General features: G+C 52.5%; 51 protein-coding genes and 2 tRNA genes. 29 read left to right on the top strand and 24 right to left on the bottom strand.

All coding sequences use genetic code 11. The features are described from left to right. The 4 genes from EH55_RS07660 to EH55_RS07645 all read left to right on the top strand — a co-directional run. A partial coding sequence (locus EH55_RS07660; protein WP_037976406.1) for an IS256 family transposase occupies positions 1-615 on the top strand: 615 nt, incomplete at its 5' end. Positions 616-1,702: 1,087 nt separating this feature from the next. Continuing rightward, positions 1,703-3,097 carry a sodium:solute symporter family protein gene (locus tag EH55_RS07655; protein WP_037976404.1) on the top strand — a complete coding sequence of 465 codons (1,395 nt, stop codon included), beginning with the start codon at positions 1,703-1,705 and terminating at the stop codon, positions 3,095-3,097. 24 nt (positions 3,098-3,121) lie between these two features. Next, complete coding sequence (locus tag EH55_RS07650) at positions 3,122-4,345, top strand: metal-dependent hydrolase family protein (protein ID WP_037976401.1); 1,224 nt, start codon at positions 3,122-3,124, stop codon at positions 4,343-4,345. A 124-nt stretch (positions 4,346-4,469) separates the two neighbouring features. Continuing rightward, positions 4,470-5,117, top strand: coding sequence for a GntR family transcriptional regulator (locus EH55_RS07645; protein WP_037976399.1), 648 nt, complete (start codon positions 4,470-4,472; stop codon positions 5,115-5,117). A gap of 251 nt (positions 5,118-5,368) precedes the next feature. On the opposite strand, the gene EH55_RS07640 is transcribed toward EH55_RS07645, so the two are convergent. After that, the gene (locus EH55_RS07640) at positions 5,369-6,214 is read right to left on the bottom strand and encodes an amidohydrolase family protein (RefSeq protein ID WP_037976397.1); all 846 of its coding nucleotides are present in this window, start codon (positions 6,212-6,214) and stop codon (positions 5,369-5,371) included. Positions 6,215-6,374: 160 nt separating this feature from the next. Between EH55_RS07640 and EH55_RS07635 the strand changes: the two genes are divergently transcribed. Further along, on the top strand, positions 6,375-7,562 hold the full coding sequence (locus EH55_RS07635; protein WP_037976394.1) for an MFS transporter: 1,188 nt from the start codon (positions 6,375-6,377) through the stop codon (positions 7,560-7,562). Positions 7,563-7,577: 15 nt separating this feature from the next. Here the strand turns inward: EH55_RS07635 and EH55_RS07630 are convergent, their stop codons facing one another. Then, positions 7,578-8,885 (bottom strand): B12-binding domain-containing radical SAM protein, encoded by a 1,308-nt coding sequence (locus tag EH55_RS07630; RefSeq protein ID WP_081839494.1) that lies wholly within the window; start codon positions 8,883-8,885, stop codon positions 7,578-7,580. Positions 8,886-9,415: 530 nt separating this feature from the next. Here EH55_RS07630 and EH55_RS07625 point away from each other — a divergent pair. The 10 genes from EH55_RS07625 to citF all read left to right on the top strand — a co-directional run bounded on the left by EH55_RS07625 (position 9,416) and on the right by citF (position 18,593). Then, positions 9,416-10,114, top strand: a complete 699-nt coding sequence (locus tag EH55_RS07625; protein WP_081839493.1) for a FadR/GntR family transcriptional regulator — start codon at positions 9,416-9,418, stop codon at positions 10,112-10,114. 59 nt (positions 10,115-10,173) lie between these two features. Further along, positions 10,174-10,734, top strand: coding sequence for an HD domain-containing protein (locus EH55_RS07620; RefSeq protein ID WP_037976391.1), 561 nt, complete (start codon positions 10,174-10,176; stop codon positions 10,732-10,734). 41 nt (positions 10,735-10,775) lie between these two features. Continuing rightward, positions 10,776-12,056 carry a 3-isopropylmalate dehydratase large subunit gene (locus tag EH55_RS07615; protein ID WP_037976389.1) on the top strand — a complete coding sequence of 427 codons (1,281 nt, stop codon included), beginning with the start codon at positions 10,776-10,778 and terminating at the stop codon, positions 12,054-12,056. Between the two features lie 19 nt (positions 12,057-12,075). Further along, a complete protein-coding gene (locus EH55_RS07610; protein ID WP_051682746.1) occupies positions 12,076-12,600 on the top strand; it encodes a LeuD/DmdB family oxidoreductase small subunit in 525 nt (174 codons plus the stop codon). Positions 12,601-12,616: 16 nt separating this feature from the next. Beyond that, positions 12,617-13,876, top strand: coding sequence for a 3-isopropylmalate dehydratase large subunit (locus tag EH55_RS07605; protein ID WP_037976386.1), 1,260 nt, complete (start codon positions 12,617-12,619; stop codon positions 13,874-13,876). Positions 13,877-13,955: 79 nt separating this feature from the next. Continuing rightward, on the top strand, positions 13,956-14,450 hold the full coding sequence (locus EH55_RS07600; protein ID WP_037976422.1) for a 3-isopropylmalate dehydratase small subunit: 495 nt from the start codon (positions 13,956-13,958) through the stop codon (positions 14,448-14,450). Positions 14,451-14,534: 84 nt separating this feature from the next. After that, positions 14,535-15,803 (top strand): isocitrate/isopropylmalate dehydrogenase family protein, encoded by a 1,269-nt coding sequence (locus EH55_RS07595; RefSeq protein WP_037976384.1) that lies wholly within the window; start codon positions 14,535-14,537, stop codon positions 15,801-15,803. A gap of 87 nt (positions 15,804-15,890) precedes the next feature. Then, positions 15,891-16,151 carry a citrate lyase acyl carrier protein gene (gene citD / locus EH55_RS07590; protein ID WP_037976381.1) on the top strand — a complete coding sequence of 87 codons (261 nt, stop codon included), beginning with the start codon at positions 15,891-15,893 and terminating at the stop codon, positions 16,149-16,151. 15 nt (positions 16,152-16,166) lie between these two features. Then, positions 16,167-17,027: an HpcH/HpaI aldolase/citrate lyase family protein gene (locus tag EH55_RS07585; protein WP_037976379.1), complete on the top strand. Its 861-nt coding sequence runs from the start codon at positions 16,167-16,169 to the stop codon at positions 17,025-17,027. A gap of 18 nt (positions 17,028-17,045) precedes the next feature. Further along, positions 17,046-18,593 carry a citrate lyase subunit alpha gene (gene citF, locus EH55_RS07580; RefSeq protein ID WP_037976376.1) on the top strand — a complete coding sequence of 516 codons (1,548 nt, stop codon included), beginning with the start codon at positions 17,046-17,048 and terminating at the stop codon, positions 18,591-18,593. Positions 18,594-18,775: 182 nt separating this feature from the next. Here citF and EH55_RS07575 read toward each other — a convergent pair whose 3' ends face one another. Genes EH55_RS07575 through EH55_RS07565 form a run of 3 tightly spaced genes read right to left on the bottom strand, consistent with a single transcriptional unit; the run spans position 18,776 to position 19,684 of the window. Continuing rightward, positions 18,776-19,015, bottom strand: a complete 240-nt coding sequence (locus EH55_RS07575) for a helix-turn-helix domain-containing protein (protein WP_051682745.1) — start codon at positions 19,013-19,015, stop codon at positions 18,776-18,778. Next, positions 19,012-19,371, bottom strand: a complete 360-nt coding sequence (locus EH55_RS07570) for a HepT-like ribonuclease domain-containing protein (RefSeq protein ID WP_037976375.1) — start codon at positions 19,369-19,371, stop codon at positions 19,012-19,014. Before EH55_RS07570 ends, EH55_RS07575 begins: the two co-directional genes overlap by 4 nt. Continuing rightward, a complete protein-coding gene (locus EH55_RS07565; RefSeq protein WP_037976373.1) occupies positions 19,358-19,684 on the bottom strand; it encodes a nucleotidyltransferase family protein in 327 nt (108 codons plus the stop codon). Before EH55_RS07565 ends, EH55_RS07570 begins: the two co-directional genes overlap by 14 nt. A gap of 276 nt (positions 19,685-19,960) precedes the next feature. Between EH55_RS07565 and EH55_RS07560 the strand changes: the two genes are divergently transcribed. Then, positions 19,961-21,637: an FAD-dependent oxidoreductase gene (locus EH55_RS07560; RefSeq protein WP_037976370.1), complete on the top strand. Its 1,677-nt coding sequence runs from the start codon at positions 19,961-19,963 to the stop codon at positions 21,635-21,637. A gap of 169 nt (positions 21,638-21,806) precedes the next feature. Here EH55_RS07560 and EH55_RS07555 read toward each other — a convergent pair whose 3' ends face one another. Then, complete coding sequence (locus EH55_RS07555; protein WP_037976368.1) at positions 21,807-22,715, bottom strand: DMT family transporter; 909 nt, start codon at positions 22,713-22,715, stop codon at positions 21,807-21,809. A gap of 370 nt (positions 22,716-23,085) precedes the next feature. Here EH55_RS07555 and nuoE point away from each other — a divergent pair, with 370 nt between their 5' ends. The 9 genes from nuoE (at position 23,086) to EH55_RS13495 (ending at position 32,385) form a co-directional block, all read left to right on the top strand. Then, on the top strand, positions 23,086-23,562 hold the full coding sequence (nuoE, locus tag EH55_RS07550) for an NADH-quinone oxidoreductase subunit NuoE (protein ID WP_037976366.1): 477 nt from the start codon (positions 23,086-23,088) through the stop codon (positions 23,560-23,562). A 20-nt stretch (positions 23,563-23,582) separates the two neighbouring features. Next, positions 23,583-23,963: a (2Fe-2S) ferredoxin domain-containing protein gene (locus EH55_RS07545; protein WP_037976363.1), complete on the top strand. Its 381-nt coding sequence runs from the start codon at positions 23,583-23,585 to the stop codon at positions 23,961-23,963. Between the two features lie 20 nt (positions 23,964-23,983). Then, positions 23,984-25,774, top strand: a complete 1,791-nt coding sequence (gene nuoF / locus EH55_RS07540; RefSeq protein ID WP_037976361.1) for an NADH-quinone oxidoreductase subunit NuoF — start codon at positions 23,984-23,986, stop codon at positions 25,772-25,774. Between the two features lie 31 nt (positions 25,775-25,805). Beyond that, a complete protein-coding gene (locus EH55_RS07535; RefSeq protein ID WP_037976359.1) occupies positions 25,806-27,551 on the top strand; it encodes an NADH-dependent [FeFe] hydrogenase, group A6 in 1,746 nt (581 codons plus the stop codon). 227 nt (positions 27,552-27,778) lie between these two features. After that, a complete protein-coding gene (locus EH55_RS07530; RefSeq protein WP_201769358.1) occupies positions 27,779-28,597 on the top strand; it encodes a glycosyltransferase family 2 protein in 819 nt (272 codons plus the stop codon). A 15-nt stretch (positions 28,598-28,612) separates the two neighbouring features. Then, positions 28,613-29,407: an ABC transporter permease gene (locus EH55_RS07525; RefSeq protein ID WP_051682744.1), complete on the top strand. Its 795-nt coding sequence runs from the start codon at positions 28,613-28,615 to the stop codon at positions 29,405-29,407. 44 nt (positions 29,408-29,451) lie between these two features. Next, complete coding sequence (locus EH55_RS07520; RefSeq protein WP_037976357.1) at positions 29,452-30,186, top strand: ABC transporter ATP-binding protein; 735 nt, start codon at positions 29,452-29,454, stop codon at positions 30,184-30,186. A gap of 25 nt (positions 30,187-30,211) precedes the next feature. Next, positions 30,212-31,399, top strand: a complete 1,188-nt coding sequence (locus EH55_RS07515) for a CDP-glycerol glycerophosphotransferase family protein (RefSeq protein ID WP_037976413.1) — start codon at positions 30,212-30,214, stop codon at positions 31,397-31,399. A 2-nt stretch (positions 31,400-31,401) separates the two neighbouring features. After that, entirely contained in the window at positions 31,402-32,385 is a 984-nt protein-coding gene (locus EH55_RS13495; RefSeq protein ID WP_051682742.1) for a glycosyltransferase family 2 protein, read from the top strand. A 127-nt stretch (positions 32,386-32,512) separates the two neighbouring features. On the opposite strand, the gene EH55_RS07505 is transcribed toward EH55_RS13495, so the two are convergent. The 18 genes from EH55_RS07505 to EH55_RS07420 form a co-directional block, all read right to left on the bottom strand. Further along, positions 32,513-34,297, bottom strand: a complete 1,785-nt coding sequence (locus EH55_RS07505) for an NlpC/P60 family protein (RefSeq protein ID WP_037976355.1) — start codon at positions 34,295-34,297, stop codon at positions 32,513-32,515. A gap of 151 nt (positions 34,298-34,448) precedes the next feature. Further along, complete coding sequence (locus EH55_RS14435) at positions 34,449-34,946, bottom strand: hypothetical protein (protein WP_037976353.1); 498 nt, start codon at positions 34,944-34,946, stop codon at positions 34,449-34,451. Continuing rightward, positions 34,933-35,544 (bottom strand): acyltransferase family protein, encoded by a 612-nt coding sequence (locus tag EH55_RS07495; protein WP_037976350.1) that lies wholly within the window; start codon positions 35,542-35,544, stop codon positions 34,933-34,935. The genes EH55_RS14435 and EH55_RS07495 overlap by 14 nt, the downstream gene beginning before the upstream one ends. 126 nt (positions 35,545-35,670) lie before the next feature. Beyond that, positions 35,671-36,234: a dTDP-4-dehydrorhamnose 3,5-epimerase gene (rfbC, locus tag EH55_RS07490; protein WP_037976348.1), complete on the bottom strand. Its 564-nt coding sequence runs from the start codon at positions 36,232-36,234 to the stop codon at positions 35,671-35,673. Positions 36,235-36,251: 17 nt separating this feature from the next. After that, positions 36,252-37,121 carry a glucose-1-phosphate thymidylyltransferase RfbA gene (gene rfbA, locus EH55_RS07485; protein ID WP_037976346.1) on the bottom strand — a complete coding sequence of 290 codons (870 nt, stop codon included), beginning with the start codon at positions 37,119-37,121 and terminating at the stop codon, positions 36,252-36,254. Positions 37,122-37,192: 71 nt separating this feature from the next. Further along, positions 37,193-38,323 carry a DegT/DnrJ/EryC1/StrS family aminotransferase gene (locus tag EH55_RS07480; RefSeq protein WP_037976343.1) on the bottom strand — a complete coding sequence of 377 codons (1,131 nt, stop codon included), beginning with the start codon at positions 38,321-38,323 and terminating at the stop codon, positions 37,193-37,195. Positions 38,324-38,425: 102 nt separating this feature from the next. Then, positions 38,426-39,463, bottom strand: a complete 1,038-nt coding sequence (locus EH55_RS07475; protein ID WP_037976342.1) for an acyltransferase family protein — start codon at positions 39,461-39,463, stop codon at positions 38,426-38,428. Positions 39,464-39,524: 61 nt separating this feature from the next. Next, positions 39,525-40,829, bottom strand: coding sequence for an AMP-binding protein (locus EH55_RS07470; protein WP_201769357.1), 1,305 nt, complete (start codon positions 40,827-40,829; stop codon positions 39,525-39,527). 137 nt (positions 40,830-40,966) lie between these two features. Then, on the bottom strand, positions 40,967-41,188 hold the full coding sequence (locus EH55_RS07465) for an acyl carrier protein (protein ID WP_037976338.1): 222 nt from the start codon (positions 41,186-41,188) through the stop codon (positions 40,967-40,969). Positions 41,189-41,238: 50 nt separating this feature from the next. Then, the gene (locus EH55_RS07460) at positions 41,239-41,979 is read right to left on the bottom strand and encodes an SDR family NAD(P)-dependent oxidoreductase (protein ID WP_037976336.1); all 741 of its coding nucleotides are present in this window, start codon (positions 41,977-41,979) and stop codon (positions 41,239-41,241) included. A 14-nt stretch (positions 41,980-41,993) separates the two neighbouring features. Further along, a complete protein-coding gene (locus tag EH55_RS07455; RefSeq protein ID WP_037976334.1) occupies positions 41,994-42,242 on the bottom strand; it encodes an acyl carrier protein in 249 nt (82 codons plus the stop codon). 30 nt (positions 42,243-42,272) lie between these two features. Next, positions 42,273-43,367, bottom strand: a complete 1,095-nt coding sequence (locus EH55_RS07450; RefSeq protein WP_037976332.1) for a 3-oxoacyl-ACP synthase III family protein — start codon at positions 43,365-43,367, stop codon at positions 42,273-42,275. A 2-nt stretch (positions 43,368-43,369) separates the two neighbouring features. Then, the gene (locus tag EH55_RS07445) at positions 43,370-44,458 is read right to left on the bottom strand and encodes a ketoacyl-ACP synthase III (protein ID WP_081839492.1); all 1,089 of its coding nucleotides are present in this window, start codon (positions 44,456-44,458) and stop codon (positions 43,370-43,372) included. A gap of 27 nt (positions 44,459-44,485) precedes the next feature. Continuing rightward, a complete protein-coding gene (locus EH55_RS07440; RefSeq protein WP_037976329.1) occupies positions 44,486-45,244 on the bottom strand; it encodes an SDR family NAD(P)-dependent oxidoreductase in 759 nt (252 codons plus the stop codon). Positions 45,245-45,272: 28 nt separating this feature from the next. Then, complete coding sequence (locus tag EH55_RS07435) at positions 45,273-45,821, bottom strand: GNAT family N-acetyltransferase (protein WP_037976327.1); 549 nt, start codon at positions 45,819-45,821, stop codon at positions 45,273-45,275. 13 nt (positions 45,822-45,834) lie between these two features. Then, positions 45,835-48,240, bottom strand: a complete 2,406-nt coding sequence (locus EH55_RS07430; protein ID WP_160170735.1) for a TDP-N-acetylfucosamine:lipid II N-acetylfucosaminyltransferase — start codon at positions 48,238-48,240, stop codon at positions 45,835-45,837. Between the two features lie 628 nt (positions 48,241-48,868). Beyond that, positions 48,869-49,927: a dTDP-glucose 4,6-dehydratase gene (gene rfbB, locus EH55_RS07425; RefSeq protein ID WP_037976324.1), complete on the bottom strand. Its 1,059-nt coding sequence runs from the start codon at positions 49,925-49,927 to the stop codon at positions 48,869-48,871. Between the two features lie 168 nt (positions 49,928-50,095). Beyond that, on the bottom strand, positions 50,096-50,701 hold the full coding sequence (locus EH55_RS07420) for a tetratricopeptide repeat protein (protein WP_037976321.1): 606 nt from the start codon (positions 50,699-50,701) through the stop codon (positions 50,096-50,098). A gap of 603 nt (positions 50,702-51,304) precedes the next feature. Here EH55_RS07420 and EH55_RS07415 point away from each other — a divergent pair. The 4 genes from EH55_RS07415 to EH55_RS07400 all read left to right on the top strand — a co-directional run. After that, positions 51,305-51,390: transfer RNA gene (locus EH55_RS07415), tRNA-Tyr, on the top strand. 22 nt (positions 51,391-51,412) lie between these two features. After that, positions 51,413-51,488 (top strand) — tRNA-Thr (locus EH55_RS07410). A 225-nt stretch (positions 51,489-51,713) separates the two neighbouring features. After that, positions 51,714-52,877: a tyrosine-type recombinase/integrase gene (locus tag EH55_RS14430; RefSeq protein WP_051682740.1), complete on the top strand. Its 1,164-nt coding sequence runs from the start codon at positions 51,714-51,716 to the stop codon at positions 52,875-52,877. Between the two features lie 272 nt (positions 52,878-53,149). Continuing rightward, positions 53,150-53,615 (top strand): IS256 family transposase (locus EH55_RS07400; protein ID WP_037976319.1); only part of this gene is annotated, 466 nt, incomplete at its 3' end.

Below are 53,615 nucleotides of genomic sequence, written 5' to 3'. Positions count from 1 at the left end.
TGTGGGTCGGCGGATGAGAGCGCCAAGTACTGGGTCGGTGTCCTTAACGAGATCCGTAATCGCGGCACCGAAGATATTTTCATTATCTCCGTCGACGGCCTGACAGGCTTTGCAGATGCGATAAGCGCCGTATATCCCAAGGCCGAAATCCAGCGCTGCATTGTCCATCAGATCCGTTACACGACAAAATTCGTCTCTTACAAGGACATTAAGGCTTTTATGAATGATTTGAAGGGTGTCTATCAGGCTCCTACACTGGAGCAGGCCGAGGAAGGGCTTGACAGACTTGAAGAGAAGTGGGGCTCGAAATACCCGTCTTCGGTAGCGAGCTGGCGGAACAACTGGCCTCAGTTATCCGCTTATTTCAAGTATCCCTATGAGCTGCGCCGGATGATCTATACGACAAACCAGATCGAGAACTACAACCGGCAGCTCAGGAAAGTGACAAAAACACGTACGATCTTCCCCTCAGACGACGCCCTTTTCAAGCTCCTTTATCTTGCGACGATGGACATCACTGAAAAGTGGACCGGCAGGGACAGGGACTGGAGTAAAATTCTGTCACAGCTGTGCATTTACTTTGAGGAACGCATAGAACCCGGAGATCTGGAATAGCCCTAAACGCCTATAAGAAAAGTCCGGGCTGCAGTCCATTGACAGCCCGGATAGCGTATGTCATTATGGTGATACTGAAGCAGTAACGGTAACCCTTTGATGTCTTACATCGATCCAGGGGCAAGGGGTTTACACAGAATAAGTTACACTACCGTCGGTTTGAGGAAATACGCAAAAGATGGTGGCTCTCCAGCATATTCTTTCTGTTCCGCAGATACTTTTTACGGGAAGTTTTCATTGTGAAATTTTCTGCCCTTATTGCCGTGTTTAATCACATTCATTGGACGACGCCCCATAAAGTTTGTCCTTACTGAATGATCTATGGTTCATCCGGTACTATGGGCTCGGCTGACTTCTCACGACAGATCTTATTTCAGCTATGGCCGACATTTTTGCATTAGTCGTGCCCATGAGACCTTCTCTGGGTAAGAACGTACTATTTCACTCTATATATCTGCCGCATTTACCGCCTGAGATCCCGAGCAGTTATTGGACTTTGTCCTGTTATGCTGGCTTATCTCTCTCAGGCCGCCTGATGTGATTATTGTCTGTCAGAGCAGAGATTTGCCTACGCCTTTCTTCGGACTTCACCTCACAGTGGATACCCTTGGTATTCGGCTATTACTTTCCCAATGCTGGGTGGGCTGGGGACTTTCAACCTTTAGAGTGTATTCATGCCGGATGCACATACAAAGCCATGAATCACACGCCTTTGGATTCATCCTCGCATATTCTGTGACAGCGCGGATTATAGTAGGCAAATTGCCATTAGAAAAATGCTAAAATTTCTTTATTAATATTATAAAATTTCATGCCCCGTGCCGTGCTCGTGCGCGCTATCCTAGCGCAAAAACCGCATCTTGACGCCATCCGGCTTTTTGAATAGCAGAAATAGGTCAATTAATATCTCTTAAAGCATAAACTAAAAAGTCCAATTATTGACAAGAATATTAAGTAATTATAATATACGACTATGTGTAGTTCATATAGGAATTATAGGGCGTCGTATTTGATTCTTAGGAAAGGGGGATAGTATCTGGCGTTTATTTTCTTCAAGTCAAATTACATTCAATGGGAGGTATCCGTCATGGAAAATGTGAATGCGAATTTTGCGTTCTATTGTGTTGCAATTTACCTTACGCTTATTTCTCTATTGGGCGTCTATTTTGCGAAGAGAATCAAAAACCAGGAGGACTATGCCGTTGCCGGACGTTCCCTTCCCGTCTACGTTCTTGTCGGAACATTGATAGCCACATGGATGGGTGCAGGCACGGTAATGGGCGGGGCAAACTCGCTCGGCTATCAGTTCGGCCTTGGCGTTGCGATTGCCTTTTCCCTTGCCTCTCCTATAGGGCAGGTCGTTCTCACCTTCATATCAAAAAAGATTCGTCGCCAGAATGCGCAGACGGTGCCGGAGGTTATTGAAAAGGTCTATGGCGCCGAGGCGCGTTTCATCTCTACGATAATAATTCTTCTCGCCTATCTCGGCGTCGTAGCGTACCAATTCCTCGGCGTGGGAACGCTCTTGCAGTCGACATTGGGAATCTCTGTAAATACGGGAACAATAATCGCATTTGTCGTTATCATAGCAACCTCTCTCTTCGGAGGGCTATATTCAGTTGCGTACACAGATTTTGTCAGCTGCGTGATGATAATGATAGGTCTTTTTATCGGCGTGCCTCTTGCCGTCTACAATGCGGGCGGGTTCTCATCAATAGTAGCCCGCCTTCCTGAAGGGCATCTCGGTTTTGGAAATCTTTCCTTCGTACAGGTGCTCGGTTTCTTCCTTCCGACATTTGTATACCTGATGGGCGACCAGAATATGTACCAGCGTTTCTTTGCGGCTAAAGATGAAGATACGGCGATGAAGGGCGGCATCTGGTGGTCTCTGTTGACTCTGCTTATCGGTGTGGTAGTCTCCATTGCTGCAATCACTTCACGTGCCCTCTATCCGGATATCAAGCCTGCACAGGCATTCATCCATCTTGCTCAGCATGGAATGCCGGTGTTTATAGGCGGAATATCAGTTGCTGCGGTAGCCGCCTTTATCGTAACGACGGCAAACTCATTTTTGCTCTCGATCGGTATAAACACCAGCAGCGATCTTTACGTACGTTATTTTAATCGTGAAGCAGGACCCGAAAAATTACTGAAAGTGTCGAGGATATGCGTCCTTGGGCTTGCTGTTCTGGGATATGTAATGATAATGTATTTCCCGAATATTCTTGCCCTTCAGATGTATGCTTACACAATGTACGGCGCGGCGATATCGCCGGCATTGGTGGCCGCAGTTATTTGCCCGGAGAGGGTGACAAAATTTGGCGGCCTTTGCTCTATGATAACTGGCGGTGTGGTGACAATAGCGATGGAGATACTGAAAAAGCGTGGCTGGGGCTTTGCCGTAACGTATCCGTCCGTGCTGCCCGCGGTTATCTGCTCCATCTTAGTTCTTTGCATTTTTCAAAAGCGTAAAAAGGCATAGAAGAAGTTGCCGGAGGGGGCCGCAATGACATTGAAACTGTTTTACAACGCTCAGATCTTTGATTGTACGGGAGGCGAGCCTATAGATAACGGCTGGCTTGTCGTAGAAGAAGGGATGATAAGGGAGGTCGGCATCGGCCCGGTTCCGTCGTTTGCGGATGTGGAAAAATTTGACTGCCATGGGATGACGCTGATGCCAGGCCTGATTGATGCCCACATCCACCTCAGTCTGTTCGACAACGATCTCGGCACGCAGCACAGGAGAGATTATCCTGCAATGCACTATGTTAAGGCGCTTGGAGTGCTGAAAGATACGCTTGACCAAGGCTTTACAACGGCACGTGATGCAGGCGGGGCCGATGCCGGTTTCCGTGTCGCTGTTGAGCGAGGGCTTGTGCCGGGGCCGAGGCTGACTGTATGTGGAAAGTCGCTCACCATGACCGGCGGACATGCGGACATGCGCTATTCGACGGAAATTTCGGCGCCCGCAATATCGCCCTTTTCGGCTGTAGTCGCCGATGGCGTTGCCGAGGTTCAGAAGGCCGCACGCGAACAGCTTCGCCAGGGCGTGGATCATCTGAAGGTCATGGCGGGCGGCGGCTGTGCCAGCCAGGCCGATGAGCCCGATACGACGCAGTACACTATAGAAGAGTTGAGTTCCGTTGTTCATGAGGCGTCTGCCGCGAATAAGAAGGTCCTTGCTCACTGCTATTCAAACGCGAGCATGAGGCTCTGCGCGGACGCAGGTATTTACAGTATAGAGCATGGCAATTACTTGAATGCGGAGACTGCGAAATATCTGAAGGGAAAAGGCTGTTGGCTTGTACCCACGTTGACGACGTATTTCTATATGAGCGAGCATGGTGAGGAGTTGGGCATCCCCCCTTACTTTCTTCGCAAGATGAAAGAAGTGCGCGAGACGGCGCTTCAAGCGGTGCGCTGTGCAGCTGACGCCGGGCTTGATATAGGCTCCGGTTCTGACGTGGTCGGCGACGGACAGTACCACAAGAATATGGAGATAAGCCTGAAAGCGAGAGTTATGGGCGTCCAGGCTGCAATAATTTCCGCAACGAGGGAAAATGCGCGGCTCATGAAACTGGAGAAAAAAATCGGCACACTAGAAGTCGGTAAGGAAGCGGATATAATCCTCGTCGCAGGCAACCCGTTAAAAAATCCCGAAGCCTTTGAAAACAGGGAAAATATCAAGCTCATAATCCAAAGGGGTTTGATTCGTAAAAATATTTTGTGATCGGCAGAACGCCTGATATCTTGGCGGGCTGCGGGAAAAATCCGTGGCCCGTTTGTTGTGCAAAAATTTGTGTTAAAATACGCGCTGAGGGAAATTTTGCCGAGAGGGATTCGGAGGTAATGTTTTGCCAAAAACATCGCTTGCTGATTACGCCGCCAAAGAAATAAGGGGTCTTATTGAAAATAATAAGCTGATGCCCGGGGCTCACATAAACATAGACCTTCTTGCAAAGGATATTGGCATTAGCCAGACACCGATCCGTGAGGCGCTGAAAAAACTTATCGCCGAGGGAGTTGCCGTCTATGAACCCAAAGTCGGTTACTCTGTTCGTAACTTGACTTTGTACGAGTATCTTCAGGTTTCGGAGATACACCAGGTTCTAGAGACATATCTTGTAAAAGAGCTTGCCAAAATGCCTTTTATTGTCGACATGGATTCCTTGAGGAAGATCAATGAGGATCTGGGTGAGCATATCGCAAAAAACGATATCGAAGGTATCGGCCGTGCCAACGATCTCTTCCACAGAAAGCTTTTTGAGAATTACTATAATAAATTATTTGTCGCCCGCCTATTCAGCCTTTGGAATGAAGTCCGCTCACAGCGGAATATAATGTATAAGAATAAGATTTTTACCAATAAAATTGTTGGAGAACATGAGGCAATCCTGGCTGCGATCTCGAATGGAGATGCCGAGGCCGCGGAGAAAGCTATGACGGATCATTATGTAAGCGGCAGGGAAAGCGCGATTATTTGTTTCCCCGTAAAGGTATAGAAACTTTTTGGAAAAACATCCCACAGGCACTGTGGACTGTGGGGCGTTCCAATTGGCATATCAGCAACGGCTGATAAATATTGCCGGCGCTTTTTCGCGCACAAAAATCACATCTTTTTTCCGAAGTATACCCAAGCTACCCGAAGATTTTGAAAGTCCGTGCGGTTTTCTTCCACGCGGTGCGCAAAATCCGCGTTTTGGTTCCGGGATACCTCACGATGGTGTGCGCAAACAGAGGCGCCCTCTTTCCTTTAAGGCTCCTGCCGCAGGAATTTTTCGGCGCTGCCGCCGAGCAGGGCGGATTTTTCCTCTTCCGCCAGACTCGTCTTTCCTATCAGCTTCGCGTATCGTTCGAAGCCGAGTATCGGCCAGTCCGAGCCGAAGAAAATCTTATCGCCGGCCCCGACCGCGAATATCGCGTCCATGACGCGCGGCTCGTATAGCCACGGCCACGCCGCCGTGTCGAAGCGCGCGTTCACCATGAGGAGGCGCATTTCTGGCATAGCCGAGAAGGCCCACAGTCCGCCGCCGAAGTGGGCGAATATCACGCGGACGAGCGGAAAGTTGCGGCAGAAGGCGGCCGCCTCGCGCGCGCCGTACGCGCCCTTGCCGGCGTAGCTGTGTCCGGCCTGTTCCGCGGTGTGGAACATTATGAATTTCCCGCGCTCGCGGCACATCTCGCATAGCGCGCGAAGCTGAGAGGCGTCGGCCATGTCGAATCCCTGTCCGTCGGGGAAGAGCTCGCCTATGCCCGCCGCGCCCATATCGAACGCGCGTTCGGCCTCGGCGGGCGCGCCGGCGTCCGTCGGAGGCACGACGGCAAGCGGCGTGATGCGACCGGCGAAGCGCTTCGCCGCGTCGAAGAGGTAGTCGTTCATCTCGCGGCAGAGCCCTATGTCGCGGAAGGCGAAGGTCGTGGCGAAGGAGCTTTCTATTCCGGCCGCGTCCATCGCTTCTATCAATTCCTCCGCGACTCCCCACTTCTGCACCTTCGAAGAGGTCAGCAGGTCGAACCATGGCTCGCGCGCCGCGATTTTATCGCGCTCTTTTTTGAGGAATTCGGGATATATATGCACATGAGAATCGATTATCTTCATAAAAAATTTCTCCTTCGCCACGTTTTTCCAGCCTTGCGCCTTAGCTATATTTTAACGCTCATCGTCGTTCGTCGGCTCGGAAAATATTGCATGACGGCCGCCGTTTGCTGTAGAATCTGCTCCGTAAGCGCTAACCGAAAGAGATTCGGGGGGATATGCCGTGCCTTCTGTATGCCGCGCGCCGCAGAGCAGAAATAAAAAAATACTTTTGCTCGCTCTGGGCTTCTTCTTTAACTTCGGATATTCGAACGTCTCGTATCTTCTGCCGGTATACTACGCCCACGTCGGCTATTCTGCCGCGCGCGCCGGCGCGCTCGTATCGGCCTTCTATTTCGCGACGCTTCTTTTCCGCCTTCTGCTCGGCATGATGATACCGCGCTTCGGCTTCAGAAAATTTTTGGCGGCAGGCGGCGTGCTGTCGATCGCCGGTTCGCTCGCCGTCGCATTGTCGGGCGGCCATTTCCTGCCCGCCTTGGCGGCGCGTATACTCTTCGGCGCGGCATCGGCTTTCACGCAGATATCGCTTGCCACCTATCAGTCGCTCGCGTTCCGCGAGGAGGAACGCGGGCTAGCGTACTCGATCATCATGGCGGGGGGGCTCGCTCCGATGATGACCGCCGTGCCCGTCGCCGACTGGTTGCTCGCCCACGGATATTTCAATTCCTACATTTCCATTCCCGTGATTTTCGCGGTCGCGATGGCGGCGGTGACGATTTTCGCGCTCGATACCGACGACGTGGCGCTCAGCGCGTCGCACGCCGCGGTTTCGCCGTTCTCAGGCATGGGAGAATGCTTCAGGATGCCCGCAGTGGCGCTGTCGCTCTTCATGGTCTTCACCTTTTCGATCGTGGACGCCGCGTCCTCCTTCATGGCGCCAATGACGGCGAGCTTCGGCACTATGTCCTCGTACTTCCTTTCGACTAACGCCGCGGTCGGCGTCGCCGTGCGCCTATTCTTTGGAAAAGTGCTCGACAGATACCCGAGATGGAAGCTCTCCGCGCCGATAACCGCGGCGATGGCGCTACTGCTGCTGCTTGCGTCGGTGAACCCGGGGCGCGCCTCCCTGATGATTTTAGGCTTCTTGTTCGGAATAGGGATGGGCTTCGGCTTCCCGCTGCACTTAGCGCTCGTCTCGGATCACTCGCCGCGCCGCCTTCAGCCTCAGGCCGTCTCGATAATGTGGTTCACGATCGCGCTTGACTTCGCCGTCGTGCCGCTCGCGACTTCCTATATAAGCGAGGCGACGGACGCCGTCTTCAGCTTTCGCACGGTAGTTTTGACCGCGCTGGCCTGCTGCGCCTTCGCGGCCTTCATGTGGCGCAAGCTGGAGCGCGCCGGCCGGATCTGAATCTACTTCGCCGCGTCAGCGGCCCCTTGCTATGTCCTTGAGCTGCTGCAGAAGCTCCGGCGTTACGCTCTTCGAAAAATACGAACAGTAAACCGAGTTGTTCTGAAGAAGGGGCTCCGTCCTCAGTTCGGGAAGAGCGCGCGCCGCCTCCTCAAAATAGGGCGTGCCGGGAATCGGCGAGAACTCCGCGAGCTTCGGCGCGCCGCCGCAGCCGCGCACGAAGCGGATAGTCTCCTTCACCGACTCGACGTCCTGCCCGGGAAGGCCGAGCAGTATGTACGTCTCACACTCCTTCGCGCCGTAGCCGGCTGCGAGAAGATTCTTCACGGCCGCGGCGTATTCGTCGCGCGCGACCTTCGAAGAGCCGTCGTGCGCCACTTTGGGGTCGATGCTCTCAAGCGACAGCCTGATCGTTTTGAAGCCCGTCTCAAACAAAATATTCGCGCACTCCGCGTCTATCTGCCTGACGTGCAGCCCGTTCGGCGCGTGGAGCCGCAGCTCTCCGCCGTAGCGTGCGCGCAGCTCGCGGCAGAGCGGATAAAAGAACTCATCCCTGCCGAGCAGCAGCGCGTCGTCGTAAAAGGCGAAGTCGCGCGCGCCGAGCTTCGCCTGATAATCTATCTCGCGCAGCACGCCGCCGATGGGCCGTCGGAAATATCGCGGCCATAAAACGTTTGACGCGCAGTATTTGCACGAGAAGGGGCAGCCGAAGGAGGTCATCGCGACGCCGTAGCGCGGCGCGCCGTACAGATCCATGGCCGGATAGGGCGCCGGCGGCTCGCCTCTGTCGCAGGAGATATAATCCGCGCCGAGCAGCGCGGCGTGCTCCGGCATCAGGCTTGCGTAAATTCCTCCGAGAACGACTGGCGCGTCCGGAAAAATTTCGCCGAGCGTCTCGATGATCCACTTCACGCCCGTGTACCAATAAGTCATTGCGGAGGTGACGAGAATGACGTCGGGCTCGTCGCGCGCCGTGCAATAGCTCATTATTTCACTTTTGGTCAGGCCAAAATGATTGAAACGGCGCGGAATGCCCCGGTAGACTTCGGGCTTATCTATCTCCCTCTTTTTTATCTTTGCGCGCCCGTAACTCTTTTCTCCTTCGGCGGCGAAGGCGACGCAGTCGAGCAGCGACACTTCGTTATCGGCGCGCAGGGCTTGCAGGATGTATAAGAGCCCCAGCGGCTTCGACCAGAGGTCCATAAAAGCGAAATCGCGCACCGGAGGGTTGACGCCGAGAATCTTCAGCCCGCGCAGAGAGAGCAGGGTCCGCGCGTCGATTTTTTCCGGCGCCCCGCGCCGTTTTTTTAGAGGACCGTTCATTTGCCGCACACTTCCCGCCGGCCTTAGCCGATGATAATATATAATAAAGTTTAGTATAAACGCGCGCCATTTAAAAGTTTTTTGACGAAAAAGAAGCGCGGGAAATTCCGCGGTTCTTTGGAGGCGCTTCTTTTGCGGCAGGTTGGAAATCGAACTTGCTGCGCCGGGCCGGCGGAATACTGTCTAAGAAGCTGATTGCGCCGCGCCGCTTTATTTGTCTTTGTATAAGATGTTCCCAGCGTGCCGGATATTTTTGGTCTGACCATTTGTGAAAAAATTATGTAAGCATTTTTCTCTGTATTTAATTCATGGAAAAGTTCATTTTTACCACAAACAAAACAATAACGACAAAAATTAAAAACCCAGTGAATGCCGGTATTTCAAAGGCATTTCACAAAGTGTCCGATGTTTTAATTCCAGAAATTTAACTTCAAAAATTGGAAAATTTAGAATATATAAAAAGGCTTGCAAACTTATCGGATATGTATTATAAAGTGTACTGGGTAGTCCGCAAAGGAGGTTTTTTCACAATGATGGAAGCGCCTGTTTCGAAAGGAACGCGAATCTACGAAAAGGTTGTTGAAAAACTGAAGGGCGAAATAGCCGCGGGCAATATTCTCCCGGGCGACCCGCTCCCGTCCGAACGCCAGCTCATGGAGACCTTCGGAGTGAGCCGCAGTTCGCTGAGAGAAGCCTTCCGCGTGATGGAGCTGCTGGGCCTCATCGAATCTATCCCCGGCAAGGGGCGCTTCGTGCGCCACCCGCGCGCGATATCTGAGAACAAAAACACCATACAGCTTGAAGACTCCGCGATATTGGAGCTTATGGAGGCGCGCCGCATACTCGACCCCGCGATCATCGCGGAAAGCGCGATGCGCGCGACGCCGTCGGATCTGACGCGCATCCTCCGCAACATCACGTCGACCGAGCGCTCTCTTGCGAGCCCGGACGAACGCGCGCAGGCGGATTTCGATTTTCATCTGCTGATCGCCGAAGCGACGCATAATTTCGTATTCATAAACCTCACGAGGATGAATTTCGATCTGATTCTCGCGACTCACGAGCGCATTTACAATCTTCTCGACGATAAAGACGCGTTTTTAAACGAACACAAAGAGATGTACGACGCGATACTCGACCATAACGTGGAAAAGGCGCGCGAAGCCGCCTCGCGCCATATAGACAGGATTTACCGCACGCTGCACAGAGGCATAGCGGCGGGCGAATAAACGCATAAAGCAAGAGAGGCAAAATATCAACATCAAAGACCTTTACGGGAGGAAGAGCTATGGAGAAGAAAATCAGAGAGATGTTCCCGGAGATCGAATGGATCAAGGACAAGGAGCTTCAGGCGAAGGTAGTCGCCTCGTACGTCGACGCGCTCAAGACAGGGGGTTGGGAGCCGGAAGACATGGACAAGATCCCTTTCACGCTCCTTATTCCGGACTGCCCGTTCTCGTATCTTGAACACGTGCGCGGCGTAACGCGCGTGGCGAAGCGCGCAATGGATGAATTCAACGCTATCTACGCCGAGAAGGACGCTAAATTCACGATCGACAACGACCTGCTGATAGCGGGCGCGCTGCTCCACGACGTAGGCAAGCTCGTCGAATACGTGAGAAACGCCGCCGGAGAAACGGTAAAATCGCCGATGGGCAAGAATCTCCGCCACCCCTTCTCGGGCACGGTGATCGCGATGCGCAACGGCTGTTCCGACGCTATCGGCCACATAATCGCGAACCACGCAAAGGAAGGCGACGGCACTCTGCGCAGTCCAGAGGGAGTCATTGTAAACAAGGCCGACTTCATCAATTTTGAATCTGTGAAGTCCTTCCTTGGATTGAAGTAGACAATAATTTTCCACCATAAATAAAACGGAGGGAATAAGGAATGGGCAAGACATCGATAATGAAAATAATGGAGAAGGCCTGCGGCCATCCGGTCAAAGAGGGCGACCGTGTCTGGTGCAACATCGACTGGGCGACCTGCCGCGACTTCGGGGGGGCCAACGTAGTTCTCCAGTTTGAAAAGGAGATGGGCAAGGAGGCTAAGGTATGGGATCCAAACAAACTCGCTTTCACGTTTGACCTACAGGCTCCCGCGCATTCTGAGAAGGTAGCCGCGAACCAGAAAATAATCCGTGAATTCTGTAAAAAACAGGGAGTAACGCATCTTTTTGACATCAACAACGGGATCGGACAGCATGTAATGCTTGAAGCAGGCATGATAAAGCCCGGCGACGTCGTGCTCGGAACGGACAGCCACATGAACCTCCTCGGTTCGATAGGTGCGTTCGCGACCGGCGTCGGCAACTCCGACATCGCCGCTTCCTATATTGCTGGAACGAACTGGTTCCGTGTCCCTGAGACAATGAAGATCGAGGTAACCGGAAAATTCAAAAAGGGCGTCTGCATGAGGGACCTCCTGACACATATCGTAGGCGATCTCGGTGCCGGCGGCATGGATTTTCTCGCCGTCGAATTCACCGGTGAGACGATCGAAAACGCCTCGCTCGACGAACGCATTACACTCTGCTCGATGGTCACAGAAATGAGCGGCAAGGTCCCTCTCATAATGCCTAACGGCGAGGTTCTCAAATGGCTCGTTGAGCGCGCCGGACCGGAAGTCGCGAAGCTGGCCGAAGAGCTGAAGGCCGATCCCGACGCCGAATACTGCAAGGTGATCCACTACGACGTGACGGATCTTGAGCCGCTCGCCTCCTGCCCGGACGCTCCAGACAACGTGAAGCCGGTGCGCGAGATTGCGGGAACTGTCGTCGACCAGGTCCATATAGGCTCCTGTTCGAACGGTCGTTATGAAGATCTCAAGGCGGCGCACGAGGTGCTGATGGCTGGCGGCGGCAAGGTCAGCCCGAAGGTCCGCACGATTATCACTCCCTCGACTACCGAGATACAGCTCCGCTGCATAAAAGAGGGGATGGCCGAGGATTTCCTCAAGGCTGGGATCGTATTTACGAACCCGACCTGCTCGCTCTGTACCGCGGAGCATTATGGCGCAATGCCGTCCGGCGACGTAGGTTGTTCGACGACGAACCGTAATTTCATAGGCAAGGTCGGAAAAGGCAGCCACACCTACCTGATGAGTCCTATGACCGCGATGGCGACGGCCGTCAAGGGATGCATCACAGATCCGAGAGACATATTGAAGTAGATAGAGGAGGAAGAGTGTTATGAGCGAAATTCTCAAAGGCAGAGCATGGGTATTCAGCGATGACGTCGATACCGACCTCATCTACCACAACAAATATCTCGCGGAGACCGACCCCAAGAATATGCCGCAGTATGCCTTCGAATACTATCCCGGCAAAGAAAACTTCGCCAAAGAAGTGAAGCCTGGCGATTTTGTGGTGGCCGGCAAGAACTTCGGCTGCGGCTCCAGCCGTGAACACGCGGTCTATTGCCTCGAGTACGCCGGGATCCCTTGTGTCCTCGCGGAAACCTGCAGCCGCATTTACTATAGAAACGCGATCAACAACGGCTATCCCGTCCTATTTGTGAAGGGCCTATCGGAAGCTATAAAAGAAGGAAAGATAAAGGACGGCGACCAACTTGAGGTAGAGCTGTCAACTGGAACGATCAAAGACGCCACCAACGGCAACGTATTCCACGGCGACGCGGTCAGCGATCTTGAGAACGATATAATGAAAGCCGGCGGCCTTATGAATTACATGAAGGCCAAAGCCGGTGCGAAATAAGCAGGAGGAATATCTTATGGGCAAGACATTTGCTGAAAAGGTTCTCGGTAAGGCGGCCGGATACGAAGTCACGGCGAACCAGGTCGTAACGGTGGAACCGGATTTCTGCATGAGCCACGACAACGGCGCCCCTATAGCCAGGACGTTCAAAAAGATCGGCGTCAAAAACGTAAAATATCCCGAGCGCATCTGCCTGATACTCGACCACGCGGTGCCCGCTCCGACGAGCGACCACGCCGTGAACCACAAGGAAGTCCGCGAATTCGTCGCGGCGCAGGGGATACCCAACTTCTACGACGTCAAGAGCGAAGGCGGCGTCTGTCACCAAAAGATGTGCGAAGAGGGCTTCGCCCTCCCCGGCCTCGTAATGGTCGGCAGCGACAGCCACACATGCACCTACGGCGCATACGGCGCATTCTCGACGGGCATCGGCCGCTCCGAGATGGCGGCGGTCTGGGCCACGGGGAAGCTCTGGTTCAAAGTTCCAGAGAGCATGAAGGTCGTAGTTACCGGGAAGTTCAAGCCCGGCGTCTCCGCTAAGGACTTCATCCTTAAGTTCATCGGCGACGTCAGGGCCGACGGCGCCGACTACATGAGCGTCGAATTCCACGGCGAAGGCATCGAGAACATGAGCATAGCCGAGCGTATGACGCTCTGCAACATGGGTATCGAGTTCGGCGCGAAGAACGCCGTCTGCAAGCCGGACAAAAAGCTGCTTGACCTGCTCAAAGAGCGCGGCAACGCGAAGAGCGACAAATGGGAGGCCATCTGGGCCGACGAAGACGCCGTTTACGCGAAGGAATTCCACTACGACTTAGGCGACATCACGCCGGGAGTCGCCAAGCCGCACAAGGTCGACAACTACGCTCCGATCGAAGAGGTCAAGGGCACGAAGATCCACGAAGCCTTCCTCGGCTCCTGCACCAACGGCCGCATCGAAGACCTGCGTCTGGCAGCTCAGGTTCTCAAAGGAAAGAAAGTCGCGGTACGCACGGTAGTGATACCCGCTTCCTGGATAGTATATCGTCAGGCCATGAAGGAAGGGCTTCTTGACATCTTCCTTGATGCCGGCTGCGTTATATGCAACCCGGGCTGCGGCCCCTGCATGGGCAACCACGAGGGCATCTTGGCCCCCGGCGAATCCGCGATCAGCACGGCCAACAGAAACTTCAAGGGGCGCATGGGCGACAAGGAGAGCTTCATCTACCTCGCAAGCCCGATGACGGTGGCGGCGTCGGCGATCAAAGGCGAAATTTCCGACCCGAGGAATCGCTAAGGGGGAACCCTTTCGATTTCCGCGGCCGAACTTGCGCGGCGAGGCCGCAACAGAGATATACGAACGGAGGAAGATAAATATGTCTGTAAAAGGTAAAGTCTGGAAATACGGCGACGACGTGAACACCGACGTCATTTTCCCGGGGAAATACACCTACACCATCAAGGAACGCGCCGACATGGCCAAGGTGGCCTGCGAAGACCTTGACCCCGAGTTCAACAAAAACGCGAAGCCCGGCGACATCATCGTCGGCGGCAAAAACTGGGGCTGCGGCTCCAGCCGCGAGCAGGCCGTCACCTGCATCAAAGAGCGCGGCATAGCGGCGATCATCGCCAAGAGCTTCGCGCGCATCTACTACCGCAACTGTTTCAACGAAGGGCTGCCGATCATCATCTGCCCGGCGGCGGTCGAAGCGATCAAAGCTGGCGACGAAGTGGAGATAGACTTCGAACGCGGAGTGATAATCGCCGGCGGCAAGGAATATCCCTTCCCGCCCTATCCAGAATTCGTGCAGGGGCTCATAAAGGACGGTGGGCTCATCCCACACGTCAAGAAGGAGCTCGGCTTAGCGTAAGTTAGTTGAACGCCCCGGCCCCGAGGCGGGGCCGGGTAAAAAAATAAACGCACCGCAAACCCCAAGAGGAGGAGATATTGTATTATGGCAAATATCATGAGAGTCAAGGAAAAGAAAGAGCGCTACGACGTAACGTACATGGCTGGAGACGACTCCGGCTTTGACATGATGGAGGGCGCCCTTCTCGTCCTGGAAGCGATGGATCTGCCCATCAATTGGCACAGGGCCGACCTCGGCTGGTGCATGTGGGAAAAGTCGAACAAGAAATTCGGCGAAGGCGACCCGCGCTGCAACACGGTCCCGCCGGAAACGATTAAAATGATCAGGGATACCGACGCGACGATCATGGCGGCCATCACCTCGAAGGCCGGCGTGAAGGGCTTCAAATCCGCTATCCTGCAGATGCGCCAGCTTTTCGACCTTTACATCAACATGCGCCCCGCCAAGAAACTCCCCGGCATCGGCACCCCGCTCAAGGGCGATCCCGACATTGACATCGTGATGTTCCGCGAAAACACGGAGGACCTCTACGCGGCGGTCGAATTCTACCCGCTGCCGAAAGAGATGTTCGACCTGCACCCCGGTATGGACCGCTTCCGCGAGGGCAAAGGCAACGTCGCCGTTTCCTGGCGCGTATTCTCGGAAGCAGGCTGCGAACGCATCATCCGCGCCGCCTTCGAATACGCTAAGGCGACAGGCCGCAAGACGGTGCACTGCGGAAACAAAGCCAACGTCATCCGCCAGACGGACGGCATGATGAAGAGAAAGTTCCTCGAAATAGCGAAGGAATACGAGCAGTACGGAATCGAAGCCCACGAAGAGAACGCCGACGCCACCGCGATGTGGCTCATCAAGAACCCGCAGAACTACAGCGTCTACGTCGCGTCGAATGTCTTCGGGGACATCCTCTCCGACGAAGCTTCGCAGCTGACCGGCGGGCTGGGCTTCGCGCCGTCGGGAAACATCGGCGAGAACGCGGCGCTCTTTGAACCGTCGAGCGGCTCGGTCCCCAAGTACGCCCACCAGTACAAGGTCAACCCCTGCGCGATGCTGATGGCCAGCAAGATGATGCTCGACTACCTCGGACTCGAGGAAGAGGGCAGGAAAATCGAAAAGGCGATTGGCGAAGTCCTCGTCGAAAGCAAGCCCGGAACGCTGACATACGACGTTCTCCGCGACTTCCGCGACGACCCGGACTGGGAGAAAAACGCCGTTTCGACGCTCGACATGGCCACGGCCATAGCGCAGAAAATCAACCCGGACTTCAAGGGCGCGAAACTCGCGGCCGCGAAGGAGAAGGTCCACAAGATGTGCGCGTGGGACGAAGCCTCCCTTATCGGTTTCGAAGACTGATTCAATCACCGTTAAACTACAAGCGGCCTGTCTGTTCGTCAATCGGCGGGCAGGCCGCGTTACTTTTTCGACAGGGGGAAACGCACAATGAAGACGGCACAGGCCGGAACGCTTGAATCGATGGACTGCCTCGTAACGCTCACGGAGGCAGCCCCAGGCGCAGGCATCAAAATAAACATCACGGGCGCCAGCGCGGCCCGCTTTACGACCGCCATGACGAAAAAAATCAAAGAGACTCTCGCCGAGCTTTCCGTAAAAGACATGGACGTCGCCGTGCAGGACAACGGCGCGCTCGACATAGTCCTGGGCGCGCGCGTGGAAGCCGCTTACGGCAGGCTCACGAAGTAGGAGGAAGAGAAAACCATGAGACGCACAATGCTCTACCTTCCCGGCAACAATCCCAACATGCTGACGAAAGGGCACCTCTTCGGCTCCGACGGCGTCATCCTCGACCTTGAGGACGCCGTAGCGATGGTCGAGAAGGACGCGGCGAGGATCCTCGTAAGCAAATATCTTAAGCAGGGCGAATTCGGCAGCGTCGAAGTTACCGTCCGCATCAACGGGATCGACACGGAATTCTGGAAGAAAGACCTTGAGGCGATAGTTCCGATGAAGCGCCTCGACGGCATACGCGCTCCGAAGGTCGACAGCGCCGAGACGGTAAAGATACTCGACGAAGAGATATCCCGCCTCGAAGATAAATACGGCGTGCCGCAGGGCAAGCTGAAACTCTTCTGCTTGTTGGAAACGGCTAAGGGCATACTCAACGCCTACGAAATCGCCACCGCGTCGCCGCGCATCGCGGCCATCATCCCCGGCGGCGAAGACCTCCGCGCCGACCTCAAGACGGAACGCTCGATGGACGGTACGGAGCTCGAATGGGCCAGAAGATTCGTCGTATTCGCCGGGCGCGCGGCCGGCGTCGATCCGCTCGACACCGTCTTTTCCCGCGTCACCGACGACGAAGGGCTCAGGAAAGAGACTCAGTTCATCAAACAGCTCGGATTTGCGGGCAAATCCATAATCCACCCGAACCAGATACGCATCATCCACGACGTCTTCAACCCGACAGAAGCCGAAATAGCCAAGGCCCAGAAGATACTCGCGGCGGCGAAGGAAGCGGCGGAGCGCGGCCAAGGCGCCGTCACCGTGGACGGCAAGATGGTCGACATGCCGGTCGTCAAGAGGGCGGAGTACGTCCTCGTCCGCGCCGGGCTCGCATAAGCAGGAGGGTGAAAGAGAATGACGATCAACGCAGTAAAACGTGAAATACCCGACTACATAGAGGGTTACGGCAAGGTCAGGCATTATCAGGGGGCCTTCGCGAGAAAGCCCGAGGGTGCGATAGCCGGAGCCAAGCTCCGCTGCTTCAACAACGACGTCACCGACAAGCGCGTCAGCTCGATCAAAGAAGCGATAAAGGCCAGTGGGCTGAAGAGCGGCATGACCGTATCCTTCCATCATCACCTCAGGAACGGTGACTACGTCGTCAACATGGTCCTCGACGCCTGCGCAGAGATGGGGATCAAAGAGCTCACGCTCTTCCCGACGGCGCTTTTCGGGGTCCACAAAAAAGTCATCGACCACATCAAGAGCGGAGTCGTGACGAAGATAATGGGCTCCGTCAACGGACCGATAGGGCAGCTCGTCTCCGAGGGCGGCATGCAGGTACCGGTCGTCCTCCGCAGCCACGGCGGGCGTCCGCGCGCGGTAATGGCCGGCGACGTGCACATCGACGTGGCCTTCATCGCCGCCCCTACCGCCGACAAATACGGCAACATCTGCGGCACGCTCGGCAAATCGGCTTGCGGCTCGCTCGGCTACGCCTTCACGGACGCGGACTACGCCGACAAGGTCGTAGCCGTCACAGACAACCTCGTCGACTTCCCGGCGTCGCCCGTTTCGATACCGCAGACTAAAGCCGACATAGTCGTCGAAGTCCCGTCGATCGGCGACCCCGCCGGCATCGTCTCCGGCACCACGAAGGTCACGAGAGACCCGCTGCGCCTGCTCATCTCGCGCTATGCGTCGCAGCTCATCGAGGCCAGCCCCTACTTCAAAGACGGCATATCCTTCCAGACCGGCGCTGGCGGCATCCCGCTCGCAGTCACCGCCTTCATGAAAGAAGCGATGCTCAAGAAGGGCATCAAGGGCGGGTTCGGACTCGGCGGCATCACAGGCTACTTCGTTGAACTCCTCAAAGAGGGGCTCGTCGGCAAGCTGATGGACGTCCAGTCCTTCGACCTCGACGCGGTCAGATCTATCGGCGAAAACCCGAACCACATCGAAATCTCCGCCGACTGGTACGCGAACCCGTGGAACTGCGGTGCGGCTGTCAACATGTTGGACGTCGTCATCCTGGGTGCCACCGAGGTCGACACGGACTTCAACGCCAACGTCAACACGGAGGCCGACGGCGCCCTGTTGCACGGCACTGGCGGACATCAGGACACGGCGGCCGGAGCGAAGCTCACGATAATCGCGCAGCCCCTTCTCCGCGGCAGGATCCCCTGCGTCACCGACAGCGTTTACAACGTCACGACGCCGGGCGAAGTCATCGACGCGATCGTCACCGAATACGGCGTCACGATCAACCCGCGCAGAAAAGACCTTCTCGACGCGGTGAGCGGCGTGAAGGATCTGCCGCTCGTCCCGATGGAGGAGCTTGCGGCGCACGCGAAGAAAATGTCCGGCCCCACAGACCCCGTCAGGACGACGGACAGAATCATCGGCGTCGTCGAATGGAGGGACGGCACGGTCATCGACGTCGTAAGACAGCTCAAGAAGTAAACGGATTTTTCGAAAATACCACAAACCTCTAAGGTGAAGCGGCCGGCCTCGGCCGCTTCACCTTAGCATATAAATAAAGTCATCACAGAAGAAGAGAATGCGCGTGCTGCCGGACTCCCATAAAATAGTATGGTTGCCGCTGAAAAGCTCGGTTTTCTAAAATGTTTCTGCAAAATCAGACCTTACCTGGCAACGAATTCGATCTTGACCCGCATACCCAGAGCGGCCGCAAGCCGGCGAAGCGTACGAAGCGACGGGTTTGCGCCGCCGTTTTCCAGCTTGCTTATGTCGGACTGAGTGATCCCCGTCTTTTCCGCGAGTTGTTTTTGGGTGAGCCCGTTTGCCTTCCGGGCGTCGACCAGGGATTGAATTATCTCATGCTCAACTTTTAATTCTTCGTCAATTGTCATCGCGGCGCTCATTGGTTGTCCTCCCCCGTCTCCAAAAGGCTGTCGCAGAAGTGGAGGAGCCTGGGAATATCATTTATAGCGGTTTCCCAAATGATGGCTTCATCCATTTCCGCATACGCATGCGCTATCCAGTTTCGCATACCGCGTATCATTCCCCATGGCATCTGGTCTTTTGTCTCTTCGCGGAACTCGTCGGAGAGCCCATTTGCTAATTCGCCGATCTGGAGAACGCACATTGACACCGCGCTGAGGTAGGCTCTATCCTCGACGAACGTCGTATAATCCTTGCCGAATCTCTCAACAAATCTCGCAATGTCTTGGCAATACCTGTGAATATGCAGAAGTCTTTGGCGATCACCGTTGTTCATAAATTTTGACCTTTTCTTTCTGCAAATTATCCACAAACCACGGCATCCGTTCTTGTGTGCTTTTTTGTTCTAATGTCTGCGTTGTGACAAGGTCGACCTCCCTGCCGATATTGTCGCACAGATCGGCATATAGCCCGCCCATGTCGAACATGCTGCGGATAACGGAGCCCTCTCTGTCTACCAGAATATCCACATCACTGGAATCCGTGGCATTATTTCTAGCGTAGGAACCGAATAAGTATACCGCGCGAAGCCGGTATTTTCTGGCAATCGGCTCAATAAACTCGCGCAACTCGTCGATCGTGTAAACCACTTTGGCTCCTCCTTATTTTTATCTCACGCCACATTGTATATGTTTTAACATATATTTTCAAGAGGTTTTATTCCTTCCTGCCATCTCACAGAATTACTAACTTCGTTCTATGTCGGTCGTCGCTGAAAAGCGTGGTTTTTCTAAGTGGGTACAATAAACTTTGTTTTCGCCTGCGGAATGTGACAACATCACAGACCTTCCCGCGCCTTAGCCGTAGGATTTCTTTGAATCGGGAGAATCGGCGGAAGCCGCGCCCGAACGAAGGGAGAATCGACGATGAACAAAAAAGTTTTGATAGTCGGCGGCGTCGCCGGAGGCGCGAGCTGCGCGGCACGGCTGCGCAGACTCGACGAAGAGGCCGAGATAATCATTTTCGAGCGCGGGGAGCACGTCTCCTACGCGAACTGCGGCCTGCCCTACCGCGTCGGCGGCGAGATCGAGTCGCGCGACGCGCTGCTCGTGCTGAAGACGGAGTTCTTGCGCGACAGATTCAAGGCCGACGTGCGACTGCTCAGCGAAGTCGTATCTATAGACAGGAAGAAAAAGAGGGTGACGGTCAAAGAGCTGCAAAGCGGCCGGACGTACGAGGAAAGTTACGACACGCTGGTGCTGGCCACGGGCTCTTCGCCGCTGCGCCCCGACATCCCCGGTATAACCTCGCCGCGCGTTGCGACGCTTTGGACGGTGGAGGACGCCGAGTGCATCAGAGCGATGATAGAGCAGAAGAGTATCGAAAGCGCGGTGGTCGTAGGAGGCGGCTTCATCGGGCTGGAGACCGCAGAAAATCTGCACGCGGCCGGCGTCAAGGTCACGCTTATAGAGGCGCTGGATCAGGTGATGACGCCGCTCGACTTCGAGATGGCGCAACTGCTCCACGAGAGAATCAGGGACGCCGGCGTCGAACTTATCCTTGGCGACGCGGTCTCCTCTTTCCGCGACGAAGCGGGCGGCGTCCTGCTGGAGCTCAAAAGCGGCAAGAGCGTCGGCGCGCAGCTGGCGATCCTGTCGATCGGCGTGCGCCCGAACTGTGAACTCGCGCGCGGCGCGGGGCTAAAAGTGAACGAACGCGGCGGCGTCGTGACGGACGCGGCCCAGCGCACCTCCGACCCCTGCATTTTCGCGGTCGGCGACGTGACCGAGGTCGAGGAGTTCGTCATGAAGGGGCGCGCGATGATCCCTCTCGCCGGCCCCTCCAACAAGCAGGGGAGAGTGGCGGCGGACAACATCGCGGGTGTCGGCGCGCGCTACGGCGGCACGCAGGGCACTTCGATCGCGCGCGTCTTCGGCCTCGCCGCGGCGGCGACAGGTATGAACGAGAAAAAGCTGCAAAAGCTGGGGCTCGAAAAGGGGCGCGACTACGAAAGCCTGATAATCGCGCAGAAATCGCACGCCGGCTACTATCCGGGCTGGACACCGCTGACGCTCAAGCTGGTGTTTTCGCTCAAAGACAGGCGCATCCTCGGCGCGCAGGCCGTCGGAGGCGGAGCCGACAAGCGCATAGACACGATATCCGCCGCGATGCGCTTCGGGGCTTCGGTCGGCGACCTGAAGGAACTGGAATTCGCTTACGCGCCGCCCTTCTCCTCCGCGAAGGACCCCGTCAACATGGCGGGATATGTCGCGGAAAATCTCCTTGCGGGGCTCGTCCGCTTCTGCCCGTGGGACGAGATGGAGAGGAACCCCGAAGCGCTTCTTATCGAAGTGCGCGAAGAACGCGAGCTCGCAGCGTATAAGGCGCCCGGCGCGCTGCACATCCCTCTCGGCAAGCTGCGCGAAAGACTCGGCGAACTGGAAAAATATCGCGGCGGCGAAATAATAATACTCTGCGCGATAGGCGCCCGCGCCTACACCGCAGCGCGCATACTGGCGCAGCACGGCTTCGAAAACGTCTCCGTCTATCCGGGCGGCGCGGTTTTATACCGCGCGGTGCACCATCGGGCGCGGCGCGGTTAAAAGATTGCCGCGAAACCCTCTGAGGAGAAAGGGAAGAGGCGGAGCGCCGCCTCTTCCCTTCGTCCGCCTTTCGCGGCAATTTTAAGAATACTCCGCCCTTCTTTCTTGCGACTATGTATTCCTTGCCCTTCGTTTTTACGAGCGTTTGCGGCGCGGTCCCGCAAGGTCGTCATTTTTTATTGACAAGGCAGATGCCGCATACGATCATCGCGGCGCCGAGCGCCAGCCACGGCGTATAGCGCTCGCCTATCAGTAGGTACGATATGGCCATGCCGGCGACGGGCTGGAGAAACTGGAATATCACCAGCTTTGCGACCGGAAATATCGCGAGCTCCTTGTACCAGAAGAGATAAGCGAGCCCCGAGGATAGCGCGCCGAGAAAGACTATCGAAAGCCACGTCTGCGGCGAGAAGGTTGCGACGAGCGAAAAATTCGTCCCGACGACGAACGACGCCGCAAGCGCATAGAAAAACGCGAAGACTAGCTCCCAGAAGATAGAGAAAGCCGGAGGCAGCGAAGCGCGCAGGAATTTGCGCGATATTATAAGGAATACCGCCCAGTTGAGCACAGAGAAGAGCATGATATAATCTCCGACCGAGCCGAAAGAGCCGCTTTCGGCCGTCCCCTTTACGGTGCCGCGCGCGAGCACTAAAGCAACGCCTGCGGCGGCGAGCAGAAGCCCGGCCGCCCCCGCCCGCGAAATTTTTTCCTTCAAGAATATCCGCCCCAGCACGGCGACGAGCGCCGGAGAGGCGACCATCATCCAGTTCGAGTTGCCGGCCCCGGCCGTCTTCATCGCCACGGCCTGTATCCCCTGGTGAAAAAATATCCCCTGAAAGCCCATGAAGAGGAGCGACGGCAGCTCTTCGCGCGCCGGCAGCCGCAGCGTCCCCTCGAAATAACAGCCGGCGGCGAGCACGAGCACGGCGAAGAAAAAGCGCATCAGCAGAATGAGGGAAGGCTCGGCCTGCGCGAGCGCGTATTTGGTCGAGGCGAAGCTGCCGCCCCATATGACCACCGTGACGAGGACGATAATATAATCGAACGGGCGCGCTCCGCCCGCGCTTTTACTCTTCAACGCAAAGGCCCCTTCATCTGATATTAGGCTGTTGTGCCTGCGCAGATTATACTATTTTTCCCCGCGCTCCAGCCCATTCAAAACGATATAAAAAAATGTTCTATAAAAATTAGTCTGAAAACTCGGCATAAATGAATTAAATAGACAAATCCATATTTATTTTGTGAAAAAAGTAAGAATCTCGGTTGCTATTAATCGCCGTGTTAGGATATAATAATGATGCTTTGTGTACTTTTTCGCAAGTGCTCTGTTGCGTGTGCTTCGCATCGGGCGCAGCGAATTGATTTGTAACTTTCTACAAATAGTTACATCGGCGTCTTTTTCGGACGGGAGGGTCTGGAAGAGGCAACAACTAAGGAGGGTGCGTTTTATGGTGGAGAAAACGTCGGAAATGCAGTGGGAGCAGCTGGCAGAGCTCCTCGGCAAATACCGCGGCACTAAGGGAAGCGTCATTCCCGTGCTTCAGCAGGCTCAGGATATCTTCGGCTATCTGCCTAAAGATGTCCTGATCGAAATCGGCAAACAGCTTGAAATTCCTATCAGCCAGATATTCGGCGTGGTGACCTTCTATGCGCAGTTCCATCTTGAGCCGCGCGGGAAGAATATCATCCGTTCCTGCCAGGGGACGGCATGCCACGTCCGCGGAGCGAAGAACGTCCTGCAGGGAATCAGGGACAAGCTCGGCCTCAAAGAAGGCCAGTCTACGACGGGTGACCTCAAGTTCACGCTTGAGACGGTCGCCTGCATAGGCGCGTGCGGGCTCGCTCCCTGCGTCATGGTCAACGACGAGACTCATGGAAGGCTCACACCGCAGAAGATCGGTGAGATCCTGGACCAGTACGCGTAGGCTGAGGGGAGGAATTTTAAATGGCAATCAAGAGTCTTGAAGATCTTCGTAAGATAAAGGCTGCCGCTAAGCAGCAGACAGAAACGAGAAAACTAAACGAGAAACAGATCATCATCGGCATGGGCACCTGCGGCATAGCGGCGGGCGCGCGCACGGTGATGACGGCCGTACTCGAAGAGCTTGCAAAGCGCAACATACACGACGTGGCGGTCCTCCAGACCGGATGTATCGGCATGTGCCAGAAGGAGCCCCTTCTCGACGTAGTCCTTCCAGGCAAGGACAGAGTCACCTACGGAAACGTGAAGCCGAGCGACGTTCCGCGCATTATAGCGGACCATCTCATCAACGGCGTCGTCGTTCAGGATCTTGTCATAGGCAAGATTCCCAGCAAAGAAGCGTAGGCTGAAGGGAGGAATTTTCTATGGCTCTCGTAAGAGCACATGTACTGGTATGCGCGGGAACTGGCTGCACCTCCGGCGGCTCCCTTAAGGTGATCGCAAAATTCAAAGACGAAGTAAAGGCCGCCGGCCTCGAGAAAGAGGTGGCGGTGGTCGAAACGGGGTGCCAGGGCTTCTGTGAGCACGGCCCCCTCGTCATCATATATCCCGAAGGAACGTTCTACACGCACGTCACGCCCGAAGACGTCCCCGAGATAGTCAGCGAGCATCTGCTCAAAGGGCGTATCGTCGGGCGCCTCCTCTACAAAGAACCCATCACCGAGGAAAGCGTCCCCGATTACGCGCAGATCGACTTCTACAAGAAGCAGCACCGCCAGGTCCTCAAGAACTGCGGGCGCATCAACCCCGACTCCCTTGAGGAATACATCGGCGCCGACGGCTACGAAGGGCTCGCGAAAGTCCTTCTTACGATGACGCCGCAGCAGGTCGTCGAAGAGATGAAAAAGACCGGCCTCCGCGGACGCGGCGGCGGCGGCTTCCCGACGGGCATGAAGTGGGGCTTCTGCCAGAAATCGCCTGGGCCGAAGAAATACATCATCTGCAACGCGGACGAGGGGGACCCCGGCGCGTTCATGGACCGTTCGCTGCTTGAGGGCGACCCGCACGCGATACTCGAAGGCATGTGCATCGGCGCCTACGCGATCGGGGCGGACGAAGGCTACATCTACTGCCGCGCCGAGTATCCGCTCGCGATCAAACGCCTGAGGCAGGCCATCTCCCAGGCCGAAGAAGCCGGACTCCTGGGAGAGCACATCTTGGGCACGGACTTCAACTTCCGCATCCACATCAAAGAGGGTGCCGGCGCCTTCGTCTGCGGCGAAGAGACCGCGCTTATGCAGTCCATCGAAGGCAACCGCGGCATGCCGCGTCCCCGCCCGCCCTTCCCGGCGGTTAAGGGGCTCTGGGGCAAGCCTTCTAATATAAACAACGTCGAGACCTTCGCGAACATTCCTTACATCTTCCGCGTGGGCGCGGAGGAGTTCGCCAAGCTCGGCACTGAAAAATCAAAGGGGACGAAGGTCTTCGCCCTCACCGGCAAAATCAACAACACCGGGCTCGCCGAAGTCCCGATGGGCATCACGATGCGCGAGATCATCTTCGACATCGGCGGCGGCATCATCGGCGGCAAGAAATTCAAGGCCGTTCAGATCGGCGGACCGTCGGGCGGATGCATGCCCGAAGAGCTCCTCGACACGCCTATCGACTATGACTCGCTCATCGCCGCCGGCGCTATGATGGGCTCGGGCGGACTCGTCGTGATGGACGAGGACACCTGCATGGTGGACGTCGCGAAGTTCTTCCTCAACTTCACGCAGTCGGAATCCTGCGGCAAATGCACGCCGTGCCGCGAAGGCACTAAGCGTATGCTCGAACTGCTGGAAAAGATCACCGACGGCAAAGGCGAGGACGGCGACATCGACAAGCTCGAAAAACTCGCCTACTCGATCAAAGCCGGCGCGCTCTGCGCCCTCGGACAGACGGCGCCGAACCCGATCCTCTCCACGCTCCGCTACTTCAGAGACGAGTACGAAGCCCACATCAAGGAGAAGAGATGCCCGGCCGGCGTATGCAAACATCTTCTCAACTACAAGATAACCGACGCATGCAAAGGCTGCGGCCTCTGCGCGAGAAACTGCCCGGCAAACGCCATCAGCGGCCAGCCGAAGCAGGTGTACTCCATCGACACCGCGAAATGTATCAAGTGCGGCGTATGCATGGAGAAGTGCCCGTTCAAGGCGATCGTGCGCGGATAATTTCGGCTAATGGAAGGGGAGTAAAAATAATATGGAACTTGTTAAAGTGACAATAGACGGCATAACAGTAGAGGTGCCCTCTGATTTTACCGTAATAGAAGCCGCTGCCAAAGCCGGGATCCGTATTCCGCAGCTCTGCTACCATCCGGAGCTGGAGAAAGTCGGCGCGTGCCGCGTGTGCATCGTTGAGATAGAAAAGGCGCGCGGGCTCGGTGCGGCCTGCGTATATCCAGTCGCCGACGGCATGGTCGTGCACACGAACACGCAGAAGGTGCGCGAGACGCGCAAGACGGTCATCGAACTCCTTCTTGCGAACCACCCGCAGGACTGCCTCTTCTGCCAGAAGAACAACGACTGCGAACTCCAGCGCACGGCCGCCGAAATAGGCGTCCGCGAAGTGCCCTACACCGGCGAAAAGCGCAAGGCCGTAAAAGACGAAAACAACCCCAGCCTCGTCCGCGACCCCAACAAGTGCATCCTCTGCGGACGCTGCATCAGGGCCTGCCACGAGCGTCAGGGGCTCGACGTCTACTCCTTCGTGAACCGCGGCTTCAAGACGATCGTCGAACCGGCCTTCGGCCTCGGCCTCGACGAAGTTTACTGCTCATATTGCGGGCAGTGCGCCGCGGTCTGCCCGACCGCCGCCATCTGCGAGCGCGACGACACGGAAAAAGTCTTCGCCGCCATCGCCGATCCCGAGAAATACACGATCGTCCAGACGGCGCCCGCCACGCGCGTGGCGCTCGGCGAAGAGCTCGGCCTGCCGGCGGGCGAAATCGTCACCGGAAAGATGGTCGCCGCGCTGCGCCGCCTCGGCTTCGACAAGGTCTTCGACACGGACTTCTCCGCCGACCTCACCATCATGGAAGAGGGCAGCGAGTTCATCGACCGCGTGCTCAACGGCGGCGTACTGCCGATGATCACCTCCTGCTCGCCGGGCTGGATCAACTTCATCGAAATGAAATATCCCGACCTCCTGCCGCACCTTTCGACGGCCAAGTCTCCGCAGGGCATGTTCGGCGCCCTGACTAAGACCTACTGGCCCGAGACGCAGGGAATCCCCGTCGAGAAGATATTCAGCGTTTCGATCATGCCCTGCACCGCCAAGAAATCCGAGATCATACGCCCGCAGCTGCAGAGCAACCCCGGCATTCCCGACGTCGACGTCTCGCTCACGACGCGCGAACTCGCCCGCATGATCAAAAACGCCGGCATCGACTTCAAGAGCCTGCCCGAAGAAAAATACGACAGCCCGCTCGGTACATCGACCGGCGCCGGCGTGATCTTCGGGGCGACGGGCGGCGTTATGGAAGCCGCGATACGCACCGTCTACTCGATCCTCAACGACGGCAAGGAAATCCCGGGAATCGCCTTCAAGCCGGTCCGCGGCATGGAAGGCATCAAAGAAGCCAGCGTCGAAGTGCCGATCAAGGGCCGGAACGTCACAGTGAAGCTCGCGGTGGCCCACACGCTGAGAAACGCCAAAATCCTGATGGACAAGGTCCGCGCAGGCGAAGCGGACTACCACTTCATCGAAGTCATGGCCTGCCCGGGCGGATGCATCGGCGGCGGCGGACAGCCCCAGCCGGTGACGCCGGAGATCCGCGCGGCGCGCACCGCGGCCATCTACCGCGACGACGAGGCGAACACCCTGCGCCAGTCGCACAACAACCCGGACATCATCGCCCTTTACAAAAACTGGCTCGGCAAGCCGCTGGGAGAGAAGTCGCATCACTACCTCCACACGCACTACCAAGCGCAGCCGAGGGAGCTGTAACCCTCCGCAGAAAAGCAAAAGGGGAGGCCTCCGAAAGGAGCCTCCCTATTTTTATGCGCGGCTCGAAATACAAATCAGTAAAATCAACAGCCGGATTTCTCGCAAATCGCTCTTCCTGTTTTTATACCGCCGTGAGCGGGCTATAGTGCCTTACCCAGCTTTGTGTGTTATCATTTAAGCGTGTCGCAGGCGGATTTTGCGCCGCGCGCGAAAAGAGGCGTAAGAAAATGCACGGCATGGAAAGGGTTGGCGATTTGGAACTTCGCGACAACGGGCCGCTGGTGTCGGTGATCATGCCGGCGTACAACGCCGGAAAATATATCTCCGAGGCGATCCGCTCGGTCCTCTCGCAGAGCTTCTGCAATTGGGAGCTGCTGGTCGTAGACGACCGCTCCGCCGACGACACGGCGGAAAAGGCGGAAAGCTTCTGCGCCTATGACCCCAGAGTCAGGCTGTACCGCGGCGAGAAAAACGTCGGCGCGAAGCGTTCGCGCGACTTCGCGCTCAAAATGGCGCGCGGAGAGTGGATAGCCTATCTGGACGCCGACGACTGCTGGGAGAGCGATAAATTACAAAAACAGCTGGAATTCGCGAAAGAAAAAAACGCCGAATTCACGTACACCGCTTCCTCGTTCATGAACGAAAGGGGCGAGCCTTACGGATGGATAATGAACGTGCCTGAGACGATCGGCTATAGGGAACTCCTGAAGCAGAACCTCATATCCTGCTCGTCGATAATGGTAAAAAAATCTCTGTTATTGTATAATGTCCCCTCGGGAGATGGTACGCACGAAGACTATGCGCTGTGGCTGACATTGCTGAAGAGGGGCGTGCTCGCGTATGGCCTTGATTTGCCGCTTCTGCGGTACAGGATATCCAGGGATTCGAAGTCGGGAAACAAACTCAGGTCGGCGCTGATGACATACAGGACATACAGGCTTGCGGGCCTGTCGCGCCTTGAGGCCGCGCGCGCGATGTTTCCGTATGCGTTCAAAAGCATAAAAAAATACAGAAATATACGTAATTCCCGAAACATCCAAAGATAGCGGGGACAATTTGAAATGACAAGAACAAAGACAATACAGCGCGTCGTAAACCTGTACAACAAAAGGGAATTACTCACCCAGCTCGTCAGGCGCGACATCCGCCTGAAATACAGGAGAAGTGTGCTCGGCTACCTATGGAGCGTAATGAATCCACTTTTGATAATGATCGTACTTACCGGCGTTTTTTCCAACATGTTCCGCTACGATATTATAAATTATCCTATATACCTTCTCATCGGAAGGGCGATATTTGATTTTCTGAGCGAGTCCACAAGGACTGGTATGTGGTCGATCATCGGCAACGCGGCGCTGCTGAAAAAAACTTACGTGCCGCGCTACATATTCACCCTTGCAAGCGTAACGAGTTCCGCTGTGAATTTTATCTTTTCGCTCGGCGCGATAGCGATCGTAATGCTCTTTACGAAGACGCTTCCATCCTGGTACATACTGTTGCTGCCGATTACACTGCTGCAGCTTTACGTATTCTGCATGGGCATGGCGTTTTTTCTCGCGGCAGCCACGGTATATTTCCGCGATGTCCAGTACATATACAACGCCTTCTTAACAGCGTGGATGTACCTGTCGGCGCTATTTTATCCGGCAAAGATACTTCCCCAAAAGCTTTACTGGCTGGTCTCGCATTTCAACCCCATCTTTATATACGTGCAGCAAGCGCGCGGCTTCATTCTCTATGGCAAAATGCCTGATACCGATATGTTCATAATAGGCTGCTTCGCCGCGTTGCTTTCACTTGTGATAGGAGTCGAAACATTCAGAAGAACGCAGGACAATTTTATACTCTACATATAGCGTAGCATGTTTATAAGACGTAAAAATCGGGAGTAATTTATCTTATGGAAGAAAAGACAATGATCGAGGTCAGGGACGCGGCTGTCCGCTTCAACCTCGCGACAGAAAAAATAGACAATCTAAAAGAATATTTCGTGAAGCTAGCGAAGAGAGAGCTCCTCTTCCAAGAATTTTTCGCTTTAGACAACGTCAGCCTCACAGTGAAAAAGGGCGAATCGTGGGGCATAATAGGACGCAATGGCTCGGGCAAATCAACGCTGCTCAAGCTGATATGCGGCATACTGAAGCCGTACCGCGGCACGGTTAAGACATATGGGCAGATTGCACCTTTGATAGAGCTGCAGGCTGGCTTCGACGGTAGGCTGACTGCGCGCGAAAATATTTTTCTCGCCGGTGCTCTGCTTGGACACAATAAAAAATTTATGGAAGATCACTTTGACGAGATCACAAACTTCGCTGAAGTACAACGCTTCGTAGACGTGCCGGTCAAAAACTTTTCATCCGGGATGAGCGCGCGTCTAGGCTTCGCGCTTGCGACGGTGGTCAGGCCGGAAATATTGATCATCGACGAAGTCCTCGCAGTAGGAGATAAAGCCTTTCAGAAAAAATGCGAGGCGAGAATGCAGGAAATGCTGAAAAACAACGTTACGTTGCTATTCGTTTCGCATTCGTGCGACGCCGTGCGCAGAATGTGCCAAAAAGCCCTGTGGCTGGACAGCGGCAAAGCGGTCCTCTCTGGGGATAGCGAGACAGTCTGCTCAGCGTACGAAAAATCATAATATGACCATGGCTGCGGTAAGCGTGATGCTGAAAGAAAAATTTTCAAGGGTAACATATAAGGATATCATCCACATCTTCAAGTTCTTATTCGCGCTGCCGCTTTCAGCGGTATACCGCATAAGGCGTGGGAAAATGTGGTTGATATCCGAATACGCCGGCGAAGCACGCGACAACGCTTATAGGCTATTCCAATATCTTAGGCAAGAACATCCAGAGATCGACGCAGTCTACGCAATAAGCATAAATTCATCAGACTTTAAAAAAGTTGAAAATCTCGGGGAAATCGTCTCCTACAGTTCGCTGCGTCACTGGGTCTATTATCTTGCCGCTGAAGTCAACGTCAGCTCGCAGAAGGGAGGCAAGCCAAACGCTGCGGTATGCTACCTCTTTGAGGTTTCCGGCCTTTTAAAAAACAAGAGGGTACTGCTTCAGCACGGCATCATCCTCAATGACGTAAAATACCTGTATTACAAAGAGACAAAAATCAGCCTCTTTATCTGTGGTGCGAAACCTGAATTTGAATTTGTGAAAAAACGTTACGGCTACCCTGAAGGAAGCGTCGTCTGCGCCGGAATGTGCCGTTACGACGCTCTGATAAATGAGAAATCTGGCAGTGACGGAACTATACTTGTAGTTCCGACATGGCGCAAATGGATAGCGCATGGAGAGGGCGCAGGACATTTCACGGACACTCTTTATTTCAAACGCTGGCAGGAATTTTTAAATTCGCCCAAGCTTGAAAAAATACTCGCAGAAAACGGTGTTCGTTTAATATTCTGCCCTCACAGGAATATGGAAAAATTCCTGAAATATTTTTCGTACGGCTCGCAGCTGATAACGTTGCTACAGTGGAGTAGTGCCGACATACAGAAACGCATCTCTGCATCGCCGATGCTCGTCACCGATTATTCAAGCATATCGACGGATTTTGCCTACATGCATAAGCCGCTCATATACTATCAGTTTGACGCCGAAGAATTCAGACAAAGGCATCTCGAACCATCGTACTTCGACTACATGGAGGATGGTTTCGGACCGCTCTGCTCTACTCTTGACGAACTGCTTTCCAAGATATCGGCCTACGCCGGAAGTAACTTTGCGCCTGAAGAAAAATACACAAAAAGGGCGGCTGACTTTTTCGCCCACATCGACAATGGGAACTGCGCGCGCAATTACAATGCTATAATGAAGCTGTTGGGGAGGGGACGCTGACGATGTCGGATAGGCCGCTTCTAAGCATTATCTTGATAGCTTACAACCACGAAAAATACATCCGCAGAGCTCTTGAAAGTATAATCATGCAGCGCACGGACTTTCCCTTTGAAGTCCTCGTGGCCGAAGACTGCTCCACCGACTCTACGCCTTCGATACTCAAAGAATATGCGGCACGCCGTCCGGACATCTTCAACCTCATACTTCATTCGCAAAACGTCGGTGTCGTTAGGAATTCACGTGACGCGAGAAAAAGATGCCGCGGCAAATACATCGCAGTACTCGAAGGCGACGACTACTGGACCGACCCGCTGAAACTGCAGAAACAGTTCGACTTCATGGAGAGCCATCCCGATTTTTCCGCCTGCGCGCACGAAATATCATTTATCGACGACGACGGGAACGAGCGGGAGGGCTTTGCCTTCGACCACTTCACAAAGGAACAGGTTTGTACGATAGCGGACGTAGAAAAAGGGCTTCACGCTGGGCAGAGTTCGACATTGATGTATAAAAATGTTTTTCTAAGCTTCACCGAACAGCAGGATGAAGATTACTGCGCCTGCGAATGCATACCCGACTTGAAGCTGATGCTGCTTTTGACTCTTTACGGCCCCGTCTTTCGCATCAATGAAGCGATGTCCGCATATCGCTATGTAACGACCTCGGACAGCGCGAGCTGGAGCGCGTACAGCCACAACAACAACCTGTCGCTCTCTTACTTCAAATGGGCCGACGAATGCGTAAAAATGGCCGATAAAGTCTTCGGGAGAAAAATAGAATTCAGGAAATACCGCATTGACGTTGGATATCACGCTTGGGTAGAGTTGCTTAAGAACCCAACACGGGAAAATGCTGAGATATTTGCCGAAGTGTTTGGCAAAAGCAAAAACAAAACCGCAGTCATAGCGCGCATAATAACGGGGACTCTATCATATCCTATAAGAAAAATTAAAAAAGCCATTAGGCGAAATTATAAGATTCTGTAATTTATGAAATAGCCTCTCCAAAGGCTCGAGAGCACATAAGCGCCTCGTATAAGACGACGCTCCCATGAAGATGCTGTACCTCATAATTTCCCCTGTCCAGCATTCTTGCCACCTGCGCTCCTTAAGACTACCATTCCTGTTTCATCAGTTTAACCTTCTGCCCGTTAGGCACGTAAATATTGTTTTCTCCGTCCCCTATACGCAATCCGTTAAGCTTAGCCTGATCGATTGCGGGCAGCTCCGTCCAGGTTATCCCATCTGAAGTATAGGCATATTTGCCGTTTCGCCGGTCAAGATATGAACCTGTTGGGAGCACAGTATCAAGATAGGCATAACTATGGAATCCCGGCGGGTATTTGGCGCCCCAACGAGTATCCCTTCCTGCCTTTTGAATCGCCGTTATTTCGTTGAACGTGGCAAGATCGGCACTTGTTATATTGCTGTTGTCGGTTTTTTTAAATGTTATTATGCTGTACATTTCCCCTTCTGCATGATTGTAACCCAGGTATGTAAGATCGGCGGTGTAGAAATAGTACGCAACGTTTGTAAATCCGGCGGCAGAAAGGGCGTTCCCATTTTTATAATTCGTCCCAATCGGAACAAATTCTGACCTGATGCGGTTAGCTGCCGTGATCTTCTGTCCTGTTTCCGGGTTTATGTTACCTATCTCCCATATTGCATAGTTCCTACCGTAAATATCGATTTTAAACGGCAGACCATTTCCTTCAAAGAACAAGGACGGCCTATAGTAGCTCGAATAAATCACATTGCCCGTCGTTTGTTCGCTGTCATATTCTGTAAAAGGCGTTTCCAGCGGTATGCGTGCGAACATCTGAATCCATTGTGTACTGTGGCTTGTAACTACCGTATCATCCGAATATTCATCTACAAAACGGTGGACAACTACAGGCGAGCCCATCTGCACTTCTATCGTCTGCGGGTGTAGTTCGTTATTCCGATTGGGATCCGGCACCCAACGCCCTGTGTATATACCTACATGGTCTATGCATCGAAAATATGGACTGAACTGTGCGTAGCTTGGTTTCAAAGGGTTGCCGCCCCAGAAAACAAGGTCTCCTGCCTGTAGTTTGCTGTAGTTTATGCCCGGGTCTATTTCCCAGCCGTTTTTGTAAAACCATCGTGACAGCCCTTCCAAATAAAGATGGTTCGGATATTTTCCCCAGCCATAATACCTCGCGCCACGCCATGGGAACGAACTATTAAAATATTTGGATTGGAAATAATCAATTCCGTTTATAGCAAGCACGGCTAGTGTCATACAGTCTATCTGTTTTATGCCAGCTTCGGTTACCAGACTTTCTGCCGGTGGTCCTTCCAACGTATATGTATCCTGTCTGGAAGGCTCCTGCCCATAGACCCAGCCTCTACCTAAGTAACTCTCAGCCACACTGACCAATTGCCTTGCCGCTTCTGCGTTGTTTTTCGGTCTTTCGCTGGATTCCAGATAAACAGGTTCCTGGCTATCGCGCTTTGACGGGATAAACGATGTGGCCGCTGATCCCTTTTCCAGCTTGTAAAGGTGCTTATAGCCAAGGTCATAAATGGTAGAGCGCAGCAGTGTATCGTTGCTGTCACGCACGGAACTCGTAACACGGAACCAGGCAGCCCCATTTGGTGACGTAAAGGTATAGCCTCCTTCTTGCTGCTGCGCAGCCAGATTTGGAGCCCTTACCCCCAAGTATACCTTGTCAGCGTCGAAGAATACTAAAAATCCCTTACATGGACCAAGGGAACGGAAAGTATAGGCAGCCCCACTCTCTATGGGGAAGAAATCTGAGTGTATATAGGACAACCGCATACTTTCATTATTCAATATCTCTCCAGTTGCCCCCAGAACCGCACCTTCTGCCCATAAATGTCGTCTGTGGCTGATAAGATTTTCGTTTGCCATATGTAATTCCCTCCCATAAACTAAAATTTGGTTGTCTGAAAATTATAACACTTTAATGCACTACTACCGTAACGATAACCGGCTCAAATATTCTTTTGTGTGTTTTGGCAGTGTCACTCCACAAAAAATTTCTCTCCTGTGCGTATATTATTTAATTTATTATCATCTGTTTAACTAACTTAAATTTATACTTGTTATAAAATTCTTTTACACAATCTCCTGCTACAAGCCCGATTACTCCCATCATCATAGCGCCTATCAAGTAAACCGTTATTTTCTGTATGTCTGTAAGATTTAAAGGCTTAGCAACTATGCTGACATACTTAGTAACAATAAAATGATTTAAATACAAAGTTAAGCTCAGTTTTCCCAAGGAACTAAAGAAATCTCCGCATACTATTTGACTCAGGTAACTTTTCGAACTGAAAGAAACGGTAGTAGCTATAGCAATAAACAATACATTAACGAGATCTAATTTCTCTTTATAGAAAAAGAAAATGTGTGAAAAGACAAACAGCCATAAAAAACATTCAATGACTGTCAATATAACACGCCCTTTTTTGGTGAAATTTATTCTATCCAAATAATCTGCGGCGGCGTAACAAAGACATCCTAGAGATATCGCGAGAAACGCCCTAGGCAGCGCCATGTAACACCCCCCCCCCCCAAGAATAAGATATATCAATGTTCTTATAATTGTGTGACATAAAACCATAACCTATAATAGTAATAAAAGGGACAATAATCAACTGAAATTTATCTTTTAAAGCCTTATTTAACGGATATATTACGATCATTACAATAAACATAGCCGAGATGAACCATGTATGTCCTATCGACTGAAAATGATATATACCGGACATTCTTAAAAACATAAGCTCCCAGATAGAATAAATCAGGTTGTAGTAAATATCGGCAATACCGTATTTATAAATAAAGCACTTACTGACAAATGCAATAAACCATGCGGAAACAAAATAGGGGAAAATTATTTGTATTTTGTGAAGTATGAAATGGATAGTATCGACACCTAACATATTACTTTCGATTTTATCTTTCTTTGCAGTAGAATGGGCAAGCAAGTATCCAGAGACTATAAAGAAAAACTCCGAAGATACAAAACCATATTTACCTATCAAATATTCACTATTAGAAACACCTATTACATTTATATGCTGTAAAACTATTACTATTGCAAATAGAAATTTCAGTAAGTCAATTATCGCATTGCGTTTAAGCATCTGCATTTCCAGCACTCCAATCTAAATTGATACCGCCATCATAGTTTAGCATTGTGAAACATATGTCTTAAAGCGGAGATATGAAAAGATACGTAATTCCACTCTTGGCTGTTTTTTATTGTATCATATGCATCAGCAATTTTCTGTCGCGAAGTTCACATCGCTATCTTTCAGCAGAGGGGCTTTCTTGTCTTTTTCGGATAACGTCGGCTCCGCAGTTAAATGCCAGTCTACGGCTATCTGCGGATCGCTCCAGGCGATCGAACGGTCCTCCCGTGGGCAGTAGAAATCGTCGACCTTGTACTGAAGCTCGCAATTTTCCGACAGTGTCAGGAATGCGTGTCCGAAGCCCTTTGGAATCCACAACTGCCTGCGATTCTCCTCGGAAAGCTCCACAGCGACCCATCTCGTATAATATTTCGAGCCCTTGCGCAAATCCACGGCGACGTCAAGGATACGCCCTCGCGTGCAGCGCACGAGTTTCGTCTGAGAGTGTGGGTATCTCTGGAAATGTATTCCGCGCAGTATCCCTTTTTCTCTTGAAAGGCTGTGTCCATCTTGGACAAAGTCGGCGTTCAGTCCAATCTCCGCAAGCGTGCGCTTAGAATATGACTCGCAGTAATAGCCGCGGCTGTCCTCAAAATATTTAGGTTCGAGAAGAAACACTCCGGGCACTTCGAGCTCTGTGATTTTCATGGCAGTCAGTTTCCTTTCTATTTTTCGTTTGCGGTCGTGAGAAGATACTGAGCGTAGTCCGTTTTCCCCAGCTCTTTTGCCATGGTCTTGAGCCTGTCGGCGTCGATGAATTTCATCCTATAGGCTATCTCTTCGAGGCACGCTATATAATAGCCCTGCCTCGACTGAACGGCTTCGACGAACTGGGCTGCTTTCAGCATGCCTTTCGGCGAGCCCGTGTCAAGCCACGCCATGCCGCGCCCAAGAAGCTCCACCCGCAGCTCTCCCATGTCTTTATAGGCGTTGTTGATGGAGGTTATTTCTATCTCCCCTCTTCTTGAAGGTTTGACGTTTTTTGCTATCTCTACGACCCTGTTGTCATAGAAATAAAGACCCGGCACGGCATAATTTGATTTCGGCGCGGCGGGCTTCTCTTCAATCGAGATGACTTTGTTATCGGAGTCAAATTCGACGACGCCGAATTCGCGCGGATTTTTGACGGGATAGCCGAAAATTGTAGCGCCGACTTTGCGGGAGGTCGCGTGATTCAAGATGTCAGACAGCTTCTGCCCGTAAAATATATTGTCTCCGAGGATCAGGCATACATTTTCGCTTCCTATGAAATCTTCGCCGAGGATGAAAGCGTCGGCGAGGCCTCTCGGCTCTTTTTGTACCTTATAACTGAAGCAGACGCCGAAGCAGCTTCCGTCGCCGAGCAGCCTCTCATACTGGGCTATGTCATCCGGCGCCGATATCAGCAGGATATCCCTGATGCCGGCAAGCATCAGGACCGAAATGGGGTAATAGACCATAGGTTTGTCGTATATAGGAAGCAGCTGCTTTGAAACGGATTTAGTTATCGGGTAAAGACGAGTCCCCTTGCCGCCTGCCAACACTATACCCTTCATAGTTTCAAAACTCCTCTCGTATTTTATAGAAAAAGCCGAAGCCCTGTTGTCAAGGCTTCGCCCTTGTTGGTTTATTTCGCCAAAAATTCCTTTACGCACTCCGCCACGGTCGATACGTCTTCATAGGTCAGGCGAAGGTGCATCGGCAGCGAAAGCAGATGGTCGCTTGCGTAAGCGGCGTTCGGGCATGTACCGGCCGCGTAGGCGTACATCCTGTACTGCGTATTGTCCACATAATGGACGCCGGGGTATATATCGTGTTCGTTGAGGTATGTCATCAGCCCGTCTCTGTCGCTTATCATTATCTGATAGAGGTGGCGCGCCGATTCGCAGCCTTCGGGCACCGTGATGAATTTGATTTTATCTCCGCACGGCATGAGCATCTGATCGTACCATGACGCGAGCTGACGCCTGTAGGCGTTGTCCATGTCGAGATGCGGCAGCTGCGCGAGCCCAATCGCCGCGACAACGGAATTTCCGTGATATTTGTTGCCTACATACTCAACGTCGTAGCGCCATTTGTAGTTGCCGCCCGTCGAACGCGAATAGGTGTCTTTATTGATTCCGAGCCACGCTTTTCTGCGCGCTATCTTGTCAAATTCCGCCTCTTTGAAGCATAGCATACCGCTGTCGGCTGTCGGCAGGTTTTTGACCGCTTGGAAGGAATAGTTGACGACTTCGGCTTCCTTGCCGGGAATCTCACCGCGCAGGCGAGTGCCGGCCATATGAGCTGCGTCAAGTATCAGTTTAAGGTTGTGCTCTTCGCATATCTTGACGACCTCTTCATATCTTCCGGTGTTGCCGCCAAGTCCGACGAAAAGGACCGCGCGCGTTTTGTCGGTGATGTGCGCGCGGACCGATTCCGGGGCGAGACAGAGCGTATCGTCTATGTCGGCGAATATGGGCTTGAGCCCTGCTAACAGGATAGCGTGATTCGAGGAAATGAAGGTCATCGGCGTCGTGATGACTTCGTCATCGTCCTTCCAGTCATAACCCTCCTTCAATATGTCGAAAGACAGGTTAAGCGCCGCTGTAGCGGAGCCGAGATAATAGGCGTTCGGCAAAGAGGTGTACTGCTTCCATTTTTCTTCAAATTCGACCGTCTTAAATCCCATGCCGGTCCAGCCTTTTTCAAGGCATTCTTTGATTTCCGAGAGACAGTTATCGACGTCGAAGGTAGGTACGAACAACTGAATAGCCATAGAGCAAATTTTCCCCTCTTCTTTTTATTTAAACTTTACATTCTCGAGCCACACGCTTCGTATAAAGATTATACCGCATACATGGCAATTACAGGCATAATTTTATCTCCTCAGCAAAAATCGCGGAGGCCTTTTCGCATCCGGCACTATCAGCATCGCCACGGCGGCCGCGCAGAAGGAACATAAGATATAGATCGGCAGCAGGATATAATAGCCGACATTCCATCCGACGACCGGAAATATTATCGTGAACACCCTGTGATTCAGATAGAGAGCGAAGCTGAGCTCGCCGCAAGGCAGGAAAAACCGTTCGTGTTTATCGAAAAAGCTGGAAGCCGACGATCCTCCACTGAACGATAGAGAAACAGCGACCGCAAGCAGCGCGATAAGCAAAAAATCAGCGAAAGACCTACCCTTCATGAACGAATGCAGCAATACCGTAAGATAACACAGCAACTCGAGGGCGGAAAGAGCTGTCGCGTCAAAGTTTGATTTGCGAAGCTTAATGGAGAGCGTGAAACAGAAAACCCCAAGCGATATACCGCCGAAGGCTCTCACAAGGCCGCTATAAAACGTTCCCTGCCATTTATAAGGATTTTCAAGGCTGCCCATTGTGAAAAAGAGCCATCCGTATGACAGCACAGCCAGCAGCATAAATACGCTGTAATGCGATTTATCTTTTACTCTGAGTAGCATTGGGAAAAGTACCAGCATCGATATGACCATCGCGGAAATGTACCATGTAGGGGTGTTTACCCAATAGCCGCCGATCCCGGACATGCGCAGCAACATAAGCTCGGGAAGCGAACGCACAGCACAACTTGCTATCTGCGCTGGGGCGCAGTCGCAGATTGTCATCCTGACAATGAAGGACACCATAAAGGCGAAGAGTAGACAGGGATATATCCGCAATATCTTGCGCCTTATAAACGAGCATGTATCATAAAATACCGAACCGGACGTGTATTTCGAAACGTTTTTTGCCATTAGGAGACCAGATACTATGAAGAAGAAATCTACGCCGATATACCCGCCCTGAAAGACCGACGTCAAAGAGCGCGTCGGCGTGAGATAGCAGGAATGATACAGCACTACCGCAAGACAGAAGACAAGCCTCCAGAATTCGATTGAAACTGCCATGTAAGCAGGATCAGGAACTGCAGCGCGATCATGCCCTCGCAATGTCAAGCCCTCCGCTAAGCTACTGCGGCAGCTGGGAGTAGAGAATCTTTCCCGCTCCGCTGCGGGGCAGCTGATCTATAACAAAGATTTTAAAAGCCGTGCGTAGTATTCCAGTCGTATCCGACAGCAGAGAAACTACCGCGTCTGACAAGTCGTCGCGCGTGATGTAGACGCGCATTTCCTTGTCGTCGCCAGCGCAGGCACAGTCAATCCCAAACTTGGAATAGATAATTTTTTCACAGTCGTCCAGCCCCACCCTGACTCCAAAGAGCTTAAGGAAGCGGCTTTTGCGTCCAGTAATGAAATAGAAACCGTCCTCGTCGCGTCGCGCGATATCTCCGGTATGGCGGAAGCCGTACCACTCATCGCCCTTTAGAAGATCCTTGCGGCATTCGGCGTAGCCCATCGTGACGTTCGGGCCGCAGTAGCACATCTCGCCTTCGCCGGGACCCTCTATAAAATCCTTTTTATCGTTTATTATGAACAGCTCTCCGCCTGGAATAGCCCTGCCTATGCTTCCCTGCTTGGATATCGCGAACTCCGGCGGAAGGTAGGCCATGCGGGCGCTGCATTCCGTCTGTCCATAGGTCGCAATGAATTTCTTGCCTGTCCTCCGCGCGTATTCGGCGAACTCCAGATATATTTTTTCTTTAAGCTTTCCGCCGCCCTGTGTGAGTATTTTCAAGTGAGGCCATTCTTTGCCGGTAAAGCGCAGGCGTCTTAAGATTTCAAAACTGTAGGGAACTCCGGTGAAGACGGTGATGTCCTGAGCTCCGAAGAAATCCCAGAACTCCGGCGACATGAGGCTCTTCGACGTTGCCGCAACCGTAGCGCCCCTGTACAGATAGCTGTTGATGACAGAAAGCCCCATCGTATAGTACATCGGCAAATCCGCCATCGAGCGGTCGTCCTCGCACGCGCCGAAAAACTCTGACACGTGCTTCGCGCTCATCTCAAGGTTTATCAGCTTGTGTCTCACAAGCTTCGGGCTGCCGGTCGACCCAGATGTGCACAAAAGCATCGCGAGGTCTTTGTTGACGGGATAGAATTTATTGCCCGTCTCAGCCAGCACATAGCCGTAACGCCCAAAAATAACGCGGCATCCGGAGAATTCACCTTTATATCGATCGGGGAAGCAGATGTACGGCGGGGTGTACGTCTGCATTAAATTCGCCAGTTGAGTCCTGTCGATCCTGGCGTTGAGCAAAAGCGGGACGGCGCCGTTCTCCATGAAGGAAAGATAGCCGGCTATAGCGCCGACGCTGTTTTCGCAAAGGCAAAAGACAACGGCCCCGCTCTTTACGAAGCCCTTCATTTCGGACATGAAAGAACAAAGCTCCCCAAATGAGACGATTGAACCGAAATCGTCTACGAGCGCCGCTTTGTCCCGAGGTTTCGCTTCTAGACCTAAGTACAAACTTTACACCCCTTGCGCGAACAGCCGATGCCTGTTTTGCTCCCTTAGCCCATAAAATTCAATATATCCTGAACTGTAACGAATGTTCTGAGATTGTCTCTCGTGAGTTTCTTTGAGAATTTGTCCTCCATCAGCACTATAAGGCTGAGCGCCGCCATGGAATCCCACGTATCGATATCTTCGAGCGCCGTTTCAGGCTTCAATTCGCCTGCCGCCATATCAAGGACTTCTTCTTCGAGAAGCGCGAGTTTTTCTTTGATTTCCACTGTGTTTCCTCCTTGTTTTATTTATCCGAGCTTCGGATATAAACTATCGTTTAGAGCACCATGCAACCGTCGACGCCGAGAATCTGCCCCGATATGTATGACGCGGCATTGGACGCGAGAAAAAGGTAAACGTTTGCAATATCTTCCGGAGTGGCCATTCTGCCCAGCCCGATATTGCCGGTCTTTTCCTCAAAACGTCCCGACATCTCCGCCACAAGTCTCTTTGTAGCGACCATCCCGGGGGCTACGGCGTTGACCCTGATGTTCTGCGGCGCAAGCTCTTTTGCCGCCGACTTCGTAAGGGCGACGACGGCGCCCTTCGCAGCCGCGTAAGCGAGCTGACCGGCCGCACCGTTAGTCCCTACGATGCTGGCCATGTTTATTATACTACCGCCGCCGTTTCTGGCCATAAGGCGCGAGGCGTATTGAATCATCTCTATCATCGCGAATACGTCCACCTCAAACATCTTCCTCAGCTTGTCCTTTGAAATCATGCCTAGCATTTCGTATGAGATAATCGCGGCGTTGTTCGCGAGCGCATCGAGCCTTCCGCATTCCTTTTTTACGCGCATGAAAGAAGCCCTGACGCTGTCGGAGTCCGTTATATCGGCATTGACGTGTATTATCTCGCCGCCGGACTCCAGCCCCCTCTCCGGCGTTTCAAATTCCGCCGAAGGCAAATCGATAGCGTAGACGCGCGCGCCCTCCGACGCAAAAGCCTCGGCTATCGCTTTGCCTATGCCCCTTGCCGCGCCTGTGACGACGCAGACTTTATTTTCAAGCCGGAGCATTTTATTCCCGCCCTCTACGCTTTCATATCTACGCCGTAGCGTTCTAGGATTTTTATGCCGTTGAGATATGACCCGTAATGCAAAACGTCTTCCGTTTCAAACATGACGTCGAATATATCTTCCAAACGCGAAATCAGCGCCATGTGCGCGAGAGAATCCCACTTGTGGACGTTTTCGAACGTAAAGGAGTCGCTCAGGTCGCTCTCGGCGGCTCCGAAAATATTCATGAAGACCTCATTGTATTTGCGCAAGTTCTCTCCCATTTTACATTCCTCCTGTTGGTATCCCGTATACTATATATCAGTATAATCTATAACCCCTTCTCTGTAATACTCTTCTGTTTCAAGAACGGACAAAACCGCGTCAGGCGAAATGAACGCGTCGACTATTCCCCACGAGAGCCCGATGCCGAAACCCATCATGAAGACGCGCATCAAAGAGCTACCGCTTTTACCGCCGAGTTCGTCGCAGAGTGTAAGAGGGATGGACATCCCCCCGGTATTGCCGTACCTGTCTAAAGAACGGTGGACTTTTTCTTTCGGCAGCCTTAGCTTGCTTATAAGCTGCTTTACAATGTACCAGTTTGCCTGATGTATCGCGAAAAAGTCGTAGTCTGGCGCTGAAGCGCCAGTCCTTTCGAAGAACGCCTTCGCGGCCTTTGGGACGTCTGAGATAGAGAACTGGAAAACATCGGCGCCGTTCATTATCTGGTAGTAGGGCATATGCTCGCATTCGTCGCGCCCGATAAACGGCGTATGCGGCGCGGAACTGTCACGCGCGCCTCCCGCCGGTATGATTATCGCCCTGTATCTGTCCCCATCGCTCCAAATCCCGCCGTTTATCTGCGGAGCGTCCTCTTCTCTCGCGAGCAGTACCGCAGCACCGCAGTCGCCGAAGAGCATCGCCGAGGATTTGTCGTTCGGCCACATAGCTTTACTCGACGTCTCCGCGACGATCACAAGAGCCATTTTCATGTCCGACGAAGCCATCATCGAACAGGCCGTCTGAAACGCGCAGACAAAACCGGAACATCCGAGGTTGACGTCAAAGACCGCGCAGTCCTGCGAAAGCCCAAGCCTGTGCTGCAGAACGAAAGAGGTGGCGGGGCGCTTGTAGTCAGGCGACTGAGTCACGAAAATCAGAGCACCGACAGAAGCCCTGTCGATGTTCTTTTCGCGGAGCAGCCTTTCCGCTGCCTCGAAGCCGAGGTCGGAAGCGGTCTGCTCTTCGCGTGTTACGTGCGTTTTTTCTATACCGGTGAACGCCATGAATTTATAGACGTTCTCCTCTCCGAATTTTGGGATGTAGCTCTTTATATCAACGATCTGTTTCGGCACAGCCACGGAGATTCCTCTGATGGCTATATTGCTGAATTTAAAGTACGGCATTTTTAATTCTCCTTTTCCGACGGCGATACAAGGCCATCATCAAAGCTTTCATCTGTCTGAAGCAGCGGCAGTATATCGCTGACATTTATTTTTGCGTCGACTATCCCCCACGAAAGGCCGACTCCGAATCCGCACATCAAGGGCCTTATTATTCTGTTTCCAGCCTCTTTGCCGTAATATTTGGTAAGGGCGGTAGGAATCGATGCTGAACTTGTATTCGCAAATTCGTCGATAGATACGAGCATTTTTTCCATTGGGAAGCCAGTGCGCTTAGCTACCTGCTTCATGACATATAAATTGGCCTGATGAAGCACGAGGCAGTCATAATCGTCCGGAGTTGTTCCGGCGTCCATCATGAATTCTTTTATCATTTCCGGAACATCGTTTATAGTGAAATTAAAGACTCCAACTCCATCCATCAGCGAGCCGTACTCTTTCCACTTTAAATGCCTTTGGTGCGAGTTAACGTGTATGATAGATTTGAAACGGCTGCCGTCAGTCCTGTACGCGCAGGAGATTGGTTCCGCATTCTTGTTGCTTTCCATAAGCACCGCCACGGCTGCGTCTCCGAACAGCATTTTCCCAGAGTCGTCTTTAGGGTAGAGCGTGTTAAGTATCTGATCCCTATATGCCGTATCTCCCAGCAAAAGCAGCGCATATTTCAATTTAGAACTCTGCATCAGGCTGGCGGCGATATTTATGCCATTTACAAAGCCGGAACAACCAAGGTTGACGTCAAAAGCGATGCTGTCTATCGGAAGCCCCAGCCTGAACTGCAACACACATGCAGTGGCCGGTTTGGCGTAATCCGGCGTTTGCGTAACAAAAACGAGCGCGCCGATTTTGTTAGGATCGATGCACTTCTCTTCGAGAATTTTCCTCGCCGCTGCGCACGCAAGGTCGGAAGTAGTCTGTTTTTCCGGAGAGACATACTGCCCCAGTACGCCGGTAGACTTCTTGAATTTCTGCACTGTGCTCTCACCCATCAAGGGCTTAAATCTATCCACGTCTTCCCATATAGTGGAGACAGCAGTCTCCATTGCCGAAATCCTAATGTCGTTAAATACTGACTTTATCATTTTAGCCCTCATATAAACTCCATGCTTGCGGCACTCTGCCTACGCCAGACGTCCACTGTCAATCGATATTGCGGTGCCGGTGATGGTTTTCGAATTATCGCTCAGAAGAAAAGCGCACATCGCAGCCAGTTCATCAGGCTGAACGACGCCAGCATAATGCTGCGCGAGATGCGACTCCGCATCGGCAGAGTCTTTCCATTCTTTGAAAAACACATCCATCATTCCCGTGTTCACCCATGTGGGGCGGATTGTATTGACCCTGATGCCTCTGTGCCCCAGTTCCTTGGCCATGCATCTCGTAGAAGCTTCCAAAGCCGCTTTCGACGAACAATAGGATAGCTTCGCTTTATCACCCAGCAGGCTTGCGACAGACGACACGGCCACTATGCTTGCGGGCGTTGTGACGTTTTTTTTCTTAGTAATGCATTTTGCAAACTCGACAAAGGCATAAAGATTTACCGTCATTACAGCGTTTATATCGGAAGTTCTCAGCATAGCGAGCGGGCGCATCTGGGAAAGTCCCGCACTGTAAACGAGGCCAGAGAATGGCCCTATATCCTTCACAGCGGCGGCTACTACAGGCTCTATTGTATCTGTATTGTTGAAATCACAAACGTAATAACGATGATTCTCTCCCTCCATCACGGACAACGTTTCCTGCAACTTGTCCTCTCTGCGCGCCGCTATTGCTATATTTGCCCCGAGCTTGCTCAAATATACGGCAACGGCTCTGCCGATACCAGAAGAAGCCCCTGCGACAAATATTTTTTTGCCTGTTAAGTCAAGTGGGTTTAACATTTTTCTACTCCCGTCGCAAGCCAGCAAATCATTCTATTGAACAATATTCATAATGTTCAGTCTTCTTAAGTTCATCCCATGTAGCTCTTGTCATTGCGGTTATTGCGACATCATGGAATTTTCCGTATTTTACGACATGCTGCTTCAAAACGCCTTCCACGTCACAACCTGTCAGCTTTGCAAGCTTGACCAGCTGCCTATTATCTATCATAACATACGAGTAAAACTTATTGAGCCCGAGTTTGTAGAATATATAGTCACGCATATTGCAACGCACATCCATTATCAGATTCAGAGACCTGTATTTTTTTTCGGCGATAAACATAAGCCCGGCCTCGCACCTTTTGTTGACATAATCAATGTCGGTTATACAATTCATTCCCACTGGAACGCCGTCGCACCATATTATCCAGCGCATCTGGGTTTTATCTTGCTGTAACCTTTTGAACCATTCTCTCTGCTTTTCCATATCGACTTTAACGTCGTTAAAAAGATATTCTGTGATATCAGGACGTGCCCTCCACTCCATCAGGCGTTCGAGGTCGTTTTCCGTCACTTTTTTCAGTTCTACTTTCATATGCAAGCACTCCCTATCTCTTCAGATGTCTTTCATCAAGTTCTTTGAAGAAGGCATCCCACTGCGAACGAATCAGCGTTTGATTGTACTGATCCAGAACCCAAGAGCTATCCTGGTTCTCCACGGGCTTGATAAACTCCTCGTACGTCATCTCGGATATCTTATTCGTATCAAATACTTTTATCCCCTTGTCGACAAAGAATTTATAATATTCGCTCGTCCCGGGCAGAAATACTTTCTTGCCCATGTAAATCAGCATATAGATATTCGCTGCGCCGCATATCCTCTCGGAACCGAATATTGCAATATCCACATTCCACAGTTTTGCGGTATATTCGTCAAGAGGAATCACGCGCGTGAGAAGGTCCAGTTTCTCGCCAAACAGCCGCGACGCTTTCTTTTTCACCATATTGACATATTCCCAGCCGCCGTACTGTCCGTTTAATCCGCTGTCCCCGTATGCCATCGGGATAAATATCTCTATATCTTCATCCGCGAATTTCTTCAAGCTGTCCAGAATCTTAATATGGTTGTTGAACTGGAACATGTTATGCCCGATCTGTATCCTTATCGGAGAATCCTCCGGTTTCTGCGGCGGCCTCACCGCATCGATGGCGTCGTTGGAATTTCCGTTTCTCCTTGTAGGCAACGCTATGTACACGCACTTAGCGCCGGTTTTAAACTCGCTCTTGAATCTCTCTTCATCAGTGGGAGCGGTCATTACGATGTACGGTATTACCTCCCTGATTCTGTGATTCAGCTTGTTTATTATCTTGTCCTTAAGACAGTTCTCGTCTCTCTTCCACAGCCAGATATCTCCGCTCCACTCGATCCAAGCAAGCTTTTTATGGAATTTCCTGAACAGCGCGAGAATCGCGACAGGCAAAGTACCTATAAACATACCGTGAATGATGATATTGTCCGCATTTGAGAAAAGGCGGTATAGATAACGCGCTTTTTTCAACTTGCCTCCCTCGCAAAGGTAGAGTATGTCGTCTCTTTCGGCAAGCTCTGGCACATATCTCAAAATTGATTTTTCTCTTAATATCAGATATTTATGGTCGGCCGCGTCGGCACGGCTGTCAACCATTTTCCAGTATCCTCCAAGCGTGTGCGGCGTTCCAAAGAAGATATATAGATATTTTATATGCTTATTATTAAACGCTTTTTTCGACGGTCTGGAATTTACATAGTTATAAAAACTCCGCCATTTCTCCAGTACAGCCTGGTAATCAAGCCTTTCTGTCGCCCATTCGAAAACTTCATCCGTTACTGGCAGAGGGGCGATAAACTCTTCGAATTTCATGCCGGGTAGCGCATCGCTCTCAAATACAGGATAACCGTTATCCTTTAATAGTTTGTATAAAAAAGTGCTCCTCGGCAGGAATATCTTTTTCCTCATGCGAAGCAGATAAAGTAGGGCGTCGGCATTCAGAGGCCTGTGTCCCCCGAAGACGGCTATATCGACATTGCTGAGGAATTTAAAATACGTTTCTTCGCTTACGCGGCCGCTGTTGAGGAGCTTCGGGCGGAAACCGAGCGTTTTTGCACCGTAATCGGAAATAGATCGCCTGTATGCGTCCGACGACGGCGTGTCATACTCGTTGAGCATCGTATAGTGCATCGGCACGTACAGCTCTGCAATCTGATTCCGGCGCCCTTTTAAAAGTTTCAGCTTGTCTATCAGGCTCTTGTGCCCATTGTAGGTCAGACCGTCGTAGCCGAGAAGTATCACGGGCTTGTGCGGCGGCAGCTCCGTCAAGGCGTCGACCTTTTTGACAAGATCCTCGTATGAAGAGTACTCTTCGACATACTGCCCCTCGGTCTCAGCTTTGGCACGTGCCTCCTCTTCGGCCTTCGCCCGTTTATCGGCTTCTGTCTTTTCAGCTTGTTTCACCACTCTTTCGTACCAGGGCAGTCCTTCGTAGGAATCGTCTTCTTTCGCTTCAGAGATCTCATTTCCCACGCAGGTTTCGTCGAGGTCGAAGAGGCTCTCTTCATCCCCTTCTCCGCCGTGGCGCTCTGATACCGCTAGCACATCGCTGTCGCTCCTGGCATGCCCCTGCGCAGTACGGCCGCTCTTCGACGGCTGCTTTTTCGTCAGCCGGCTGGGCGCAGAATTGGCCGTTTTTCCACCAAGGAAGGTGCTTTCGGCGGTTGTTTCCCTGCTTTCGGGTATTGTGATATCGTCTGTCGACGATGTCGCGCGTGTAAATTCAAGGTATTTTTCTCCGTCTTTGCAGACCCACACAGCGGAACTCTTCTCTATCGCGCTTTCGACGCGGACTCTTCTGGCGCTGTTTTTAGTTTCTTTTTCCATCGCAAGAAGGCGATCGAGCTCTTTTTTCACTGCGGTGTCAACGAGCGCGCTACGCTGTTCTTCTTCCTGCGCTCTTTTTTCTTCGATAACGTTCTCCAATATCTGAACGTGCGGCTCAGATGGTGGCGTCGGGAGATCGAAATATTTATAATATCCGTTAAAAGAATAGCCATGTATCGGCTTGTCCGAAGGAAGAGACAGCCCGACACAGCGGATATTTTCTCTTATATATTTCTGAAGGCGGTTTTTTATTTTTTCTTTAAACGATTTGGCGGAAGGGTTTGCCCAGTAAAGCAAATCGGTTGAGTGTTCAATCCATACGGATTTTTTCAGGTTTCTCTTCCTCGCGCACGCTAAGGAAAGGGGGAAGCCGAAAGCTCCCTTAAGTGGCATCAACGAATGCCATACGATCACGTCCGCATTTTTCATTTGTTTTGCCACAGGACGAACTATCTTTAGTTTCTTAAAAAACGTATTTTTTGACGGCTTGTTTAAGAACATAAGCCAAGGAAAATTTAGTAGAACCGGATAATGTTTTGTTACATATTCTTTATCTGCCATTATCATAAAATGATGCTCTTTTATATCAAAGTGTTCCTGCATCATTTCTATTACACGGCATGTCCTTATTGTATCCGAGGGCAAAATATGCAGATAATTCAACTTAGCAGTCCTTTCCTTATCTTTATCCGATTTAAAATGGAAATGATTTAGTAAAAAACTTACATTAAGCGTCTGAGCCTAATCTCTGACACTGATATTTACCGTTGATGATATCCTTCACCCATTCGGTGTTGTCAAGATACCAGATTATTGTCTTTCTTATGCCGCTGTCGAAGGTTTCTAACGGCTGCCAACCAAGCTCGCGCTTTATCTTCGATGCGTCTATAGCGTAGCGCCTGTCGTGCCCTGGTCGGTCTTTTACAAAGACGATCTGCGAAGCGTAACTGCCGCTTTTTTTCGGACGCAGTTCGTCCAGTATTGAGCATATGATATGGACTATCTCTATATTCTGCTTCTCGCAATTTCCGCCGACGTTGTACGTTTCTCCAGGCATGCCTTTTGCCATTACCGTATAAAGGGCGGAGCAGTGATCGTCCACGAAAAGCCAGTCTCTTATATTTTTCCCGTCGCCGTATATCGGTAGTTCCTCTCCGTTCAGCGCTTTATGTATGATGAGCGGTATCAGCTTTTCGGGGAATTGTCTCGGCCCGTAGTTGTTGGAGCAGTTCGTCGTGAGCACGGGAAGACCGAATGTATGATGCCACGCGCGCACAAGGTGATCCGACGAAGCCTTCGACGCCGAATAGGGAGAGTTCGGCGCGTATGGGGTATCTTCTGCGAAGTAGCCGCTTTCACCGAGGCTGCCGTAAACTTCGTCGGTAGAAATATGAAGGAAGCGGAAGCTGGCCTTTGCGGCGCCGCCTAAAGACTCATAATATTTGCGCGCGGCGGTCAGCATCGAAAACGTGCCTTTTATATTCGTTTCTATGAAGTCGGCGGGAGCGTCTATCGAACGGTCGACATGGCTTTCGGCGGCCAGGTGGAAAATGGAAGAAATGTTGTATTTTTCAAGCGAATCAAAGGCGGCGTGCGTATCGCATATATCCCCCTTTACAAACGCGAAGCTCTCTTCCGGAAGCCCCTTGAGCGACGAATAATTGCCGGCGTAGGTCAGTTTATCGTAGGCGACCGCCCTATGTCCCTTTGAGATAAGGAAACGAACAAGATTACTTCCTATAAACCCCGCCGCGCCGGTAACAAGATATCTCTTTTGATTTTCCAAGAAGCTTTTCCCCACCTTCGAGATTTCCATATCAACTTAAATATTATCACGTTATCACACAAAAACTGCTCTAAAAAATATCAGAGGCAGAACAAGACAACGGCTCTATATGCAGGATTTTCCATATAGAGCCGTTATAGTCTCTTTATCTTTAACGTGTACTAACACTTATTGTGCGCTGCGGAGTCTGTCCGCGCGCGCAGCGGCCTTCGTTCTTATAGAACTTACCTTAGACGTCTTAGCGGCCTTATCCAGCCACTCTATCGCCTGCTGTTTGTCTTTTTCGACGCCCTTGCCAATTTCATAGTAAATGCCGAGCACATACATTGCCGTACCGTGCCCTTTTTCAGCGGACATTTTTATGTATTTTATTCCGGTGGCATAGTCTCTTTTTACGCCTTTAAGAGGATCCATATAAGCCTTTCCTAAAGCGTAAGCTGCGTTCTTACCTCCTGCGTCGGCAACTTTTTTCAGATAAGACAAACCCTTTGTGATATCTTTTTCGATACCGGCGCGTCCGTGTGTGAGGTACATGCCGGCCATATAGGCCGCAGGCATATTACCCCTCTCTGCTGATTTTTCGTACTGCTCAAGCGCTTCCTTAAATTTACCTTCATTTGAAAGAGCAACTCCCTGCTTGTATTCAGCGGATCCGTCAGAACTCAACTGAGACCCCTTGTTTGTGTTCCCCACGAAGTAGATGCCGCCTATTATTACAAGAACCGCGATGATCCCCATTAATATCTTTTTCTGCATTGAATCTGTTACCGCCATTACAATACTCTCCTTTAAAATTAGTGCATTTTTTATATTTCTGAAAGAACTATCCGCTTGTCTCTACAGCTTAACATAAGCTTACCCCGATCATCAACCCCCTGATGTCCTGCAAATCTCGTAATTTTTACACCCTATTATACCATTTGTCAAGGCAATTATTGTTTGTACATAAAGGCAGATTATTGCTAATTTCAAAACTATGGTTATAAAACGGCGCGACGGGCATCGAGAGGGAGTAGGCGTCGCGCCAAGCAGGGCGCGTCAAGATAAAGTGTGCCGCGCATTCCTGCGTCTTAGCGGCTCAATCGCGCCGCTGCACAAGACGCAGAGCTCTTGCAAAGCGTCCTCGCGCGCTTTTGGAAACGAAAGAAAAACGACTTAAGCGGCGGCTCTATACCGGGCATATGTACCGAAAGTCGATGACGCCTGCGCCCGATAACCATTCGCGCTCGGCTGACAGATGTGCGCAGGAAGAAAAATTTTTTATCAGGCTCCGCATTTTCCGTGCCGCTCGGCGGTTGTCATGCGTCTGTCTATCTTGACAAACGCCCGATATACGGTAAAATTCTTTGCGTACGCCGGTCGCGGCGCGCTTAGGGCGGTAGGATGGCCGAGTGGTCAAAGGCAACAGACTGTAAATCTGTCGGCGAGAGCCTACGTTGGTTCAAATCCAACTCCTACCACCATTTTTATTGATGAACGACAGACGCCGACTTAGCTCAGTAGGTAGAGCACATCCATGGTAAGGATGGGGTCCCCGGTTCGAGTCCGGGAGTCGGCTCCATTTGGAATATCAAGCCCCCGCAAGGGGGCCTTTTTTGACGCCCCGCCGGCTTGTCAAGGCTGTCAAACGCCTGTTATAATCAAGAACGGCGGGGCTTTTTTGTTTTTGGCGGCATGTCAAGCCTGTCAAAGTGTATCAAAGCCTGCCAAGCTTAAATCAGCACTAAAAGCTTTGATATTCGGCACTATAAGGGCCGTTTTAGTGCTTGACCGGGAGGGGACGCGGTTGCTGACCGAGTTGTCTGTGCAGAGTATGAAGCCGAAGGCGCAGCGCTTTATTAGAGCCGACAGGGACGGGCTTTATCTTGAGGTCGTGCCCGGAGGGCAGAAGTATTGGTGGTTCGTATCGCAGGCCGGCGGCAAGAGGAAGAAGGTGTCGATAGGCAAGTGGCCCGACGTGTCTTTGAGGCGGGCGCGGGAGCTGCTGGCAGTTAAGAAGCGGGAGGCGGGGATCGCCTGTTTCTCCCCCGCGGTGGAGGGGGTGCTTTTGTCCGAGATCGCGGAGGAGTGGTACCGGGTGCGCATTTCCGGTTTTTCCGAAGGGCACAGGGCGCGCGTCCGCCGCTGGCTCGACGATTACGTCCTGCCGAAGTTCAAGGGGCGCGCGCTGGCCACGATAACTGGGCCGGAGATTTTGGCGGTCTGCCGCGAGGCGGAGGGCAGGGGGCATTTTGAGACGGCGCATCGGGTGCTGAATGTTTTCAGCCAGGTTTTTAAGTATGCGATGCCTTTTTATGTGCAGGGGGATCCTACGGCCATTTTAGCAGGGAAGCTGGCGCCGGTCCGCACGAAGCATTTCGCGAGGGTGACGGACGCCCGGGAGGTTTCGGTCCTGATGCGGAGCATCAGAGGGTATCCGCGCCCGCGCGTGCGCAACGCTCTGCTGTTTTCGGCGTATACTTTCTGTCGTCCCGGTGAAGTCCGGATGGCGGAGTGGGGCGAGTTTGATTTGGAGCGCGCCGTATGGCGCATTCCGGCAGAAAAGATGAAGATGAGGCGGCCGCATATCGTGCCGCTGGCGAAGCAGGTGGTCGAACTGCTTATGGATCAGAAGGGACGCATCGATGCGGCGGGACTTGCCGGCAGGTTCGTCTTTCCGTCTGAGCGCGGGGCGTCGCGCCCGATGAGCGCGGACACGGTGCGGATCGCCATCCGCTCTATGGGTTTCGGCGCTGACGCGATGACGGCGCACGGCTTTCGCGGAATGGCCTCTACGCTGCTTAATGAGTCGGGGTTGTGGAGCCCGGACGCTATAGAGCTTCAGCTCGCGCATGTAGAGGGCAATTCGGTCCGCGCGGCGTATAACGAGACGACGATGCTGCCGGAGAGGGCGCGGATGATGCAGTGGTACGCGGATGAGCTGGACGGGCTGGAGAACGGTTTGCCATAATACTTATGCTCTCTGCGATTTCCACTGCCAAGGCGGAATAGCAGGACATAAGGCATAGCCCACCGCTTTCGCAAAGGGCTATAGTTATGATTGCTGTTTTTTAAGGTACTCCCTCATCTGTCTGGAGAGGCAGGAGGGACATGTGCAGTCTTTGTTTTTTGTGATATGTGACAGTACGTGAGAGTATAACAAATTCTGTGTAAACTCCATAGAGAAGAAAGCAAGCCTCCTGGATTGGTGTTAAGATAAATTCAATCCAGGAGGATATTTTTATGGCAAGACAGAGAAAACTGACACCGGAAAGAAAAGCGCTTATTCAGAGTCTCCTTTCCCACTACAAACCGGAAGACGCCCAGGACGTACAGGCTATGCTGAGGGATCTTCTCGGAGATACGATCCAGCAGATGCTGGAAGCCGAGATGGATGACCATCTCGGTTACAGCAAATATGACTACAAGAACAAGCATACAGATGACAGCCGCAACGGCTACAGCCCTAAAACAGTCACCTCTTCGGCCGGAGATATCCCGATCGACGTCCCCAGAGACCGCAAGGGTGACTTCGAACCGCAGTCAGTCAAAAAGAACCAGACCGAKAKCTCAAATATAGAGGATCASGTCCTGTCCATGTATGCAAAAGGCATGACGACCCGGGATATCTCGGCTCACCTGCAGTCTATCTACGGTGTGGATGCCTCTGCTGAAATGATTTCGCGAATGACGGATCGAATTCTGCCGA

The sequence above is a fragment of the Synergistes jonesii genome, assembly GCF_000712295.1.
Taxonomy (GTDB): Bacteria; Synergistota; Synergistia; order Synergistales; family Synergistaceae; genus Synergistes; species Synergistes jonesii.
The sequence above is the reverse complement of the archived record's forward strand: the minus strand, read 5'-3'. Positions and strand labels throughout refer to the sequence as shown.

Excerpts from the sequence above, each read along its gene's own strand:
- EH55_RS07620 (WP_037976391.1), top strand. The coding sequence starts at position 10,174 with ATGGAGAAGAAAATCAGAGAGATGTTCCCGGAGATCGAATGGATCAAG.
- EH55_RS07615 (WP_037976389.1), top strand. The coding sequence starts at position 10,776 with ATGGGCAAGACATCGATAATGAAAATAATGGAGAAGGCCTGCGGCCAT.
- EH55_RS07585 (WP_037976379.1), top strand. The coding sequence starts at position 16,167 with ATGAGACGCACAATGCTCTACCTTCCCGGCAACAATCCCAACATGCTG.
- EH55_RS07515 (WP_037976413.1), top strand. The coding sequence starts at position 30,212 with ATGCTGAAAGAAAAATTTTCAAGGGTAACATATAAGGATATCATCCAC.
- EH55_RS07440 (WP_037976329.1), bottom strand. The coding sequence starts at position 45,244 with ATGTTAAACCCACTTGACTTAACAGGCAAAAAAATATTTGTCGCAGGG.
- EH55_RS07570 (WP_037976375.1), bottom strand. The coding sequence starts at position 19,371 with ATGAACAACGGTGATCGCCAAAGACTTCTGCATATTCACAGGTATTGC.
- EH55_RS07625 (WP_081839493.1), top strand. The coding sequence starts at position 9,416 with ATGATGGAAGCGCCTGTTTCGAAAGGAACGCGAATCTACGAAAAGGTT.
- EH55_RS07445 (WP_081839492.1), bottom strand. The coding sequence starts at position 44,458 with ATGAGGGCTAAAATGATAAAGTCAGTATTTAACGACATTAGGATTTCG.
- EH55_RS07655 (WP_037976404.1), top strand. The coding sequence starts at position 1,703 with ATGGAAAATGTGAATGCGAATTTTGCGTTCTATTGTGTTGCAATTTAC.
- citD (WP_037976381.1), top strand. The coding sequence starts at position 15,891 with ATGAAGACGGCACAGGCCGGAACGCTTGAATCGATGGACTGCCTCGTA.
- EH55_RS07530 (WP_201769358.1), top strand. The coding sequence starts at position 27,779 with ATGCACGGCATGGAAAGGGTTGGCGATTTGGAACTTCGCGACAACGGG.
- EH55_RS07630 (WP_081839494.1), bottom strand. The coding sequence starts at position 8,885 with ATGAACGGTCCTCTAAAAAAACGGCGCGGGGCGCCGGAAAAAATCGAC.
- EH55_RS07495 (WP_037976350.1), bottom strand. The coding sequence starts at position 35,544 with ATGCAGATGCTTAAACGCAATGCGATAATTGACTTACTGAAATTTCTA.
- EH55_RS07600 (WP_037976422.1), top strand. The coding sequence starts at position 13,956 with ATGTCTGTAAAAGGTAAAGTCTGGAAATACGGCGACGACGTGAACACC.
- EH55_RS07505 (WP_037976355.1), bottom strand. The coding sequence starts at position 34,297 with ATGGCAAACGAAAATCTTATCAGCCACAGACGACATTTATGGGCAGAA.
- EH55_RS07545 (WP_037976363.1), top strand. The coding sequence starts at position 23,583 with ATGGCAATCAAGAGTCTTGAAGATCTTCGTAAGATAAAGGCTGCCGCT.
- nuoE (WP_037976366.1), top strand. The coding sequence starts at position 23,086 with ATGGTGGAGAAAACGTCGGAAATGCAGTGGGAGCAGCTGGCAGAGCTC.
- EH55_RS07520 (WP_037976357.1), top strand. The coding sequence starts at position 29,452 with ATGGAAGAAAAGACAATGATCGAGGTCAGGGACGCGGCTGTCCGCTTC.
- EH55_RS07640 (WP_037976397.1), bottom strand. The coding sequence starts at position 6,214 with ATGAAGATAATCGATTCTCATGTGCATATATATCCCGAATTCCTCAAA.
- EH55_RS07435 (WP_037976327.1), bottom strand. The coding sequence starts at position 45,821 with ATGAAAGTAGAACTGAAAAAAGTGACGGAAAACGACCTCGAACGCCTG.
- EH55_RS07450 (WP_037976332.1), bottom strand. The coding sequence starts at position 43,367 with ATGCCGTACTTTAAATTCAGCAATATAGCCATCAGAGGAATCTCCGTG.
- EH55_RS07460 (WP_037976336.1), bottom strand. The coding sequence starts at position 41,979 with ATGCTCCGGCTTGAAAATAAAGTCTGCGTCGTCACAGGCGCGGCAAGG.
- EH55_RS07595 (WP_037976384.1), top strand. The coding sequence starts at position 14,535 with ATGGCAAATATCATGAGAGTCAAGGAAAAGAAAGAGCGCTACGACGTA.
- EH55_RS07470 (WP_201769357.1), bottom strand. The coding sequence starts at position 40,829 with ATGTCCGAAATGAAGGGCTTCGTAAAGAGCGGGGCCGTTGTCTTTTGC.
- rfbA (WP_037976346.1), bottom strand. The coding sequence starts at position 37,121 with ATGAAGGGTATAGTGTTGGCAGGCGGCAAGGGGACTCGTCTTTACCCG.
- EH55_RS07560 (WP_037976370.1), top strand. The coding sequence starts at position 19,961 with ATGAACAAAAAAGTTTTGATAGTCGGCGGCGTCGCCGGAGGCGCGAGC.
- EH55_RS07575 (WP_051682745.1), bottom strand. The coding sequence starts at position 19,015 with ATGAGCGCCGCGATGACAATTGACGAAGAATTAAAAGTTGAGCATGAG.
- EH55_RS07525 (WP_051682744.1), top strand. The coding sequence starts at position 28,613 with ATGACAAGAACAAAGACAATACAGCGCGTCGTAAACCTGTACAACAAA.
- EH55_RS07650 (WP_037976401.1), top strand. The coding sequence starts at position 3,122 with ATGACATTGAAACTGTTTTACAACGCTCAGATCTTTGATTGTACGGGA.
- EH55_RS14435 (WP_037976353.1), bottom strand. The coding sequence starts at position 34,946 with ATGGCGCTGCCTAGGGCGTTTCTCGCGATATCTCTAGGATGTCTTTGT.
- EH55_RS07420 (WP_037976321.1), bottom strand. The coding sequence starts at position 50,701 with ATGGCGGTAACAGATTCAATGCAGAAAAAGATATTAATGGGGATCATC.
- EH55_RS07610 (WP_051682746.1), top strand. The coding sequence starts at position 12,076 with ATGAGCGAAATTCTCAAAGGCAGAGCATGGGTATTCAGCGATGACGTC.
- rfbC (WP_037976348.1), bottom strand. The coding sequence starts at position 36,234 with ATGAAAATCACAGAGCTCGAAGTGCCCGGAGTGTTTCTTCTCGAACCT.
- EH55_RS13495 (WP_051682742.1), top strand. The coding sequence starts at position 31,402 with ATGTCGGATAGGCCGCTTCTAAGCATTATCTTGATAGCTTACAACCAC.
- EH55_RS07455 (WP_037976334.1), bottom strand. The coding sequence starts at position 42,242 with ATGGGAGAGAACTTGCGCAAATACAATGAGGTCTTCATGAATATTTTC.
- EH55_RS07475 (WP_037976342.1), bottom strand. The coding sequence starts at position 39,463 with ATGGCAGTTTCAATCGAATTCTGGAGGCTTGTCTTCTGTCTTGCGGTA.
- nuoF (WP_037976361.1), top strand. The coding sequence starts at position 23,984 with ATGGCTCTCGTAAGAGCACATGTACTGGTATGCGCGGGAACTGGCTGC.
- EH55_RS07480 (WP_037976343.1), bottom strand. The coding sequence starts at position 38,323 with ATGGCTATTCAGTTGTTCGTACCTACCTTCGACGTCGATAACTGTCTC.
- EH55_RS07535 (WP_037976359.1), top strand. The coding sequence starts at position 25,806 with ATGGAACTTGTTAAAGTGACAATAGACGGCATAACAGTAGAGGTGCCC.
- EH55_RS07605 (WP_037976386.1), top strand. The coding sequence starts at position 12,617 with ATGGGCAAGACATTTGCTGAAAAGGTTCTCGGTAAGGCGGCCGGATAC.
- citF (WP_037976376.1), top strand. The coding sequence starts at position 17,046 with ATGACGATCAACGCAGTAAAACGTGAAATACCCGACTACATAGAGGGT.